This window comes from Methylobacterium sp. 1973 (assembly GCF_040545035.1).
GTDB classification, from domain to species: domain Bacteria; phylum Pseudomonadota; class Alphaproteobacteria; order Rhizobiales; family Beijerinckiaceae; genus Methylobacterium; species Methylobacterium fujisawaense.
Window position 1 is genome coordinate 1 of record NZ_JBEPLA010000016.1, and the last position, 53,057, is coordinate 53,057.

Genomic DNA, 53,057 nt, shown 5'->3' on the forward strand with positions numbered 1-53,057 from the left:
TGGCCATGGAGGAGAAGCTGCGCTTCGCCATCCGCGAGGGCGGCCGCACCGTCGGTGCCGGCGTCGTCGCCGCCATCAACGATTGAGCTCGAGCAAGCATCCTTAGCAGGGCGCGGCGGGGTCAAGGCCCCGCACACCCCGCCGTCCCTCTCAAGGTTCCAGGATCATGAACGGTCAGAACATCCGTATTCGCCTGAAGGCGTTCGATCACCGCATCCTCGATGCGTCGACCAAGGAGATCGTCTCCACGGCCCGGCGCACCGGCGCGACCATCCGGGGTCCGATCCCGCTCCCGACGCATATCGAGAAGTTCACCGTGAACCGCTCGCCGCACATCGACAAGAAGTCGCGCGAGCAGTTCGAGATGCGCACGCACAAGCGTGTGCTCGATATCGTCGATCCGACGCCGCAGACCGTGGACGCGCTGATGAAGCTCGACCTCGCCGCTGGCGTGGACGTGGAGATCAAGCTCTGAGTCCGCTGAGGACTTAGAGCTTACCGTTTCATCGCGCGAGGGAGAGAACCTATGCGCTCAGGCGTCATCGCACAGAAGGTCGGCATGACCCGCGTCTTTACGGACGCGGGGGAGCATGTCCCCGTCACGGTGCTCAAGATCGACCAGTGCCAGGTGGTTGCCCACCGCACCGTCGAGAAGAACGGCTACGTTGCGCTGCAGGTCGGCGTCGGCAAGGCCAAGGTCAAGAACGTCTCGGCCGCCGAGCGGGGCCGCTTCGCGGTCGCGAAGGTCGAGCCGAAGAAGAAGCTCGCCGAGTTCCGCGTGTCCGAGGACGCGCTGATCCCGGTCGGCGCCGAGATCACCGCGGACCACTTCATCCCCGGCCAGTTCGTGGATGTCACCGGCACGACGACCGGTAAGGGCTTCGCCGGCGGTATCAAGCGCTGGAACTTCGGCGGTCTGCGCGCCACCCACGGCGTGTCGATCTCGCACCGCTCGATCGGTTCGACCGGTGGTCGTCAGGATCCCGGCAAGACCTTCAAGAACAAGAAGATGCCGGGTCACCTCGGCGTCGAGCGGGTCACGACCCAGAACCTGCGCGTCGTGCGCACCGATCCCGAGCGTGGCCTCATCCTCGTCGAGGGTGCGGTTCCGGGCGTGGCCGGCGGCTGGATCCAGATCCGCGACGCGGTGAAGCGCAAGCTCCCCGCCGACGTTCCGCTGCCGGGCAAGTTCCGTGAGAACGGCGCGTCCGCCCCGGCTCCCGAGGCCGCTGCGGCTGAGGAGACCGCGTGATGAAGCTCGATATCAAAACCCTCGACGGTGCCGGTGCCGGCTCGGTCGAGCTCAACGAAGAGATCTTCGGGCTCGAGCCGCGCGCCGACCTGCTGCAGCGCATGGTCCGCTGGCAGCTCGCCAAGCGGCGCGCCGGCACCCATGCCGTGCAGAACCGCTCGGACGTGAACCGGACCCGCAAGAAGCTGTACAAGCAGAAGGGCACCGGCAACGCCCGTCACGGCGCGGCCTCGGCGCCGCAGTTCCGCGGCGGCGGCCGGGCCTTCGGCCCCGTGCCGCGTGACCACAGCCACGACCTGCCCAAGAAGGTCCGTGCGCTGGCTCTGCGTCATGCCCTGTCGGCCAAGGCCAAGGCCTCGACCCTGATCGTCGTCGACGACATCAAGATCGAGGATCACAAGACCAAGGGTCTCGTCGAGCGCTTCGGCAAGATGGGCCTCTCGAACGCGCTGATCATCGGCGGGGCCGAGGTCGACGTGAATTTCGGCCGGGCCGCCCGCGCCATCCCGCAGATCGACGTGCTGCCCGTGCAGGGCATCAACGTCTACGACATCCTGCGCCGCGACACGCTCGTCCTGACGAAGGCCGCCGTCGACGCGCTGGAGGAGCGTTTCAAATGAGTGCCGATCCGCGCCACTACGACATCGTCGTCTCCCCGGTCATCACCGAGAAGGCGACGAACCTGACCGAGCAGAACAAGGTCGTGTTCCGGGTCGCCCCCAAGGCGACCAAGCCTCAGATCAAGGAGGCCGTGGAGAAGCTGTTCGACGTCAAGGTCACGGCCGTGAACACCCTTGTCACCAAGGGAAAGAAGAAGATTTTCCGCGGCCTCCGCGGACAGCGCTCCGACGTGAAGAAGGCGATCGTGACCCTGGCCGAGGGCCACACGATCGACGTCACGACCGGGCTCTGAGGACGGGTTTTAGGGATCCAAGCCGATGGCCTTGAAGACATTCAAACCGGTCACGCCGAGCCTGCGCCAGCTCGTGCTCGTCGACCGCCGTGAGCTCTACAAGGGCAAGCCGGTGAAGGCGCTGACGGAGGGCAAGTCGTCCTCCGGCGGCCGGAACAACCTCGGCCGCATCACCGTCCGCTTCCGCGGCGGCGGCCACAAGCGCGTGCTGCGCAACGTCGACTTCAAGCGGCGCGAGCAGCTCGGCGTCGCCGCAACCGTGGAGCGGATCGAGTACGATCCGAACCGCACGGCATTCATCGCGCTGATCAACTTCCCCGACGGGAAGCAGAGCTACATCCTGGCCCCGCAGCGTCTGCAGCCGGGCGACAAGGTGGTGGCCGGCGAGAGCGTCGACATCAAGCCGGGCAACGCTGCTCCGGTCGGCTCGATGCCGGTGGGCACGATCGTCCACAATGTCGAGCTGAAGATCGGCAAGGGCGGCGCGATCGCCCGCTCGGCCGGCAACTACGCGCAGATCGTGGGCCGCGACCAGGGCTACGTGACCCTGCGCCTGAACTCCGGCGAGCAGCGCCTGGTCCATGGCCAGTGCTTCGCCAGCGTCGGCGCGGTCTCGAACCCGGACCACATGAACATCTCGCTCGGCAAGGCCGGGCGCAACCGTTGGCTCGGCAAGCGCCCGCACAACCGCGGTGTGGCGATGAACCCAGTCGACCATCCGCACGGCGGCGGCGAGGGTCGCACCTCGGGCGGCCGCAACCCGGTCACGCCCTGGGGCGTGCCCACCAAGGGGAAGAAGACCCGGTCCAACAAGCGGACCGACGTGTTCATCCTGTCCAGCCGCCACAACCGCAAGAAGTAATCGCTATGGCACGCTCTCTCTGGAAGGGGCCGTTCGTCGACGGCTACCTCTTCAAGAAGGCCGAGGCGGCGCGGGGCTCCTCGCGTTCCGAGGTCATCAAGATCTGGAGCCGCCGCTCCACGATCCTTCCGCAGTTCGTCGGGCTCACCTTCGGTGTGCACAACGGGCAGAAGCACATCCCGGTCTACGTCACCGAGGAGATGGTCGGTCACAAGTTCGGCGAGTTCTCGCCGACCCGCACCTTCCCGGGCCACGCGGCCGACAAGAAGGCGAAGAGGCGCTGAGATGGGCAAGCAAGCCACCCCCCGCGCGCTCCCCGAGAACGAGGCGAAGGCCGTCGCGCGCATGCTGCGCGTCAGCCCGCAGAAGCTCAACCTCGTGGCGCAGATGATCCGCGGCAAGAAGGTCGACACGGCGCTCGCCGAGCTGCAGTTCTCGCGCAAGCGGATCTCCACCGAGGTCAAGAAGTGCCTCGAGAGCGCCATCGCCAACGCCGAGAACAACCACGACCTGGACGTGGACGACCTCGTCGTCTCCCAGGCCTTCGTGGGCAAGGCGCTGGTTCTCAAGCGTTTCCACGCCCGCGCCCGCGGCCGCGGTGCGCGCATCCTGAAGCCCTTCTCGAACCTCACCATCGTGGTTCGCGAAGTCCGCCAGGCCGAAGCGGCCTGAGGAGGATCTGATGGGCCAGAAAGTCAATCCGATCGGTCTCCGGCTCGGCATCAACCGGACCTGGGACTCCCGCTGGTTCGCCAACAAGGGCGACTATGCGAAGCTCATGCACGAGGACGTCGCGATCCGCGCCGCCCTCATGAAGCAGCTCAAGCAGGCGGCGGTCTCCAAGATCGTCATCGAGCGTCCGCACCGGAAGTGCCGCGTCACCATCCACTCGGGCCGTCCGGGCGTGGTGATCGGCAAGAAGGGCGCGGATATCGAGAAGCTGCGCAAGCTCGTCGGCACGATGACCAAGGCCGACGTGACCATCAACATCGTCGAGGTGCGCAAGCCCGAGATCGACGCCACTCTGGTGGCCGACTCGATCGCCCAGCAGCTCGAGCGCCGCGTCGCCTTCCGGCGCGCCATGAAGCGGGCCGTCCAGTCGGCCATGCGTCTGGGCGCCGAGGGCATCCGGATCAACTGCTCGGGTCGTCTCGGCGGCGCCGAGATCGCCCGCCAGGAATGGTACCGCGAGGGCCGGGTCCCGCTGCACACGCTGCGTGCGGACGTGGATTACGGCACGGCCACGGCGTTCACGACCTACGGCACCTGCGGCATCAAGGTGTGGGTGTTCAAGGGCGAGATCCTTGAGCACGATCCGATGGCTCAGGATAAGAAGGCCCAGGAAGAGGGCGGCCGCTCCGGCGGACGCCGTGAGCGCGATGGCGAGGGCGGCCGCGAGCGCGGACGCCGCGAGCGCGAGCACGCGTAAGGTAGGAAGCCATGCTGCAACCGAAAAAGACCCGCTTCCGCAAGCAGTTCAAGGGCCGCATCCACGGTGCGGCCAAGGGCGGCTTCGAGCTGAACTTCGGCCAGTTCGGCCTGAAGGCGGTGGAGCCTGAGCGCATCACCGCCCGCCAGATCGAGGCGGCCCGCCGCGCGATCACCCGCGAGATGAAGCGCCAGGGCCGCGTCTGGATCCGGGTGTTCCCGGACGTGCCGGTCTCGTCGAAGCCGACCGAGGTCCGAATGGGCTCCGGTAAGGGCGCCCCGGACTATTGGGCGGCCCGGGTCCATCCCGGCCGGATCATGTTCGAGGTCGACGGCGTTGCCGAGAACATCGCCAAGGAGGCGCTCCGCCTCGGCGCCGCGAAGCTTCCGATCCGCACGCGGGTCGTCCAGCGCATCGCCGACTGAACGGAGGATATCGTGAAGTCGACCCAGAGAGTGTCTGATCTCAAGGCCCTGTCGCCGGATCAGCTGAATGACGAGTTGATCAACCTCAAGAAGGAGCAGTTCAACCTGCGCTTCCAGGGGGCCACCGGCCAGCTCGAGAACGTCGCCCGCGTCCGTGAGGTCCGTCGCGACATCGCCCGTGTCCGGACGCTGCAGCGCGCGAAGACGCTGCAGGCGGCCAAGAGCTGATACGGGCCGCTAGGAGAACACCATGCCGAAGCGCATCCTGCAGGGCACCGTCGTTAGCGACAAGGGTGAGAAGACCATCGTGGTCAAGGTGGAGCGCCGCTTCACCCACCCGGTGATGAAGAAGACCGTCCGCCGCTCGAAGAACTACCACGCGCACGACGAGGCGAATGTCGCCAAGGTCGGGCAGACGGTGTTCATCGAGGAGTGCCGTCCCTTCTCGAAGACCAAGACCTGGAAGCTGGTCGAGGGCGACGCCGCCCAGGCCGAGGCCGGCGAGGCCGCCTGATCCTGGGATCCCGGCGGCTGCGGTCTCCGCATCCGCCTGATCCCGGTCCGTGACGCTGCGGGATGGCCCCCGAGACGGGTCCATTCCTGGGTCGCGGCATGACCGGTTCGACGAACGCCCGGACGCAATTCGACTCGTAAGAGCCGGATTCGTGCCGGGCTTCGTCGTTTCGGCATCCTGCGATCTGAATGCGTGTGCAGGCGCCGAGTGGCCGTCTCTGCCGGGACGGCCGATCGGCGCGGTCACGTGGCATCCGGGACGGGGGCTTGCCTGTTCGGCGGTGCCCCAACTCTGCGTCGAGGATCTCTGAGGCTGCGGCCGAGACGGGACGCCCGCTTCTTTCTATTCCGCTATCGGATCGGTGCCTCGGGCCCAAAACAAAACCCCATGGCGATCCTGGGATCGCCATGGGGCTCGGTCTTCAGGGATCGGGCGCCGGACTTGGTCCATCGCCCGGTCTTCGGATCAGGCTTCGCCTTCGTCGAGATCGTCGGCGGTCGGGGTCGCGTTCTCCAGGATTTTCTCGGCGACCAAGCCGGAATTCTGCCGGATGGAGCCCTCGATCTCGGCGGCGATCTTCGGGTTGTCGCGCAGGAAGCCCTTCGCGTTCTCGCGGCCCTGGCCGAGGCGCTGGCTGTTATACGAGAACCACGCGCCGGACTTCTCGACGATGCCGGCCTTCACGCCGAGGTCGATCAGCTCGCCGACCTTCGACACGCCCTCGCCGAACATGATGTCGAACTCGACCTGCTTGAACGGCGGCGCGACCTTGTTCTTCACCACCTTGACGCGGACCTGGTTGCCGATCGCCTCGTCGCGATCCTTCAGGGTCGAGATGCGGCGGATGTCGAGGCGCACCGAGGCGTAGAACTTCAGGGCGTTGCCGCCCGTGGTGGTCTCGGGGCTGCCGTACATCACGCCGATCTTCATCCGGATCTGGTTGATGAAGATGACCATGCAGTTCGAGCGCGAGATCGAGCCGGTCAGCTTGCGCAGGGCCTGGCTCATCAGACGGGCCTGGAGGCCCGGCTGGCTCTCGCCCATCTCGCCCTCGATCTCGGCGCGCGGGGTCAGCGCGGCCACCGAATCGACCACCAGCACGTCGATGGCGCCGGAGCGCACCAGCGTGTCGGTGATCTCCAGGGCCTGCTCGCCGGTATCGGGCTGCGAGATCAGCAGGTCGTCGAGGTTGACGCCGAGCTTGCGGGCATAGACCGGATCGAGGGCGTGCTCGGCATCCACGAAGGCGCAGACGCCGCCCTTCTTCTGGGCCTCCGCGATGGTGTGGAGCGCCAGCGTCGTCTTGCCGGACGATTCGGGGCCGTAGATCTCGATCACCCGTCCGCGCGGGAGGCCGCCGACGCCGAGGGCGATGTCGAGGCCCAGCGATCCGGTCGAGACGGTCTCGACCTCCTGAACCTTGTCGTTCTTGCCGAGCCGCATGATCGAGCCCTTGCCGAAGGCGCGCTCGATCTGAGCCAGGGCGGCGTCAATGGCCTTGGACTTGTCCTTGTCCACGGGGGGCATGTCGACCACTTTCAATGCGGGCTGGGCCATCTGGCGGGCTCCTTATGAAGGGGTTGGACGCAGTTCACAACGCGCGTCGCCACCGCCTTCATGTACCTGTTTTGTTCTATTTCGACAAGGGCGGTCCCGTGGGTTGTGCATAGCCTGCCGGCGCCATCGATGCGGTTCAGGGCGAACCGCGGCCTCCGGCGTGCCGATCCGTCGGGGCATGCCCGGGATCCGGTGCCGCACTCCGTTCAGGGTCCGAACACGGTGGGCGGCACCGGATGCCGGATTTCGCAGGGAAGGGCCGGGACGCTGCCATCGACAACGCCATCGACGACGCCATCGACGCCGTTCAATCGGCCATCGTCTTCTTCACGGTCTCGACGAGCTGCTTCAGACTGAAGGGCTTCGGCAGGAAGTTGAAGGTCTCCCCCTCCGGCAGGTTCTTGCGGAAGGCGTCCTCGGCGTAGCCGGAGACGAAGATCACCTTCAGGTCGGGCTGATGCTTGCGCACCTCCCGCAGCAGGGTCGGGCCGTCCATCTCGGGCATGACGACGTCGGAGACGACGAGGTCGATCGGCTGGGTGCCCTCGCGGACGATCGCCAGGGCCTCGAGGCCGGAGGCCGCCTCCAGGACCGTGTAGCCGCGGGCCGAGAGGGCGCGGCTGTTGACCGCCCGGACGGGATCCTCGTCCTCCACGAGCAGGATGGTGCCCTGCCCCGTATGATCCGCGGCGGGCTTGCGCGGCGCCGGCTTGTCGGCCGTGGCCGGAGCCGGTGCACTCCGCGGCGCGCCGGCATCGCCCGGCTCGGCAGCCGGCCGCGGCGACCCGGAGACCGGCGCGAGCGGCTCCGCGCGCGGGAGCGCCGGCACCGCAGCCGGGGCCGGAACCTCCTCCGGTTCGGCCACGGGCACATGCCGCGGCAGGTAGATGCGGAAGGCGGTCCCCTCCCCGATTGTCGACTGCACGTCGATGGTGCCGCCCGATTGCTTGACGATGCCGAACACCGTCGACAGGCCGAGTCCGGTGCCCTTGCCGATCTCCTTGGTGGTGAAGAACGGCTCGAAGATCTTCTCCATCAGCTCGGGGGGGATGCCCTGGCCGGTGTCGCGCACCTCGATCAGCACGTGGTCGCCGGCCGGCGCCCCGCCGCGTCCCTCCGCATCGGAGGCCGCCCCCGGATCCAAGACGTTCTCCGTCCGGATCATCAGCTTGCCGCCCTCCGGCATGGCGTCGCGGGCGTTGACCGCGAGATTGACGATCACCTGCTCGAACTGGTTGACGTCGGCCTTCACGGGCCAGACCTCGCGGCCGTGCTTCAGCTCCAGGGCGACCCGCTCGCCGAGCAGGCGCTTGAGCAGGAGGGTGAGTTCGGAGAGCGCCTCTCCGACATTCATCACCTCCGGACGCAGGGTCTGCCGCCGGGAGAACGCCAGGAGCTGGCGGACGAGGCCCGCCGCCCGGTTGGCGTTCTGCTTGATCTGCATGATGTCCTGGAAGGCCGGGTCGGTCGGCCGATGGCTCGCCAGCAGCAGGTCCGAGTACCCGATGATCGCCTGCAGCACGTTGTTGAAGTCGTGCGCGATGCCGCCCGCGAGCTGGCCGACCGCGTTCATCTTCTGGGCCTGGGCGACCTGCTGCTCCAGTTGCCGCTGCGCCGTCGTGTCGAGGGCGTACAGGATCACCCGCTCGGCCTCGTCGGTCTGCTGCCCCGGATCGCCGCCGTCGGCGGGGCTGAGCCAGACCCGGGCCGAGCGGCCGCCGGGCCCGGTCAGCTGGACCTCGATGGGTTCCGGATCGGTCCGACCGCTCGCCGCCCGGGCGAGCCCGGCTTCCAGGGCGGTCCGGTCGGCCACGGAATCGGCGACGTTCGGCTCGACCCGGGTCGCGCCGTCACCGTCGAAGGCGCCGTCATCGGCCTGGCGCGGCACCGTGCCGAACAGCCGGGTGAACGAGGCGTTGGCCCGGGCGATGCAGCCGGTCCGGTCGAGGGTCGCGATCGCGATCGGCGAGTTGTTGAGGAAGCGGGCGAGGCGCACCTCGGCGGCGCGCTGCGGCTCGTCGGTCTCGGCCCCGGCGGAGCGGTTGATCACGAAGGTCCGCGACGAGCCGGGCTTGCCGTCCTTGCCGAAGGCGACCCGGTGGTAGAGCCGCACCGGCAGGGTGTGGCCGTTGCGGCGGCGCAGGTCGAGGTCGAAGCGGTCGGTGCGGACCTCGCCCGGCAGGCCGGCGGTGCGCACGAGAACATCCGCCTCCGGGGCGATCTCGGTGAGATGCGGCCCGCCGGGGCCGACGCTGGCGAGATCGTAACCCAGCCAGGCGGCGAGCGTCGCGTTCATGTAGACGATGGCGCCGGCCGGATCGATCGACAGGAAGCCCGCCGGGGCGTGGTCGAGGTAGTCGATGGCGTGCTGGAGTTCCTGGAAGACGTTCTCCTGCCGCTCGCGCTCGGCGGTGATGTCGGCCACCGTCCAGAGCGAGGCCGCCCGGCGCGGACGCGCAAGGGGCCGCACCGAGACGCGGTACCACCCGAAGCCGCGCTCGCCGACCGTCGGCCCGAGGGGCGGCGACATCCGGACCTCCTCGGTATGGGCCCTGGCATCGCGCGAGGCCTGCGACAGGCGATAGACCGCCTCGGAGACCTCCGGAGAGCCGACGAGGATGCGCTCCACCGGCACGAGGTTCGAGAACGTGTCGCCGCTGGCGATCCGCAGATAGGCCTCGTTGGCGTAGATCAGCCGGCCCCCCTCCTCGACGACCAGCTTGCCGTCCGGCGAGGCGTCGACGATCCCCTTGGTGATGTCGTCCCGGGCCGCGCTGCCGCTGAGCTGGAGCGCCCCGATGGCGAGGGCGAACAGGAAGAACACGCCCGCCATGGCCAGCAGGGCCAGCAGCCAGACGATCAGTGACTGGGCCTGCTCGTTGGCCACGAAGGACAGGCCGATGGCGGCGCCGACCAGCAGCCCGGCGAGCACGAGGAGCAGGCCGACCCGGCCCGGCTGCTCCGACCGGTCGATCGAGCCGGTGCCCAGCAGGGCGGACGCCTGCGAGACCGGAGGCCCCGAATTCTGCGGGCCCGCGGCAGGCGCCGGAGGTCCAGTGACGTCGGCCATCGGCTTCATTCCAGAACAGTCACCCGGTTGGTCAGCCGGCCATATCAGGACATGCGGGGCGCGGCACCACTCTCGTCGCGACAAGCCTTGATACAGCCTCGCGAAAAAAGGTGGAGGAAGCGTGGCTTTCCGTCGGCTCCGGCCCGCGGCATGGCGCCGTTGCTAGGCCGCCCGCCTCCGCAGGCGCAGCACGAACCCGATGACCTCCGCCACCGCGCGGTAATGCTCGGCCGGGATCTCCCCGTCGATCTCCACAGTGGCGTGGAGCGCCCGGGCGAGGGGCGGATTCTCGATCACCGCGACGCCGTGCTCGGCCGCCACCGCGCGGATGCGCAGGGCCAGGGCGTCGACGCCTTTGGCGACGCAGATCGGCGCCGCCATGCCGGTCTCGTAGCGCAGCGCCACCGCGTAGTGGGTCGGGTTCGTCACCACCACGGTGGCGGTCGGCACCGCGGCCATCATGCGCTTCTTCACGCGGGCCATCCGCAACTGCCTCAGGCGGCCCTTGACCTCCGGGTTGCCCTCGGACTCCTTCATCTCCTGCTTGAGCTCTTCCTTCGACATCCGGTGACGCTTGCGCCAGCGGAACCGCGCGTAGAGGGCATCTCCCAGGGTGATCGCGAGATGCATGCACAGCATGCCGGCGAGCAGCTTCAGGCTGAGGGTCAGGATCGCCGGCAGGGAGGCGGCCGGGTCCAGGCGGGCGAACACCTCCAGCCGGTCGCGGTCGTTCCACAGCAGCACCGCGCCGACGACGCCCACGGCGCCGATCTTGGCCAAGCCCTTGCCGAACTGGAACAGGGCCTCGACGCCGAGGAGCCGCTTCACGCCCGCCATCGGCGACAGGCGCGAGAATTTCGGCATCAGCGTCTCGGTGGAGAAGACCAGCGGGTGCTGCAGGAGTCCCGCGGCCAGTCCGGCCACGACGGCCAGACCCACCGGCACGGCCACCGCCTGGAGCCACAGCCACAGGCCGCGCGTCATGGCCGCCTTCATCGCCGTGGCGTCGTCCGGCAGGGCATGGGCGTTGGCGAGGTAGGCCTTGAGGCCGTGCAGGAGGTTCGTGGCGATGCTCGGGGCCGCGACCAGCAGGGTCAGGGTGAACGCCCCCAGCATCGCGAAGGTGTTGATCTCGGTGCTGGTCGCGACGTCGCCGCGCTCGATGGCCTGATCGAGCCGCCGTTGGGACGGCTCCTCGGTCTTGTCCTCGTCGTCGGTATCGTCGGCCATCTCGCTTCGCTCTCAGCGCGGACGGGTGATCGGGGCGCGGGCGGTCCGGCCGCTCAGCGGCCGACGTAATCCCCGAGATACCGGCCCAGATCGTCCAGGAAGACGCCCATCATGACGCCGAGGCAGCCCATCAGCAGCAGCATGCCGATCAGCACCGAGGCCGGGACCGCCAGGAAGAACACCTGCAATTGCGGCATCAGCCGCGACAGCACCCCGAGACCCAGGTTGAACAGGATCCCGAAGGCGATGAACGGGCCGGAGATCTGGACCGCCAGGGTGAAGCCCCGGGCCAGCGCCTTCGTGGCCAGCATCAGCGCGTCCGAGAAGGACGGCACGCCGTCGGGGGGCAGAACCTCGTAGCTGCGGGCCACGCCCTCGATGGCGAGATGATGCAGATCCGCGGCGAAGATCAGCGTGATCCCGAGCAGCGACAGGAAGTTGCCGATCGCCACCTGCTGGCCGCCCTGGTTCGGATCCACCGTCATGGCGTAGGACAGGCCGACCTGTGCCGCGATGATCACACCGGCGGTCTGAAGGGCCGCAAGGATCATGCGCACCGTCAGGCCGAGCACCAGCCCGATGATCGTCTCCCCGAACAGGAGCCCGATCAGCCGCGGGCCGGCCACGCCCTCGGTCCCGCCCAGCAGCGGACGCACGGTCGGGAACAGCACCAGGGCGGTGAGCAGCGCGAAGGCGAGGCGCAGGCGCGGCGGCACCGTCTGCTCGCCGATCCCCGGCATCAGCATGATCAGCGTGCCGATGCGCGCGAAGGTGATCAGGTAGGCCGAGGCGATGCCGGGCAGGAGCAGGTTCATCGCGGCCTCTATGGCACGCGTGGGCCGCGCCTGTCCCGGCCGGGGCGGGCATCAGCCGCCGGCCGCGATGCGGGCGGCGATGCGGGTCATGTAGCCGGCCATGGCGTCGCCGATGAAGGGCAGCATCAGCAGGAGCGCGGCGAACACCGCCACGATCTTGGGCACGTAGATCAGCGTCTGTTCCTGGATCTGGGTCAGGGCCTGGACCAGGGAGACCGCGAGCCCGACCGCCAGGGCGACCAGCATCAGGGGCCCGGCCACCTTGAGGAACACGAAGATGCCGTCGCGGGCGACGTCGAGGATGGCGAGGCCGGTCATGGGGATGCGATCTGTACGGAGGGCGCGGGCGGCGGAATCGGCGAGGGACCGGGCCGCCGTTCAGATCTGCATGCGCATGATCTCCTCGTAGGCGGAGATCATGCGGTCGCGCACCGCCACCATGGTCTGCAGGGCGGTCTCGCTCTCGGCCACCGCGGTGACCACGTCCACGACATTGGCCTTGCCGGCGGCGGCCGAGACGGCCTGCGTGTCGGCCCGCCGGCCGGCATCGCCGACGCTGTCCAGGGTCTGCCCGAGGAGCTGCATGAAGTCGCTGCCGGTCCCGGTCGTCGGCTGGACCCGGGGCGCGGGCCGGCCGCCGGCGAGGCCCTGAACGGCCGCGTAGGCACCCGCCGCGAAGTTGCTCGAAGCCATCGCCATGCGTCCTTGCTATGCGTCCTGCAGGCTCACTTCAGGATGCCGAGGGTCTGTGCCAGCATCTTGCGGGTGGCGCTGATCATGTTGAGGTTCGCCTCGTAGGAGCGCTGGGCCTCGCGCAGGTCCATGTTCTCGATCTGCGCATTGACGTTGGGCATCTGCACCACGCCCTGGGCGTCGGCCGCGGGATTGCCCGGCTCGTACTTCGTCCGGAAGGCCGACGGGTCGCGCCTGACGCGCCCGGCCTCGACGAGCCGCGCGCCGGTCTCGTCGTCGAGATGGCTGGTGAAGGTCGGGATCTTGCGCCGGTAGGGCTGCGCCCCGGCAGAGGCCGGCGCGGAATCGGCGTTGGCGATGTTCTCGGCGATGATCCGCATCCGGCCGGACTGGGCCTTGAGGCCCGCCGCCGCCACCGCCAGTGACTTGGTGAATTCCATGGCTCAGGCCCCTCCTGCTGCCGTGACCGTGCGGCCGTCGGCGCTCCCCCCTCGGTCGTCGCGCATCAGCTCTTGCCGATCGCGATCTTCAGGGTGGTCAGGCTGTGCTGATAGAGCGAGGCGGCGAGTTGGTAGTCCGACTGGTTCTCGCCGGCCTTCATCATCTCGTCCTCGAGGTTGACGCCGTTGCCGCTCGGGCGGACCTCGAAGCCCTTGGCGCGCTTTGAATCGGCCCCGACCGTCTGACCGGCGGGCGCCATGTGGCCCGGGCTCGTCAGCGTCAGGCCGGTCGCGGTGGCGGCCAGCGTACCGGTCGCCCGGTCGAAGCGCGGCTCCACGAGGTCGCGGGGCTTGAACCCCGGCATGTCGGCATTGGCCACGTTCTCGGCGATCACGCCCTGGCGCGCCTGCGCCCATTGCATCCGCGTGCGCAGCATGCTCAGCACGGGCAGATCGGTGAGAGCCAAGGTCGCCTCCGGGATGGCGTGGCCGCGCCGGAACGAGCGGGCTCGGCAAAATCTGCCGTGCGCATGGTTAACGGTGCGTTAAGCCCGCGATCGGGGACGACCGGTCTGCGGATCGGCCGCGGGATCGCGGCAGCCTTTGCGGCGGACGAAGGACCGTCCGGCCTCGGATCCGCTGACCCGGCGGCTTATCCCCGACCTACTGTCTTGATCGCGCTCAATTAAAAGGTCTGTTAACGAACTCGCAACGTAAAACCGCTGTAAAAATTGAGAGACGTTCCTCAACGTGCCTGCCGGCCCAGGCAGCAGGAATGGCCAAATCGCACTGGCTGCCTTCGTCTCGCTCCGAACGCCCCCTCGTCAGCCCATGATCGTAAAGACTGCCGTGGCCTCCGCCTGCGGTTCCATGCCTCCGATCCGCAGCCGCATCGTCACATCGCCTGCAATCAGGTACTTTGCTCGCGGATAGTCTGGATCTACGGCCTGGCTATTTTTCTTTATGAAGTCAGCGACCAGCACTACTGAACAAGAGCGACTTGGAACGTCAAAGAAAAACGGTATTTTACGACGAGATCTCGCGCTGGGTGGTGAAACAAAATCCACCTCCTGGAGGCTTGACGTTGTAAATTCAAGCCATGGAGATGCGAAGTGTGGCGAGCCTGGCTCTGGCGCTGTCCATACTAGTCCGGCCAATACCCTCGGAATACCATCGGCTCGCAAATGGAAGAGCGCGGGCGGATGAAAGGTCGCGTGGGGCCGATCGACAACGTTTTCGGGGCCTTCAAGGGGGTTGCCCTCGTGATCAATTCGTCGGACCCGAAAATTAGGATCCGCAGTTCCAACGACTATCGAAAGATCTCTAAGTATCGTCACATAAAATACGGTAGCCTCCAGGCCGCCGTGTCGAGCTATAATTCGGATTTCGGTCTTCCGTTCGCGATTGCCGGTGACAAATTTAGGTGAACTCACAGGTGTCATGGCTCTTTTCGGTCTGCGGGGCCATGCCCTTGATCATGGCTATCCCACTGACATGAGACTACGAACCATGAACGTCCGGTAAGGCCGTCTGTGGCGGGACCATGCCATTCGGCGTGTTGGCACACATGTACTCGGATAGTGGCGCGCCTGCCGACACATCGTCCGCGTCTACGATGCCCCCTCCCCTGAGCGCATGCCGGCGTGACAGGCGGGGCGGAAATGCAGATCCGTCAAAGGCCCGTCAGACTTTCGGGCCTCGGAAACCCTCTTCGAGCCGGGCTCGGAGTCTGACGGCGCCGACCCTACGCGATCCGCGACAGGCCCCGGTTCTCGAACAGCAGGTTGAGCGCCTCGACGAACAGATCCTGCATCGCGGCGTCCTCAGTCGCCGCGAGCATCCGGAGCTGGCGATGCGCCGCCTCGTCGACGAACGCGGTAACGTTCCGCTTCCCCTCGCGCGTCTTGGCCTTGGCGGGACGCGCCTGCGTGGGTGCCGCCGGCGCTACGGGGGCAACAGGCGCCTCGGCCGCCGGCATCGGCTCGGTCGTCGGCTTCTTGCCCATCAGGGTCCCGCGCTTCATCCCGCTCACTCCGCCGCCAGTGTCGTCGTGTCGGCCTGTCTATCCGGCGACAAGCCGACATGCCTACACGCCCACAGCATCAGGGCCCGGGCCTCCTCGGCCGCCTTGCCGGCCGGCTCGTACTCCGTGGCGGTGCGGCCGTCGATGACGGCGTGTGAGAAGGCGATGCGGTTGTGCAGCACCACCGGCGCGATCTGCGCGCCCTCCGAGGCCAAGCCGGCGCTCGCTTCCGCCACCAGGGCGCTGCGCACTGGGGCGGCCGACAGGACGATGTAGGCGGCCTTCTTCTCGATCCGGACGAGCTCGCGCGTGGTGGCGATCGCCGCGAGGTCAAAGGCCGACGGGCGGCAGGGGATGAGCACCAGGTCGGACGCCCGGATCGCAGTGAGCGCCGCGCCATCTGCGTTCGGTGCAGTGTCGATCACCACCAGGTCGGCGCCAGCGGCACGGGCCGTGTCGAGCGTCTTGCCCAGACGGGCCGGCTGGATCGACACGACCTCGGGCTCCTCGGCCGTGCGATCGTCTGCCCACTGCGCCGCGCTGGCCTGCGGATCCATGTCGACGATCGCCACGCTGAGGCCCGCAGCCTGCGCTGCGACTGCGAGGTGGACGGCGATCGTCGTCTTACCCGCACCGCCCTTCTGGCTAACCACCGAAATTGTCCGCATGTCGGCATGTCCGTTTGTCGGCCTGTCGGCCTGCCTACACGTAGGTTCTTCGTCAGACCTTAAGCGTTCGTGTACGTGGGGCGATAGGGCCGCATGGACGCCGATCTGCGATGATCTAGACCGTTGGCAGATCGGCGACCTGACATTTTCGGATGCCGAATTGTGGCGCCTTCCGGCAAGCGGTGGACCCTCGAAGCTGGTATGACGGCTGAGGTTCGCGCCCTCGTGTGACTGTACAATCAGGCTCCAGAAGCCGTCCGGCGCTCAACTGTTGGGCTGCACGGGATCACACGGCCGTCCCAGTTGCGAGGCCTCACGTCGGATTATCACGACCGGCGAGCGGCCAGATGGTTCGTTCCGTCTCAGAAAGGGGGATTACCGTACCAGAGTGTCGCGCAAGGCAGCAGGTGTGGCCGCAATGTGATAGCCTGTTAAGATCGCGTTTTCTAAATCCCTCGCAAAGTCCGCAACGACCATGGCGGGGGTCATTTCAGTGATTCGGAAGTATAGCGACACAAAGGATACGACCGGATCCTGTGATCCTATGGCCGGTGCAGACGCTGGAACGCGTCGGCACGGCCCCGTGCGACTGGGATTGCTGGTCGGCAGCTCGCTCGCTACGCTCGCCCTGGCTCTCGGACCTGTGGCGGCGCAGACCGTTCCAGCGCGTTCGCCCTCGACCTTGGATGCCTTCGGCGTTCCGTTGACGGCGGCACAGTTCGACACGTCCGAATATCGAGTTGATTGGGGCTCAGCGAAGATTAACGCCTCAACCGCCTATGCACGTGGTTTCACCGGCCTGGGCGTCATGGTGGCCGTGGTAGATAGCGGGATCGATCCTAATCATCCGGAATTTTATAATGCTATTTCACCCCTGTCGCGCAATTTTGTCACTGGATATCAACCCTATCCGCTTTTCGACACAGACGCGAACAACAATCACGGCACGCATGTTTCCGGAACTATTGGCGCAGGACGCAATGGTTATGGGATGATGGGTGTTGCTTTCGACAGTACTATTTTGTCACTTCCAACCGCATTCCAAGAAACGGAAACATCTGCAGCCATCAACTATGCCGCAGCGGCCGGGGCAAGAGTTCTCAATGGCAGCTACGGCCCCGGTTATTCGAAACCATTCAATCCCGATGGAACCGTAAATTATGGCTATCACCATCTAGACTCTCAAGAATATGACCGGGATTCCTCAAATTTGGATTACTATGCGATTGTAAATGCCACCAAGAAGGACGTTCTGCTAGTATTTGCGGCGGGTAATGACGGTATCTACCAGCCAAAATTGGCAGCAAATCCGGAAGGCAATGCTTTGCTGCCATTCATCAAACCGTCAAACAGCGGGAGCAATATATATACTTTTGAAGACAGCAATGGAGCAAAAGTTACTAGTTCGGTCGATTATTCTGGAATTGGCGGATACATTGTGGCGGTTATAGCCACAGATAAGAATAACAATCTTGCGGATTTCAGCAATCGATGTGGCGTGGCCGCTAGCTGGTGCTTGGCAGCTCCGGGCGTCGATATCGTTTCGACCGCAGAGGGTGGTTATAGGATACTGAGTGGCACATCGATGGCTGCACCGCATGTATCCGGCGCGGCTGCTGTCCTGCGTCAGGCGTTTCCGTTCCTAACGGCGCCGCAGATCGCCCAGACCATGTTCACCACCGCCACCCACCTTGGTGACGGACCCGCCGACAGGCCGAACAACGTCTTCGGCTGGGGCCTGCTCAACCTCGGCAAGGCCATCGACGGGCCCGGCCAGTTCACCTCCGACTGGACCGTCAACACCACCTACAACGGACAGGCCTATTACGGCCGCTTCGCCAACGACATCTCCGGCGTCGGCGGACTGACCAAAACCGGCCTCGGCACCCTCGAGCTCGCCGGAAGAGATACCTATGCCGGGCCGACCACCGTCGCCGGCGGTACCCTGATCCTGTCCGCCACCGGCAGCCTGACCTCGCCGGTCTCTGTCCAGGGCGCCGGCACCTACATCAACGCCGGATGGACTCAGAGCACCGTCAGCAATGCCGGCCTCCTGATCAACACCGGCACCGTCTCCGGCACCCTGACTAATGCCGGCTTGGCGCTCAATAGCGGCACCTTCGGCGGTGGCGTTGCCAACACCGGCCTCCTCGCCACCAGCGGCACGATCAGCGGCGGCCTGACCAATGCCGGCACCGTGCTGGCCAGCGCCGGCCGCATCGACGGCGCCATCGCCAACAATGCCGGCCTGCTCGCCGTGTCCGGATCCGTGGCCAGCGCCGGCCCCTTCGCCAACGCCGCCGGCGCGACGCTCGCCGTCACCACGGGCGGCAGCTACAGCCTCGCCGGCCCCCTCGCCAATGCCGGCCTCGTCGCCGTCGCCCAGAGCGCCAGCCTCACCGCCTCCGGCGGCCTCAGCAATGCCGGCCTCGTCGCCAGCGACGGCACCCTCACCGCCGACCTGACCAACACCGGCATCGCCCGCCTGTCCGGCCAGTTCAACGGCACGCTCACCAACACCGGCCTCGTGCAGATCACCGGCCCGCTCGCCGGGCTCACCGGCCTGACCAACACCGGCGCCCTCGACCTCGGCGGCACCGCCCTCACGCTCACCGACCTCGCCGGCCCGGCCTCCGCCGTCCTGGGCAACGGCGCCCTCACGGTCTCCAATGCGGCCGCCTCCACCTACGCCGGCGCCATCCTGGAGACCGCGAGCCCGACCAGCCTGACCAAGGCCGGCCCCGGCACGCTCCTGCTCACCGGCCCCGGCCTCTTCTCCGGCCCGACCACCGTCCAGGCCGGCACGCTCTCCCTCAACGGGCTCTGGACCTCGCCGGTCACGGTCGCGGCCGCCGGCACCCTGCGCGGCATCGGCACCGTCGCGGCCCCGGTCACGGTCGCGGGCGCCCTGCGGCCGGGCAACTCCCCCGGCACGCTCACCGTGCTCGGCCCGGTGGCGTTCGCCCCCGGCAGCAGCCTCGGCCTCGACATCGACGGACCGGGCACCGGCACCGGCGCGGGCAGCTACGCCCGCCTGCTGGCGCTCGGCCCGACCGGCACGGTCTCGGCCAACGGCACCCTGGTGCCGGAGCTGCGCGGCATCACCGGCAACGCCACGAACAGCTTCACCCCCGCCCTCGGCCAGCGCTTCGGCGTGCTCACCGCGCAGGCCGGGCTGTCGGGCTCGTTCAGCGGGCTCACCCAGCCGGCAGCGGGCCTGCCGGCGGGCACGCGCCTCGACGCGCTGTACGCCGCCACCGGCCTCGACCTCGTGGTCACGCCGGCCGCCTACGGCAACCTCGCAGGCCTCGGCCTCGCCCAGACCGGCAACGCCCGGGCCGTGGGCGCGGCCCTCGACCTCGCCCGCCCGGCCGCCGGCACGCGGCCGGACGCGGCGCGGGCGCGGGTGTTCGACCCGCTCTACGCGGCCGGCCCGGCGACGCTGCCGGGCGGCCTGGCGAGCCTGTCGGGCCAGAGCTACGGCGACGCGGTGATGACCGACCTCGCCGCGCGCCGACTGCTCTCCGACACGATCGACCGGCACCAGCGCGGGCTGGGCGGGGGCGCGGGCGCGTTCAGCGCGGGCGATCCGGGCCCGGGCCCGAACCGCACGGCGCTGCAGGTGCGCGGCGGCGCCGGGGCGGCGGCGGCGCCGCTGGCGGTGGGCGAGGGCCGGGTCTGGGCCGACGCGCTGTACGGGTTCGGCGCGCGCGCGGGCGACCGGGCTGCGGCGGGCGCCGGGTTCGACGCGGGCGGGCTGCTGATGGGCGTCGACCGTCAGGTCGGGGCGGACACCCAGGTGGGCGCGGCGTTCAGCTACCTGCGCGAGGGCGGCACGTCGCGGGGCGCGGGGCTTGGCCGGTTCACCACCGACAGCTACGGCGGCACGCTGTACGCGAGCACGCGGCTCGGCGCCGTGGTGCTGCGCGGCACGGCGGGGGTGTCGTACGCCGACGGCCGGGTCGACCGGACGGTGGCGCTGGGCGCGGCGGTGTCGCAGGCGTCCGGGCTGTCGTCGGGCTGGAACGGCGGGGTGTCGGGCTTTGCCGGCTACACACTGGCGGTGGGCCTGCCCGTCGACCTCGTGCCGGAGGTGGGCTTCAGCTACGACCGGCTGACGCGGGGCCGGGTGTCCGAGCGGGGCGGTCTGGTCAACCAGGGCTTCGGCGGCCAGGGGTTCGCGGTGGCGGATCTCGACGCGGCGCGCAGCCTCGTCGGCGGGCGCGTGACGAGCTGGGCGTTCGCGGGCGTCCCGGACCTGCGGCTGGAGGGCCGGGCGTACTGGGCGCACGAGCTGGCCGACACGGCGGCGGTGATCCGCTCCAACCTGTTCGGGGCGGGGTTCCTGAGCCGGACGAGCGCGCTGGGCCGGGACGGCGCGGTCCTCGGGGTGAGCCTGACGGGGGCGGTCGCCGAGGGCGTGCAGCTGTCAGTAGGCTACACGGGCGATGTCCGCCCGGGCGCCACTGCGCAGGTGTTCTCAGCGGGCCTCCAGGCCGCCTGGTGAGATCTCGATTGGCGCGCGTCCCGCAAGCCGAAATGCGCGCCGACTTTTCGGTTGAGTCTGCGCGGGCGTACTCCACAGTCCATATCACCGCGCGGGCGCGGCCGGTGAGGAGACCGTGATCGATGCTCCCGGATCTTGCCGGTGAAGCTCCCGACACGAATTACTCCGGGTAGGCATCGACCGCACGGCCGTCCGGCTGGTCCGACAAACTCCGCTGCCTGAGAACAGACTGACGAGCGGTTCCGATGTGCGTACGAGCCTATCCCCGTGCCGATATCGACGAGCGGGATCCGACCCGAGCCCGTGACGAGCTGGCGGCGTTCGCGGCGGCGCACGGCCGGACGGTTGCGGCCTGGTATGTCGAGAACGCGTCTAGCGCAAAGCTGGAACCGTCCGCGCTATCGCGGCTTCTGGCAGACAGTCAGCCCGGAGATGTTCTCCTGCTCGCCGGAGTGGATCAGCTGTCGCGCTTGAGCGAGGACGACTGGGTCTCGCTCAAGAGTCAGATCGGCGCGCGAGGGCTTCGCATCGTCTCGGTGGATCTGCCGACCTCCCACCGGATCCTGGAGGACATTCGACCGGACGATGGCACGAAACGTCTGTTCGCTGCGGTCAACGCCATGCTGATCGACGCGATCGAGGCGGGCGCGCGGAAAGACGACAAGGATCGCCGTCGTCGTCAGGCTGAAGGGCAGGCCCGTGCCAGGGCGCAAGGGCGCAGCCTGGGCCGACCCGAGAACGTGGAGCGGAACGCGATTATCGCCGCCCTTCTACGGAAGGGAATGAGCTGGTCGCAGGTGCGGACTGCAACGGGTTGCAGTCGCTTCACAGTCGCGAAAGTGGCGCGGGCCGCTCAATCGCGTTCCGTCGAAGCCTAATCGAGACCGTATCCAGCACGATACGAGGATCAGCGATTACTGACCAGTCTCCACTTGAACTTCGATCAAAGCGGCGCAGTGTGTCCCTGCCGAGGGAGAAAACCCGATCCGAGATTGTTTGCGATCCGCTGCCTTTCGCTTTTGTGCGGTTTCATATCTCTTAGGACGATGTTACGCGAATGGCCGGTCGAGATGGCGGTCGGACGTCAGCCCTTGATCCGCAAGCGGACGTTCCCGAAGCGACCCAATCCAGCCGCCTGGACCGCCATCGCAATTCCCAGAAGCGGCCGTTCGTCAGCCCTCCGGCAACTTCGGCTCGGGTTGGTAAGCCGTCATCGGGCCGCTGCCCCAAAGCCGACATTTACACTGGCTTCTCTCACCGAGATTTCAGGAGCGACCTATGGCAAGCGCCACACGCATTCCCGCCGACAAGCTGCTGGACTTCGCCAGCGCAGTCTATGCTGCGGTCGGCATGCCGGAGCCCGATGCGCGGCTCGCCGCCGACACACTCGTCCAAGCCGACCTATGGGGGCACCAATCGCACGGGGTCATGCGGCTGTCATGGTACACCGCCCGGTTGAAGGCGAGGGTTTGCGCCCCGATCGCGCAGCCCGAAATGGTCGTTGATGCCGGCGGCCTCACCGTGATCGACGGTCACGACGGCATGGGCCAAGTGCTCACCGCCCACGCGATGCGGGAGGCGATCCGGCGGGCGAAGGCGCACGGGGTCAGCGCCGTAGCCCTGCGCAATTCCGGCCATTTCGGCACCGCCCTGTACTTCACGCTGATGGCCGCGCGGGAAGGCTGCGTGGCGTTTCTTTCGACCAATGCCAGCCCGGCGATGGCGCCATGGGGCGGCCGCCAGAAGACGGTGGGCACCAACCCGTGGTCCTGGGCCTGCCCGGCCGGCTCGCACGCGCCGATGGCGCTCGACATAGCCAATACCGGGGTGGCCCGAGGCAAGGTCTACCTCGCCAAGCAGAAGGGACAGCTGATCCCGGAAGGGTGGGCCCTCGACGCGTCCGGCGCGCCGACCACCGACCCGGCGGCGGCCATCGACGGGATCATCCTGCCGATGGCCCAGCACAAGGGCTACGCCATCGCGCTGATGATGGACATGCTCTCGGGCGTGCTCACCGGCAGCGCCTTCGGGCCGCGGGTGACCGGCCCCTATCAGACCGAGCACCGCAGCGGGGCGGGGCAGTTGATGATCGCGATCGACATCGCCCAGATCCAGCCGCTGGCGGAGTTCAACACGCGCATGGACCAACTGATCGCTGACTTGAAGTCCGTGCCGCTGGCGCAGGGGTTCGATGAGGTCTTCTATCCAGGCGAGATCGAGGCACGCAACGACGCGCGGAATCGTACCGACGGCTTGGTCCTCCCCGAGGACACGCTGGCCGACCTTAACCGGCTCGCTGTGGAGACCCGGATCAAGCCTAATTGGTAAGGCGGCAACCTGCCTCCGCCGTGCAAACATTCTCATCCATGCACGCCGACGAGCGGTTGTTCGTTCCTGCGGCAGGCTTTCCTCAGAGTGGACGAGCGGTTCTCGGCTAGCTCTCGCTGGACGTCGAACACCTGCTCTTTAAATTTTATGCTCGAAGCCGATAGGTGTGAATGCACCTTAAGCGGTCTACCTGCTTCGAACCCAACTCTGCAGTTCCGATCGCCGCAGACGCTTTCCGTAAGCGGGCATGTGTCGGCCGCTCAATGCGCTTACACGAGGTTCTGCTCGACCCGCAGGTTCCTGTCGATCCAAGCTTCGATGTCCGTGACCGCGATGGACTGTCGCTCATTGAACGTCCCGGCCTTGTCCCAGGAGTAGCCCCGGCCCATGGCGAAGGCTGCCCGGTACTTGCGCATCATGTTCTTCGGATCGCTCGCCAACTCTTCCTTCAGGAAGGGCACGCTCCACTCTGAACGCCGGAATGGACGCTTGAGTCCGGCCTCCAGCTTCTCGGCGACCTCGCCATATGTGACGGTGTCGCCCGCCAGATAGACGATCTCGTTGCGGATGGTCGGTTCGAAGAACACGATTTCCGCGGTCAGCTTCCCGATGTCGTCCGGGGTTGTCAGCGTCACCGCCGTGTCGAGGCTGCCGAGCGCGTGGACCTCGGAGTTCTCCAGGTCGACGACGCCGAATTCCGGCTCGAACAGGTAGCTCATGAACATGCCGGTGGAGATGATTACCCAGTCGGTCTTGTCCTGCGAGCGCAGGAGCTCGCGCACGTCCAACTGCGCGTCGAAAATGTCCTGCGGGCTGCCGCGTCCGATGGCCTCGAAGTCGACACCGAACTGCCAGGGGAAGTAGCGGGGGATGCCCGCCTGCAGCGCCGCCCTCGCGAGCTTCATGGGGGTGTCGACGCCGGCGGCGTAGCCCGCGCAGCCGATGACGGTGTCGTAGCGGGCGAACATCCCGGCCAACTCGTCGACCGAACTCCCCACCAGGTCGCCCGGGACGAGCTCGATGCCGAGGCCCCGGAGCTCGCCGACGTCACGGCGCTTTTCGGGCGCGTCGGATCCGATGGTGCCGGCGCGCAGCAGCACGCTGATCTTGGCCCCGTCGATATCCTTGGCGCGCCGCGCCAGGTTGCGCAGGATCGGCATGCCGAGCTCGCCCGCACCCAGCACAAGGATGTTACGGGACTTCACGGCGGGCCTTGCATCACTCATCGTTCCAACTCGTTCAGCGCTGATCGCCGACAGGATCTGTCAGCTCGCAACCGAGAGCGAAAGAACGGCACATGCATGATACCGCGGTCAGGTCGCTGAGCTCGGACGACGTCCTCAGGTACTCGCAGACCGTTTGCGATGGCCTCAGGGACGACGACGACGGCGTCCGGCGAGAGGTCCTCGCCCATGCCGGCAACCGCTGGTCGCTCGGTGTCATCCATACGCTGGGTGTGTACGGGCAGCTGCGCCATACGGAGATCGGGCGGCGCATGCACGGTGTCACGCAGCGCATGCTGACGCGCACCCTCCGGCACCTGGAACGTGACGGGTTGGTAGTTCGCCACGATTTTGAGGAGATCGTCCCTCACGTCGAGTATGCGCTGTCCGACACCGGTCTGGAGTTGCTGGTTCGGATGGTCCCGCTGTGGACCTGGATCGTCGAGAACGCGGACAAGTTTCGGACGTCCAGAAAAGCGTTCGACCGAGTCCACCCTGACGAGAAGCCGTAGTCGGAACGAAAAGCTCAGGGACCGATACCTTCACCGCCGTCCGGTATCATAGCCTAAAGCTCTGTAAGCGGACGGACCGAAAACCACCCACAGCGGTCACCCAAGCATCCTGTGACGGTTCAAGCGTAGGCGACTGGCAACTCGCCTACCTGAGTCGTGTAGCGCGGCGTGCGCATCTCGAACTTCGTGTTCCAGTCGCGCCGGCTCACTAGCCCCGCGCGCGCCGGCACCACCGCGCCGCGGCCCCAGCGCGCGTTGCACGCGTCCATCGCCGCCATCAGCGGGCCCGACTTCTCGCGGTCGAGCGCGCCGATCAGCGCCCGCGGGCTGAGCGACAGCGGCACGAGCTCGTTCGTGACGATCCCGGCCTTGCTGTACCGCCACGGCCGCTCGCCCGGATCGCGCCAAGTCCGCGCCACCCCGTGCCGCGCGGCCTTGATCAGCGCCAGCGTGTCCGAGCTGTGCTCCGGCAGCTGCACCGTCGTCGAGACCGAGCGCATCGGCTCGTCTCGGTCGTGCTCGCTCGTGTGGTAGAAGACCGTGACGTGGTTGGTGCCCAGCCCCTCGCGTCGCAGCTTCTCCCCAAGCCGCGTGGCGTGCGCCGCCACCGCCTCCTCCAGCACCGCCCGCTCGGTGATCCGGCCGGAGAACGAGCGCGTCACCGCGCAGCCCTTCCGTCGGGCCGGCACCATCTCCAGCGGCAGGCAAGCCGCGCCGCGTAGCTCGTAGATGATCCGCTCGCCCACCACGGTCAGGCCCTTGCGCACCGGCCGCGGGTCGAGGTCGCGCAGGTCCGCCACGCTCTCGACGCCCATCGCCTGGAGCTTGGCGAGCGAGGCCCGGCCGATGCCCCAGACCTCGGCGACGTCGATCCGGCACAGCCAGTGCGCGTAGGCTGCCGGATCGGTCAGGTCGCAGACGCCCTCCAGCACCGGCACGGTCTTGGCGATGTGGTTGGCGAGCTTGGCCAGCGTCTTGGTCGGGCCAATGCCGACGCAGGTCGGGATCCCGGTCCAGGCCCGCACCGTGGCGCGCAGGTCCCGCGCGAGCTCGACCCTCAGGGCCGGCGCGACGTCCGAGAGGTTCAGGAAGCTCTCGTCGATGGAGTAGATCTCCACCTGCGGGCTGAACTGCCGGTAGACCGCGTTGGTCCGCCCCGACATGTCGCCGTAGAGGGTGTAGTTCGACGAGAACACCCGCACGCCCTGCGTCCGGCACAGGTCGCGGATCTTGAAGTACGGGTCGCCCATCTTGATGCCGAGCGCCTTGGCCTCGCTGGTGCGGGCGATGGCGCAGCCGTCGTTGTTCGAGAGCACGATCACCGGCACCGCGGCGAGCTTCGGATCGAACACGCGCTCGCACGAGCAGTAGAAGCTGTTGCCGTCGATCAGCGCCACGGCGCGGCCGCCGCCGATGCGGTCGCGCCGGCGGGCCTCGGGCGTGCTCACGACAGCTGCCCGCGGGCGACGTGCCAGCGGATCGAGAAGCGGACCACGCCCCAGATCACGCCCTCGCCGAGCTCGTCGACCGCGAAGGCGGGCAGGTCCGGGTTGCAGAAGGCGAGCCGGGCGACGTTGCCGTCGATCACGAGGCGTTTGCAGCTCATCTGGCCGTCGATCGCCGCGACGACGATGCTGCCGTGGCCCGCCTTGAGGCTGCGGTCGACGCAGGCGAGGTCGCGGTCGTAGATGCCAGCGCCCTCCATGGACGAGCCGGCAATGCGCCATAGGAAGGTGGCGGGCGGGTTGGGTACTAGCCAGCGGGGCAGCTCGAGCGCGCCTTCCAGGAAGTCGTCGGCGGGCGATGGGAAGCCGGCGCACAGGGCCTGGCCGATCAGCGGCACGCGGATGGCGTCGGGGCCGTGGATCAGTAGCTCGTCGACCCGATTGAGGTGCACCCGCGGCTCCGCCGTGCTAGAACAAATACGGAACAAAGCTGATGGGCGAGCCGGGTTCAATCCGCGCACGGAATGTTTCTCTCGCGGCAGTGGACGAATGTGAACTCGGATCGAAAATCTTAGGTGGCACCACGCCTTAAGCGCCTTGCGCGGTCGGCGGCGAGTGTTTGACATGTCGGGACGGGAAGGAGACGGCGATGGCGATGAGGACGGCGTTCGTGGTGCAGCCCTTCGAGGCGCACCGGAAGCGGCTGCGGCCGGCCGGGCAGGAGCCGGCGCAGACCGAGAGCGGAGCGGTGAAGAAGGCTGAGAACCTGGCCAAGCGGATGCCGGGCGCGGCGGCGCTGAAGGTGGTGGCCGACGACGAGACCGGCGAGCTGGAGGGCGTCACGATCCTCGGCCAGTGGGGCGAGATCCCCGACGACTTCGCCGAGAGCCTGCAGGGCTGATTGTCAGCCGCGCTCCTTGGCCGCGAACTCCCAGATCGGCGGGCCCCAGGTCTGACCCGGCTTCGTCCGGTAGCCGGAGAACCGGTCGAACACGATCCGGTCCGGCTCGACGCCGACGACCCGGCTGTCGTTGACCATCAGCGCGCCAGCATACTCGACGCGCAGGAAGCCGTGCTCGGGATGAACGCCAAACAGTTGCGGCGCGGTCCACCCAAGTCGGTGCGCCTCGACCCCGTGCTCGTCGACGAAGGTCAGCGCGTTCGCCCGCATCGCCGCCCACCGCGCTGGGGTCAGATACCGGCAGGGCGACGCGTGCTCGGACAGACGCTCGATCTGGTCGCGCCAGGAGGCGACGGCGGGCGGAAGGTCGGACATCCCGACTTCGTAAGGTGCCCCACAAGCTCCCGCTATGCGTGGACGAAGGCGGGAGGTATGCAACCGCTGAGGCGGCTGCCGACCTGAGAGGTCATTGAAGGCAGAATGAGTGCGACGAAATTTCGGGAACGGAGGAAGGCTCGTCTACTTCGCGAGCATCCAACATGCATTTTCTGCGGAGGGATGCGTCCGACCGTCACCCTGGACCATGTTCCGCCGCGAGCTTCTTTCCCGCGAGGCTATCATCCCGAGGACTTTGATTTTCCGGCCTGTGAAGAATGCAACCAGTCAACGCGTCATTTCGATCAGATTTTTTCTTTGTATGCGATGCTATCTGACCATGATGAGGCAAATCACTCGCAAGAGGACTTGCGACGCCTGACATCTGGTATCGCTAACAACTATCCCAAAGCGCTACCCAAGATCGATCTGCCAGTCAGGACGAAACGCATTGGCTTGAAGAAGATGGGACTGAAAAAGCCGGAGGGGGAGCTTTATAAGGATCTCCCACTAGCAGGTGTGCCAATTGTGTTCGGCGAGGCGGCTAAAATTGTAGCACGAAAACTCGCATGCGCTGTGTTTTTCAAGGAGTTCGGCCAGACGCTCCCAGAAGGACAGCAGATTGTATCGAGTTGGCATCACAGCTTTGATCCGAGATCACATTCTTTCATCGCGTATTTCAATGATCGCATGCAGGGCTATCGCAACCCAACGCGTGGAACGGTCAAGAACTATGGCAATAGGTTCGCTTACAAATTTGCATATAACGAAGCCGAGAATTTCTTTGGGATCGCCGCTCAACTCGGAAAAGGTTTGTTCCTTTGGTCGCTAGCTGCTCGCTCGGAGCTAGAGATAAAGCCGACCGACCTAAACGATGTATGGAGTGTCGGGCAGCCATGGGTGTCCAATCGAGCTGCGGTTCTTCTAGAAGATTGTAGATAACTCGCACCCCGCAGCGTCGGCCACTGGCACGAAAAAACCGCCGCGGCCGGAGCCGGGCGGTTCAGTGTAGTTGCGTTCACGGGATGTAGACGGCGGCGAGGTGCGGCTTAATCCAGCCGCCCTCTGAAACGATGAAAGGCGCCCCGGCCGAAGCCAGGGCGCCACGTCGAGATGATCGGCGCTCGGCGCGCCTATGTTGCAAAAGTCAGCGCCGTGCTGGCGTACGGGCATCCCGCTCCAGCTCGTCGATCCGGCGCTGCATGCCCTGGATGGTGTCGCGGGGCGTGTTGAGGTCGTAGAGCCCCTGCCGGTTCTGGTCGGATTGGCGCTGCAAATCGGCATCGCGGGCGCGCTGGGCGGCCCACATCTGCTCGTGCTCGCCGCGCGGGACCAACTGTTTAGTGATCGTGTCGAGGTCGCGCTCGACGCGCTCGACCCGGGCATCGGTCAGACGCTGGAGATCGTCCCGACGCTGCGACACGACAGCGAAGCGGGTGTCGAGGTCCTGACGCGGCACGTAGGCCTCGGTGCGCGCCTCCACCTTGGCGATCGCGCCCTCGAGGCGGCCGTTATTTGAATTGACCCACGTGAAGAACATGCCGCCGGCGACCGTGCACACGGCGAGCATGATGTTCACCGGCGCCCAGTTGATCGAGCTGCGGGTCTTCAGGTCGCTCCGGATGTCCTGCATCACCGAGCGGATGTCGGAGACGGCGGTCTCCAGGATCCCGAGCCGCGTATCCGTATCCCGCGGCTGCATCTGCATTTGCTGGGTCTGCTGAAGCTGCTGCGTCATGATCCTGGCCCCCAAGGCCGGCGAGCCGCGCGCCGGTGTTCCGGTCGCGCGGGATGAGGCCCGGTCCCGCGTGCGCGAGGGGCCGAATGTTGGGGTGGAAAGCCCGTGAAACTTTCACGGGCTTCGGATGCCGGTCAGGGCCTGGCGAAGTCGTGCCGCACGGCCTCGATCCAGGCGAGCGCCCGACCGCCACAGGCTGCCTTCGACCGGTCGAGCACCTTGGCCCGGCCGATGATGCGCACGACGTCGCCCCGGGTGAGCGATCGATCCGGGATATTCGGGAAGGCCTGCCGCAGGCACGCATCCACGCCCTCGGGCGGCGGTGGCAGCGTCACCCGGATATCGGCCGGCGCGAGCGGATCGATCGCCGGCGGCGCGACCCTAAAGCTGGCGCAGCCGGTGAGACCAAAGCCGAGGCAGGCACACGCCATCGCGGCGCGGATCACGGGCGAGCGCATCGGTCAGTTCCTTGATCTTGGAGAGGTCGGCTTGGCGGTCAGCTTGGTCACGGGCCCGCAGCTCGACCGCCTCGCGGGTGATCGCCTCGGCCCTCTCCGCGCGCAGCTGCTCGGCCTTCAGCGCCACGGCGTGATCGTGGACGAGCATGCGCTGCGCGCCGTCGGCCACCGCGACCTGCCAGCAGAAGGCGAAGGCCGCGACGCCGGCGGCTGCCGTCCCGGCGACGAGGCGCAGGCGCGCGGGTAGGACGATCCGCCCGACCACCAGGATGGTGAGGGCGGCGCCGAGGATCTTCAGCGTCACCGGCGAGATCGCGGCCCAGACGAGGGACGCGATCGCCAGCAGGATGCCGGTCCAGGAGAAGTCGAACATCAGGCGCGCGCTCCGGTGAGACGGGGGAAGCGGCGCGCCAGGAAGCCGGGCACGGGCCGGCCAGCATCGTCCCAGCGCGCGTAGAGGGCGTAGAGCGCCCCGGCGACGATCACGACGCCGACGATCAGCCCCAGCACGGTGCCGGCCTGGATCTGGCTGTTGGCCTGCTCCAGCTGCTCCTTGAGCTCGATCGCGTTGTCGATCATCAGACCCGTGCCGGAGGACGCCGCGACCGCGCCGCCCTGGATGGTGCGGCTCTTCGCGAGGTTGGCATCCTTGGCCGGGGCGGCGAGCGGCTCGGCGGCGTCGAGCGCGGCGAGCGTGTCGTCGTCGAGCTCGCCCGTGACAGGCAGGCCGGACTTCTTCTGCAGCAGCTGCACGGACGCCGTGGTCCGATCACCGTGATCGCCGTCGACCGCGCCGACCGGGTAGCGCAGCGCCTTCAGCTTCGCCTGGGCCGGGATCACCCGGAGCGCCGCCTTCGCCTTGGCGAGGTAGGCGCGGCACTCGGGCAGGCCGATGTCCCCGCCATTCACGCGGAAGCGCACGGCCGCGACGTCGTCGGCGTCGGCGAGCGCGTTGCAGTCGTTGTCCGACCAGTAGGTGAGTGCCGCGGCGATCGCGCCGGCGGGCGTACGCAGGCGGTCGGGATCGGCCTCGAACCCGGCGGCGCGGTAGTTCGTGCGGCCGGTGTTCTGGATGAGGCCGCCGCCGCGGTAGCGCCAGCCGTCGCCGGGCTTCACGTTGCCGAGCCGGCCGCCGTAGACCTTCTCGGCGAGCACCTTGGGGTTGCCCGCGTACGGCCGCGCGGCGGCGAGCGTCGGGAAGCGCTTCGGCCAGACCTCGCACAGCCGCTCGGCCGTGTAGAACAGGTTCTCCTCGAGGCGGGTCATGCCGCCGGACTCGGTCGCGAGCTGCGCGACGAAGTGGGCGATGCGCAGGGGCGTGTTGATCTCGGCGGCTGCGATCCGCTCGTCGGCCGCCACGAACGCCGCGAAGACGTCGGCGCGCACGCGCGGCGCGACCGCGGGGAGGATCCGCTTCCAGTCGGTCATCGGTCAGGTCCTCAGAAGGGGATCGAGAGGCGCAGGCGCAGCGGCGCGAGCTCGTCGAGCTCGAGGGTGCGCAGGCGGCCGGCGTCGTGGATGAGCAGGCCGTTCGGCGCGATCGGCGCCGCGGCCAGGAGGCTCGCCGCGCTCGGCCGGGGCGGCAGGTGCGGAATGCGCGGGCGGGCGGCCGCGGCTGGCGCGCCGGTCACCAGGACGGCGGCGAGCGCCGCCAGGATCCGAGCCCGCATCAGCGCGCGTCCGCGACACGCCGTCCGTGCGCCACGACCTCCACCCGCACCCGGGCGAGGCCGCAGGCGCCGAGCGCGCGGCAGGAACCGGTCGACAGGTCGATCAGCCGGCCGAGTCGACGATGGGGCCCGCGATCGTTGACCCGGACGACGATGCTCCGGCCGGTCGCGAGATGCGTCACCCGGAGCCGCGTGTTGAACGGGACGTCCCAGATCGCCGCCGTCAGGCCCATCGGCTTGAACCGCTCGCCGTTGGCCGTCAGCCCCCGCGGGTTGATGCGGAAGATCTCGCGGCCGTAGGTCGACGCGATCCCTTCCATGGCCCGGACATGGGCGGGCACGAGCAGCAGCGCGCATGCGATCGCCGCCCGCAGCGCGAGGCGCTGGAGGATCATGGTGGTCTCCGATGGATCGAAAGGGGTAGGCGGCGGGCGACAGATCGACCGCTAGAAGCGACGCCTCAGGCCTCGGGCCACGCGATGCCGTTCACCGGGAGACGGCAATGGCGGGATGGATGGCGCATCGGTGGGGCGTGCTGCGCGAGTTGCTCGCGGTGGCCCTTTTCGTGGTCGGTCTCGGAGCCACCGCGGTGTGGATCGTGTTCGGCACGTGGTTTGCCGTGATCGGGTCGGTCCGCGCGCTCCAGTTCATCATCGCCTGGCTCCGCTGAGAGCAGAGGCCGACAGGCTGCCACCGTTCCCGAAGATTTCGGGAACGGTCGGGCCTCGGGCGGTCGGCGGTTCGCCTACCGCAGCGCGGTGATGTCGAAGGCGACCGGCGCGCTGCTGGCGGATAGCGCCAGGGTAGCCTTGAACGGGACGGCGACCGTCCCGTCGGCGGTGACCAGCGGCAGGCCCATCTCCAAGCCCGCCGGGAGCTTGGCCCGGACCTCGACCTGCTCGCCAGCCTTGAGGACGTCGCCGGCCCGCGCGGGCACGAGGCCGGTCAGCGTCAGCGTGAAGGTTGCGAGCGCGGCCGCGGTCAGTAGTTTGGCCGAGGCCGTGAAATGCGCGACCTCCTCAGGCCGGCCCTCGAGCGCGGCGAGGCGGGCGAGGATCGGGGCGAGCGCGGCCGGCACGCCGAGCAGGTCGAGCACGGCGGACAGCGGCGCCATGTAGAAGCGCCCGTCCTTCAGGACCCGGATCATCTCGGTGCCGTCGAGCGGCTGGCGGTAGATCGGGGGCGCAGCCATGAGCTCAGCTCGGCAGCGCGACCGCCGTGAAGGCGGCGTCGACCTGAGCGGTCGTGGTCACGGTCCCGGCCGCGCGGCCCTCGTCGAGCTTTCGGTAGGCCGAGTAGCAGGCCTGGACCCACTGCCCCACCGCGACCGCGACGGTCTGCATCGTTTGGCTGTCGATCCCGACCCATCCCGACGCGGCCTTGAAGTCGATCGTCTTCTCGGGCTGCGCTTGGCTCAGCGCGTAGGCGCCGTCGATCAGGCCGCGGCTCTCCGCGTCCGTCTTGATCCGCATGCCGCCGATCGTGACGCCGCCGTCCCGCAGCGCCGCGTGGGCATCGGCGATGTAGGCCGCGAGGTCGACCGGCGGGGGCGCATATGCCTGGGCCTGGACGCCCGCGGCCAGGAGGCGCGCGTAGATCGCCGCGTTCGCCGGCTCGCGCGGCGGCAGCGGGCCGTAGAACCCGTTCGGGTACTCGGCGCAGAAGACGCTCCCGACCGAGCCGGTCGCGTCGGTATAGACGATGCGGTCGGTCACCGGCCTCTCTCCCGTCTCAAGAGCATAGATTGTCGTCCCAGCCGAGGCAGACGATGCCGGCATTGGCCTGGCAGGCGGCGGAGACGTTGGCGCCCTCGAAGTGCATCGTCTGCTGCCCGGTCGAGCCGCTCGCCGAGTTCGCCCCGTTATTGCTGTTGATCGGCGGCGGCGGCGCTCCGGATGACTGGCCCTGATTGTAGCCGCCGTAGGAGCTGTTCGGGGCGAGCAGCGCGATCGTATTGCTGCCCGCCGACGCGTAGGTCGCGAACAGCCCACCGATGGCGGTCGAGGGTGCGAACCCGCTGACCGCGACCGCCTGGAACGTCGGATTCGTCACGTCTCCGACCGAGCCGGAGACCACGACCGGGTAGGTGTGGCCGCCGTCGACCTTGTAGCGGGCGACCCGGCCCGTCTGGACGATCGGGATCAGGTTCTTGGAGGCATCGGTCCGCGCCCAGCTGGCGCGCGCCGCGTAGGTGTAGCCGGAGGGCAGCGTCGGCGCGGTCGCCGAGAGCGACAAGAGCCCCGCGAAGGTGCCGTCCGCCTTGGCGATGGCGTGGATCGCGTACCAAGTCGAGGCCGCGAGCGTGCCGGTGTCGAGGCCGTTGGCGCCGACCGTACCGGTGCTGATCGTCGCCGAGACGTTCTGGAGCGGCAGGCCGGCCGAGGTGCCCTTGAGCAGGACGGCCGCGGCGGCGAGCGCGATCTGGGTGCCGGCGGTAGACCCGGGCTTGACGGTCAGGCCGTTGAAGACCGCGACGTTCGGGTAGGAGGCCGCCGCTGCGACCGCGGCGTAGCCAGGGTCCGCTCCCGAGCCATTCGAGGTCAGGACTTGACCGTTCGAGCCCGGCGCGAGCAGCGCCCAGCCTGACGCGCCACGATAAAGCAGCGCGCCGCGGGTGTTGCCGAACGTGGCGTCGATCAGCGCCGAGAGGCCGACATCCTGCGGGGAGGCGGTGCCGGCGAGCAAGTTGGCCTTGAGCGTGTAGGCCGGGGCCTGGGCGAGCATGGCGTTGGTGACGCCGGCAGGGGCGATCGCGAGAACCAGGTCGCTCACGAGCGCGCCGCCGCCCTGGAGGCCGCCGCCGGCCGTCGCGGAGATCTGCCGGGCGGTCGGAACGGCGCCGAGCGTCGTCAGCGCGGTCGGCGCGTCGGCCTGCGTCAAGAGCGAACGGCCGAACGCCGTGGTGGTGAGGGCGGACAGGCTGTCCAGCGTCGCGCTCCAGGCCTGGACCGCCGAGCCGATCGTCAGCCCGAACGCCTGACGCGCGGCCGGGAGATTGGCCGCCGTGAGCACCGCCTTCATGCCGGCGACCACGTCGGTCAGCGCGGCCGCGGCCGTCGACCCGGGCGGCCCGGCCGGGCCAGCGCGAAACAGGCTCTTGCCGCCGATGAGCATGGGGGCCTCAGGACTGGGGCTGAAGGAGCGCGGCGTGGGTGATCAGCCCGTAAAAGGCGGTCACGCTCTGGCCGGTGACGGGGTCGGTGGCGATGATGTTGTGCGGGAAGGTGCCGGGCTGGCAGCGCGCCATCAGGCTGCGCGGCACCTGCATGGCGACCGTGCCGGCCGCGCCGCCATTGACGATCGTGGCGGTCGAACCGTCCGCAGGCGCCGAGGTCGCCTGCAGCGCGTAGGTCGCGGCGCCGGCCGCGATGCGCGCGCCCAGCGTGAACACGAGGCCCGTCAGGTCGACCGGCAGCGGCAGCGTCGCGATCGCGAAGGTGTCGCCGATGGCGAGCGCGGCCTGGCCGGCGACCTGTGCGAGCGTGAAGGTGACGCCGTTGGCGTAGATCGGCAGCCCGACCACGCCGCTGGCAGTCACCGTGCCGTCGGCGTCCGTGACGGTCAGGTAGGTGATCCCCGATGCGATCCCGGTGACCTTGACCACCTGGACGCCCGCGAGGTCGGCGCCGGCGTCGACCGCGGCGACCACGAGGCTGCCGACACCGATGTTCGCGGCGCTGGCGATCACGCCCCCGGGCCCGGGCGCCGCGATCAGCGGTAGCCCGTCGAGCCAGTCGGTGATCTGACTCGTGCGGAAGTTGGCTTCCTGCGCCGGGATCAGGGCGAGGTTCGACATGGGCGAGCCTCAAGCTGCGGGCGTGACGAAGCCGCCCGAGCGTTCGGGCGGCGCGGGTCGGGGTGGTGGCGGATCAGGCGATGGTCGCGTTGGAGGCGGGCCAGGCCGCGGCGATCACGTCGGCCTCGGTCTTCACGGTGCCGGCGGCGATCCCGGCAACGAGCGCGGGCAGCGCGTCGAAGGTCGCCTGGACGAAGTCGTCCACGAGGGTCGCGGCGTGGGCGAAGTCGTCGGCCTCGATCCGCGCGAATGTCGCCGGACCGGTCTGCCAGGTGACGGAGGCCGGCGGGTTCGGCTGGGCGAGCCGCATCGCCTTGCGGTCGAGCGCGCCGAGCGAGGCCTCGTCGGTGGCGAAGGCGACCGCCTGTCCCTTGATCGTGACCGTGAACCCGCCGGCGGCCAGCGCCCGCTGCCGAGCGTTGGCCAGCGCCACGAGCTGCACGGCGGTCAGCGGCGGCGCGACCGGCGCCGCGAAGGTCGCCTTGCCCGCCGCGTCCAGCGAGCAGCTCCACCCGGCCGCCACCGCGGGATCCGGACACGCGACGACGTCGGCGAGCACGTCGGCGTGGAACAGGTCGGCGAGGTGGACCTCATGGACGGTCCCCGCCTCGTCCTCCACCGTCTCCGGCAGTTCGAGGATCTCGGCCACGAGGCCGGCGCTGATACGAGCGAAGCGCTGCATGGGACGACCTCAGAAGCGAATGATGACTGCGCCCAGAGCGCCGTTGTATCCGGCGTTCGGGATCGACGAGTTCAGGGCGTTGGTCGACGCGCCACCACCGCCGCCGGGGAACTGCGCGGTGGTCTGCGCTGGGCCGCCACCGAAGGGTGCAGCGCCGCCGGCGGCGTAGGAGTTGGTCCCATCGAGATCGAGGCCGGACGCGCCCTGGAGGTTGATGTCACCGCCGGAGCCCTGGCCGCCCGCCGTCGCGCCGGCGCCGCCGCCCTGGCCGCCCGTGGCCGAGCAGAACGACCCGAACGACGTCGTGCCGCCGTTGCCGCCCGGGTTCGTGCTGTTGAAGGATCCGGCGGTGCCGACGCCCGGAGCGCCGATGGTGACCGGGATCACCTGCCCCGGGGTGACCGTGTACGTGCCGGCCGCAAAGCCGCCGCCGGCGCCGGCTGCCATGGAGCCGCCAGCGCCCCCACCGCCCGGGCCCCAGCACCCCTCGACATCGACCTGCGTGATGCCGTCCGGCACGGTCCAGTAGACGAGGCCGACGGTCATGAAGATCCGGCGAGTGCTGCCCACGATCTTGCGGTTGTTGATGACGGTCAGGCCCTTCGACCCGGCCAGCGCCTGGATCGCCTGGAGGAGCTGCGTCAGGTCGTTGTTCGTCGGCACGAGGTTCGCCGCCTGGATCACGGCGACGATCTCGCGCTGCGGGTATTCCAGGCCCTCGGCGCACGGGATCGAACCGGCGGTGTTCGTCGCCGGGTTGCCGTTGACGTAGCCAGCCGCGGGGTTCGTGGCATCGAACGGTTTGTTATAGATCACGGGCGGACGCTCCGGACGCGCGCGATCGCGCCCGAGCCGCGCGAGCGGTCAGGGTCGGTCGAGCGATCGGTTGAGGGGCGGGGCTAGTAGAGCGGCACGCTCTCGGCCGGCAGCGGATCGCCGCCGTGCTCGATGATCGTGAGCAGCGGGTCGGTCCCGCAGTGGTTCACGCCGGCCCGGAAGGGCACGTATTCCTGGTAGCGCGGCGTCACGTTCGCGTAGTCGAAGACGATCTCGGTGTGCGCCGGCTTGTAGCGCCGGAACAGGCACTCGAGGTCCATCGCCTGGCTGAAGCGGACCATCGGGTCGACGCCGCACTGGCCGGCGCCGGCGCGGAACCACGACACGCGCGAGCCGTAGACACGCACCGTCCAGTAGAACCGGATCTCGGGCGGGCCGACCTGCCAGCGGTACTGCTCGCCGTTCGTCCCGGTCTGGCGCGTGTCGCCGCACCGGGAGATGCCCGCCATGAACGGCGAGTACTCAACGATGCGGATCACGTACCCGAGCCGCGAGGCGACGTTGTAGAAGAACGGCCGGCTCTGGCCGCCCTCGGTCGTGATCCGCTCGAGCAGCGCGAGGCGGCGCTCCTCCAGGGTGTACTGCTCCTGGACGCACGGGTCGGGCAGGCCGAAGGCCCGCTCCCAGTCCGGCAGGAGTTCCGTGGTGAACCGCGGGTCGAGCTCGATCTCCAGGAGGTCGGCCGCGCGCGGGTCGACGAGCGCCCCCCAGATCTCGGCCTGCCCGCGCACGAGCTGCATCAGCGGCTCGTCGGGATCGCGCGACCACGCCTCGCCGGTCGGCAGGAGCCGCGCGAAGGCTTGCGCGTAGTCGGCGCCGTCGCGGCGGATGAAGCCGTCGCTCATGGGTACGAGATCCCGCCGCCGGCCGCGGCCGAGAGGCTCGCCATGTGCCCGGGCGAAGCCATCACGGCGTCCTCGAAGTCGAGGTCGAAGTAGCCTTCGCCCACGACCTCGGAGATCGCCGCCGAAACCCAGGCGGCGTAGATCGTCTGCCCCGGCGCGGCGCGCTCCAGGAGCAGCATCTGGAGCGCGGCCTCGATGGCGAGCCGCATCGACGGCGTGTCGTCGGACAGGTTGCGGATCGTGATCTCGAGCCCCTGCGGGATCGGCGCGACCACGAAGAAGTCCTTCACGCAGACCGGCCGGACCGTGTCGAGGTAGGCCCGCACGTTGGCGACGTCGTCGTCGGTGGGCAGGCCGCCGTTGCCGGCGCGCAGCGCGTCGCACAGGAACCGCACGACCACGGTGCCGATGCCCATGCCGTTCGGGCTCGACCAGGCGCGGGTGACGCCCGGCACAGCGAGCGTCCACTGCACGTAGTCGTCGGCATCGCCGCCCATGGGGGGACGGCGCAGGCGCAGCAGCACCCGGGTGCGAAGGTCGTCGTCGCTCTCGGTGTCGGCCCCGCCGTCGATCAGGATGACGGTCGCCTGCGCGTTCACGCCGGAGACGGCCACCGACAGCGACAGCGGCGCGCCGGCGTCGCGATTGCCGATCGCGCCGGCGGTCAGGCAGGTGACGGCGACCGGGGTGGCATCCGCGGACAGATAGACGTCGGCCGCGGTCTGGTACTCGACCGCGTCCGAGGTCGACAGGATGGATCCGGCCTCGAGCAGCGTGCCCTTGACGCCCGTGACCGCGATCGTGCCGGCCGCGAAGGTCGCCGCCTTCGGGCCGCCGAACAGGATGTTGGCCCAGCGCAGGAGCCAGTCGCCCTCGGATTGATCCGGCAGGGCGTTCTTGGCGATGTAGGCGAGGTATTTCAGGTTCAGGAAGGCGCCGCCGGCGTTCTGGTCCGAGAGGACGCGCAGCGCGTTGTTCGGCACGCTCGCGTCGGCGCCGGGCAGGAAGGCCGCGAGGTTGTCGCGGTTCTCCCGGCGCACGCTCGGCAGGTCCGGCAGATTGAACGGCATGGGGCAGCCTCAGGCGCGCCGTAGGACACGGCTTCCAGCGGGTCGGCTCGGGCGGTGGTGGCGGTGCGGTCAGCTGATCGGGGCGGAGACGACGATCCCGCGCCAGAGGTCGGCGAATTGCAGGGCCAGCAGCAACTCGTCGCCGCGGTACATCACGATGCCGGCCTCGATCCGCTCGATGCCGGCGCGCACCACGGTGACGTCGAGGCGGGTGGCGATCTTCCGGTCGAGGAAGGGTTGCAGCGCCTCGCGGATGTAGTCCTCGATCTGGACGGTGGTGGCGCCCTTGCGCGCCGCCGTGCCGGTGATCGTGGTCCGGGACACGAGCCAGAGCTTCGAGCCGATCGGCCAGCCGTCCCAGATCTCCTCAGCGTCGAGGTCGCCCCACCAGCCGCGGCGGTCGGTGTCGCGCGAGTCCGGAAGCGCGTCGTCTGGGCCGGCGAGCGCGTCGGTCATCAGCGCGACGACGACGGCGGTCGCCAGCTCGTCCGAGGTGTCGAGCTGGCCCGCCGGCGTGAGCAGCAGGTTGAGGTCGATCGCCTGGAAGGGCTGCCCCGCGGGCGACCCGCGCTGTCTGATGCGGACGTCCGTCACGCGCGGCCCTCGCCGTGGGCGCGGGCGAGGCGCTCGTGATCGAGGGCGTACTCGCCGCACCCATCCGTCCCGAGCACACCCGGCCATACCGCCCGCGCGCCGTCCTCCGCGGCCGCGCGCGGGGCGCGGATGCGGCAGGCGCCGTAGGTGCTCGGGTGCGGATTGAGCGCGAAGTAGCGGCAGCTCGCGCACGAGGGCGCCGGCCGTTGGAGCATGCGGGCCATGTCGGGATCTCGGGTGTTCGAGGGCGGTGTCTCAGCCCGGGCCACCGAAGCGCATCGACTTCGTGAGGCCCTGCACGAGCCGCTTCTGCGGCTCCAGGAAGTTCAGAGCCGGCCCGGCCTGGTCGGCGAGCTGCTGGAGCCGACCGCGCAGGGACGCGATCTGGCCGATGATCAGGTTGGCGCCGGTCAGCTGCTCGATCTGGCCGGTCAGCTCGGCGGCCTTCGCGGCGATCGCCGCCTCGGGACCGCCGCTGGCGTTCAGCGCCGCCAGCTCGTCGACCAGGTCGTCCACGAGGCCAATCACCGGGTTGTTGGCGATCAGGCCGGCAATCTGCGCCTCGAGGCCGGCGATCAGACCCTCCAGGTTGCCCGAGAGCAGGCTGGCGAGCCCCGCGAGGTTCGGGTTCAGGAACCGCTGGAGCGCCTGCTCGACCTGCTCCTGCAGGTAGGCCTTCGCCTTGGCCTCGATCGCGGCCTCCATTGCCTTGAGGCCCGATGGATCCTGATTGAGGATCGGCGCCAGCGCGGCGAGGCCGGGGATCTGCGTCTGCGCGATCTCCCGCAGCTTCGAGGTCACGTCGAACAGGCCGTGGAGGTTCTTCTCCGCCTGCGCGACACGGGCCGCGAGGCCCTTGAGCTGCTCGTTGAGCTCGAAATCCTTCGTGGCCGGTTTCGGGCCCGCCGTCACGGTGACCTTCTTGCCGGTGGTGTTGATGCCGTCCCGGGTCAGGTGGTTGTGCTGGCCCTGATCGTCGTGGTGCGAGCTCTCGCCGGGCTTCAGGTTCTTCGGGCGATGGCGGCGGTCGGCGGTTGCGATCACGACCGGGTGGTCGGGATTGCCGCCCACGGCGGCCACCAGGACCTCGGCCTGCTCCTGCTCCTGATTGGTCGGCTTCAGGGGGACGCTGCTGAAGCCGTAGGGATGCCAGTGCTCGACGTTGGTGAACTGGTCACCGAACCAAGCCCGGACCGTATGCTCCTGGAGCTTCGTCGAGTCGTCGACCGCGACGAGGGTGCCACGGGCAATGCCGAGGTAGGCGCGGCGAGCGCTGTCGTCGCCTCCGGCGCGCAAGGTGCTCATGCGCCGCCCTCCGTCATGTGCGCGCCTCAGGCTGCGCCTGCGTCACGGGTTGATTGTAGAAGCCGTCGGAGGCCTGCCCGTCGGGGTTCTTCTGCTGGAACGCCTTGGCGTTCACGAGCTCGATGGCCGTCGTGGTTTGCCCTTCGGGCGTCTGGCCGTAGGTGTAGGCCCAGAGCTTCAGGTCCATCTGCGGATCGGCCAGCGGGAACAGCATGCCCGAACGGACGGTCACGAAATCGGACAGCGCCCAGAGCTCGCCGTTCGGGTTGAGCCAGCCCTGGTAGGCCAGCGTCACCCGCAGGAGGTCGGCCTCGAGCGCCTGCGCCTCCATGTTGGTGCGCAGCTGCAGCTCCTTCTGGCCGAGCGGCATCTCAGCCAGGACCTTGCGGGCGAGGCCGGGCACGCCGTTGCCCATCTGCGCCTTGGCGGAGATCTCCGCGGCCTGCCGCCCGAACAAGCTGTCGGAGCCGGCGACCTGCGAGCGCGCGACGATCTCCTGGACCGAGGGCATGTCGATCGAGCAGTTCGCCGAGAGGATGTTGACCCCCTCCTCTAACATCGCGCCCTTGCCGCCCTGGCGCGCGCCGGCGACGAAATCGCCGTTGGCATCGGCCCGCAGCCACAGCCCGCGCTGGCGACACCCGCGGGAGATCGCGTCGAAGGGCGTCTCCCCATGCCGAAGCGTGAAGTTCGGGAACGGGGTGTCCCACCCGTCCGGACCGCCCTCCACCCGGAATTTGAGACCGTGCGGCTTCAACAGCCGGTTGGCGATCGCGTCGAGCTTGTAGCCACGGAACTGCCCGGTACCGCCGTCGGCCGACGCCTTGCGGGTGAGCTCGGCCTTCGAGAAGCCCGACACTTGGACGCCGTGCCGGTTGGCGTCGAAGGCCACCTGACGGTTGCCGATGTAGCCCTCTTGGATGACGACCTCGCCGGCGAGCGCGATGTCGACGCGCATCCCCGGAAGGAGGCGCTGGGCGGCGATCTGCGCCGCCTCGCCCCAGGACGAGCCCGAGGTCGTCTGGCGACGGCTGTTCGGGTCCTCCGGCTCGGCGCAGGTCAGCCGGAAGGTCCGCTGCCACGCGGCATCGAAGGACTGGCTCACCTGTACGGACAGCCAGTCCTGATAGATGCCGCCCTCGGTGCGGACCTCGCAGATCAGATCGGGATCGGGCACGGAACGCTCTCAGCCGGAGAAGGCGTTGCCGGAGGCCGGCATGAACAGGGGGTGGACCACGTCGCGGTTCTCGGCGAGGAGCTGCTCGGCGCGGCCCGCGTCGCCGAACAGGCGGTTGGCGAGTGCCAGGAGCGGCATGCGCGTGCCGAAGCTGTAGGACACGATCCGCGGCAGCGGCCGAGCCCGGGCGGTGAGATCGCGGACACAGGCCGCATGCATCGCGGTGAGCGCGCGCCACGCCGTGTTGTTGAAGCGCCCGGCCGCGAAGTCCTCGGCCGGAGCGAACGCGAGGTTCACTCTGGCGAGGGCCGCGTCGATATCCTGCCGAGACGCGAAAGTGGTCCCGGCCAGGATATTCACCATCTCGGAGAGCGCGAGGCGCACCGCGATCTGCGCGACGCGCTGCACGGGTAGGTCCGGCATCGTGACGCCCTGCGCGACTTGGCGGACCTGATCCATCCCGACGAACGTGGCGCCGGCCGCGGTGGCGGCCGTGAAGCAGCCACGCAGCGGCGGGCCGAAGGTCCCGGCCTGGACTTGGCCGACCGCATCGGCGGAGAGCGCGCCGCAGAGCTGCCGGAGGGTGGCGCCCTCCTGGCTCGCGGCGTCGACGCCCGAGGCCAACAGCGCCTCGAGCACGGCCTTCAGCGCCGCGACGGCGACGCGGCGCTGGGCGAAGGTCATGCGGTCCTAGCTCCAGTCATCGTCGCTTCCGGCGGACAGCTCGGCCGCGGTGGCATTCTGCGCGGCGGCGGCGCGCGCGGCCGCCTGGGTGTTCTCCCGCCCGGACGGCGCACCGACCCCGACCTGTGAGCGGACGAAGATCATCTCGAAGCGGGCCAAGCCGCCCTGGTCCTTCGTCTCGATGCGCTGGTAGGTGTCACAGCGCATCGTGGCCTGCCCCATCGTGGACAGCACGAGGAGCCCGGCGCCTTCACGCTGGAGCGCCGCCTCCAGGTCATCGGCCTGATCGAGGTAGTCATCGCCGATGACGTAGGCGGAGATCGCCACGCGGGTGACGCGGCGCCCGAGGTCCTCGTCCGAGCTGCGCTCGGACTTGGCGAACTCGAAGGTGAAGCCGCGGCGCCCACCGAAGCGGGTGTTCGCCTCGATCTTGAACGGCACGCCGCGGAACGACGGCGGGCGAAGCTCCTCGCGCCAGGACATGCCAAAGACCCCGGATTGTCGCCGGACCGGGCCCCTAAGCCCGATCCATGTCCATCTGCGCGCGGCCCTTGGAGACGGTCGTCTCCCGGAACAGGCCGCCCGTGTCGGCCCGGTGCGTCATGCCGGCGGGCGCGTTGTCGAACTTGATGTGCAGAGTGCCCTTCCGGTCGACCGGCCCGCCGGGCATCTGCATGCCCGGTCCGCCACCGGGCGCACCCTTCCCGTAGAAGCGGTCCATCAGCGCGTCCCCGACCGGAGCCTTCGCGGCGGTCTTGCTGGCCTCCCTGGCCTCGTTGGCCCGGTCGACCAAGCCGTCGCGGTGAGCCCGCCCGACCCAATCGGGCGCGTTCGCGGAACGCCCGCCGGCGCCCCACGCCATCGATGGACCGCCGCCGATGTGGATGCCGTGCTCGCCCATGTAGCCGGGCCCGGCCCCGACGCCGGTGGCCCCGTTGCGCACGGTCCCGCGGATGAAGCCCTCCATGACCTTGCGGTCGGCGGGATCGTTCATCGACAGGTAGTGCCGCTGGCCCTCGGGCCCGACCGTGTAAAGCCGGACGTCGGCTGACTGGCCGCCGTCGTGGCGGTGACTGCCCGTCCGGTGGCGACCGTGAGCATCCTGGCCGCCGGAGTAGATCTCCGCGTTCACGGCCGCATCCTTGGCCGCTTTGGCCAGCTGGTCGCGCAGCTCGTCCGTGATGGCCTGCCGGCGGATGCCGCCGCCCTGGCGCTGATCGACGCCACCGACGCCGTCGACCGGCGCCACGTCCGCGCCGCTGCGCGACAGCGGGCCGGAGCCCGCCCCGCCGCCTCGGCCGAGCGCAGCCTCGGCAGCCCGCTGCAGCGTGTCATCCTTGTACAGCAGGTTCGACGGCCCGTGCTCCTGCCACAGCAGGCCGCGGAGGAACTTCTGCATCTGCGCCGGGTCGCGCAGGTCGAGCTTGTCGTTCGGGCCGATCCCCATCGTCTTGGCGATGTTGGCCGGCGCCGTCGGATGGCCCGGCGTCCAGCCGTTGGTCCCGGCGATGATCTTCTGGAGCGTGTCAGCCCCGCCATCAAACTTTGTCAGGGCGAGGCGGGCCGCCGCGCGCATGCCGGCCTCGGGGCTGTTGAACACGATCTGGGGCGAGCCCTGATCGGTGTTCTGCGAGGGCCCGACCATGCCCGGGAAGTTGCGGCGCTGCCACTCCGAGCCGGAGTACTTCAGGTTCCCCGGGTTGTTGTTGCGCATGCCTGCCGGCAGGCGGGAGACGTCGACGTCCTGGCCGAAGTAGTCCTTCGGCTCCTGCGCTTGAGGAGCCTCGCCCAACGGGCCGGTTCCGGGCGTGACAGGGCCGCTGCCGCGCTGGATCGCGCCCGCGTGCGGGAGCGGAGCGCGCGGAGACGCTCCGCCGGAATAGCTGCCGCCACCACCGCCGGATCCGCCGCCACCGAACCCGCCGCCGCCGCCACCGCCGCTGCCACCGAACCCGCCGCCGCCCCAGGCGGCCTTCTGGATCAGCGACCCGCCGCCGCCCGTGGACCCGCCGAAGCTGGAGGGACTGACGCTCGCTCCGCCGTTCTCCCGGACTTTCTGCAGCTCGTCGGCGACCCGCTTCAGCTCCTCGACCATCCGATCGTGCTTGCGCTGGTAGTCCGCCCCGCGCGGGCCGGCCTCCAGGAGCTTGAGCTGCTGTTCGACCTGGGCGCGGCGGCCCTCCAGCTTGTCCCGCGGGGTCGCCTCGGGCCCGCCGAACGGGGAGATCTGATTGCGGAGCGCCTGCTCGCCCTCGTTGCCGCGCAGCCCGTTCTTCTCGGCGTCCTCGATCAGGTCGGCCGTGCCCTTGAGCATCGGCCCGAGGACCTTGAGCTTCAGCCGCTCGGCCGCGGCGCCGATCCGGCCCATGCTCTGCTCGAAGCGGGCGGCCGCCTCCTCGGTCTGCTTGTCGAGGTGCCCGACCTCTTTCTGGACCTGGGCCAACGCCTCGGAGAACTTGCCCGTCATCGACCCGGCGATGCGGGCGATGTCGTCGGTGCCGAACAGCATCCGCGACACGCGCCGACGCACCTCCGGCTCCGGGATCGCCTGGATCCCGTCGACGGCGCGCTTGAGCGCCTCGTCCATGTTGGGCGCGTTGACCAGGTCCTCGGCGAGCTTGCCGAGGTTCATCGCCTGGAGGCCGGAGTAGGCCTCACCCCAGCGCCGGCGTAGGTCGAACATCGACGTCGCGAAGGACGCGACCGAGCTCTTCATGCTGTCGGCCGACACGCCGAACCGCTCGCCGAGCGCCCCGAACGCGCGCAGCTTGTCGACCGCCACGCCGGTTTCCCGGGACAGCATCGACAGCTGCTGCGTCGAGCCGCTGAAGCCGCGCAGCGCCGACACCATGCCGGTGATCGACATGGCCGCGCCGAAGCCCGTCACACCGACGGCCGCGAAGATCGGATCGAAGCCGCGCAGGACGCCCTGGAACTTGCCGACCTCCTCCCGGACGCCGACCCAGTCCTTCTTCCAGGTCGCGCCCTGCTTGGTCGTCTCGTCGCCGACCCGCTTGATGCCCTTCTCGAGCTTGGACAGCGGTCCGGTGAACTGATCCTCGACGGTGGCGACGATCCTGAGCTTGTCGTCAGCCATCCTCGTCCTCGCGTGGAGCGGGGCGCGGCATCAGCGCCAGGGTGCGGGCCATCAGGTGGGTCACGGTCGCCGCCGGCATCGCGGCCGGCGGATCGCGAAACGGCCACGCGTGGAACGCGAGGCCTAGACGGAGACAGTCGTCGACGGCATCGGCGGCAGGGCCGCCCACACGAAAAAACGGCTGAGGATGGTCCCCAGCTGCAGGATGTCACGCGCGCCGATCTTCATCAGCACCGGCGGCGGCGTCGCGGACAGACTGGCGACCAGCGGGAAGAACTGGTCGGCCGACAGCCCTTCCAGGAGACCGAACTTGAGGACCTCCTCGCCTGTGGGCTCGCGCAGGATCAGCACCTGCAGCGTGTCCTGGCCGACGACGATGGGCTTGGCGAGCGGATGCTCCAGCGGCCAGGAGATCTCGCGCGGATCGCGGGCGGGGGGCGTGGTGTCCGTCATCGCCGCGCTCACAGCTCGTCGCAGGAGAGGCCGCGCCACTCGACGGCGACCTTACCGTCGGCGGTGCCGATCTCGTGCGCACCGGCCGACCACGCGCCGGACAGGATGTAGTTCTTGCCGTTGGCGAGCTGAGCGGTGACCGTGATGTCCGTCATCGCGTCGAGCTCGGCGACGGACAGGCCATCGGTCGTCGACAGGTCGGCCTTGATGAAGGGCACGAGCTGCGTCTCGATGAAGCCGTGCACGCCGTCCTGCCCGGCCACGGGCTCGCGCTTGATCCGCGAGGGCGAGACGATCAGGCCGCCGCGCAGATCGTACATCTTGCCGGCCGCCGTCAGGTAGGCGGTACCGGCGAACCTCTGACCCATGGTCGGGCCTCCAAAGAAAAACCCGCCACGAAGGGCGGGTCAGGTTGCTGGGATGGGTGGAGGACCGATCAGGCCGCGGCGGCCAGCGGGAATTGCAGGCGGAACTGCGCCTTGATGTTCATCCGCCGCAGCTGGTTCACGATGTCCGGCGGATCGAGGATCTCGATGGTGTTCTGCTCGGTGGTCGATCGCGTGACCGACAGGTTCGCGATGTAGAGGTCGGCGTTCTCGACGAGGCCGTCGAGTTCCATGCCCCGATAATCCGAGACCATCTGCCCCTTGATCATCAGCGGGGTGACGATCGGCTTGCCGGTGCCGAACTTGGTCCCGTCGTTGGCGAGCGCGTGACGCGGGAACTTGTTCGTCAGCGACTGCCGCACCCGAGTGTAGCGCTCGTCGAGGGTGGCCAGCGTCGTCACCAGCTCGTAGGCGTTGTCGGCCTGCCCGTAGGCGTTCTTCTGGTAGGCCGTCTGCTCCCGCAGGATCACCGGCTGGTTCGTGGACCCGCCGTAGATGTCCGTGCCCTGGATGGCGATGCCGACCTGGGCGAGCGAGTTGAGCTGCGCCTTGTTCCAGCGGTAGTCCGCCGGCGCCGGCAGCACGCCGATCAGCGGCAGGGTCTGGAGCGGCTGGGCCGGGTAGGCGTTGATCGAGAACGCGGCCGCGGCGGTGTAGGCCGCCGTCCACTCCCAGCCCGGGCTTGGGCTCTGGGTCTCGAAGCCCATGGGCGAGATCAGCGCGGAGTTGTTCGACTGCCCCCACAGGAAGGTGTCAGCGTAGGTGCCGCGGCGCGCCGAGAAGATCTGACCGTAGCTCTGGCGGTAGGGCCCCCAGCGTCCGGAGTCGGTGAAGCCGTACTCCTGGTCCCACACCGCGAAGGAGCCGCTGTCGTGGAACGGCAGGCCGACGAACTTGTACGGCCGATCGCCGATCGCCGCGATCGCGCTGGTGAAGTCCGGCGTGCCGGTCCCGCCCGCGAGCAGGTTGCCGGTCGGATAGGTCAGCGACAGGCCGGCCGGCAGCTGCTCGCCCCCGTAGGTGCCGCGATAGCTGTCGAGCACGGTCACGCTGTTGCCGGTCAGCCCCTTCCACTTGCAGGTCAGGGTGACGACGGCGCCGGCCGCGGTCGCGGTGACCGGCAGGTCCGTGGTGGCCTGGATCGCGGCGGCGATCTTGGTGGCCACCGTCGCGGTCGTGTCGGCGGAGACGATCGCCACCGGGACGAGCTGGCCGGCGACGTACAGCGCGAGCGTGCCCGCCACCGTGGGGGCGGCAGCCACCGTGATCGTGCCGGTGGCGGCGACGCCGGCGGCCGGCTCCGGCACCGGCAGGCAGATGATCGGCACGCTCGTGACGCCCTTGAAGGCCGTCTTGAACATGCGCGCGAGCATCGAGCCCGGGCCGAAGGCGATATCGGCGTCGGCGTTGGTGCCGCAGGCCACCGCCTTGTTCGGCGGGACGTTGGCGGCCGCGGTCGGGTGGCCGACGAGCAGCATCCACTTCGGCGCGACCGGGGTGCCGGCCTGCGAGGGGTCGAACTGCGTGTTCGGGCCCGGGATCTTGTAGTTGTCCGGGATCGTGGTGATGCCCATCGCGGCTTACTCCTGCGAGGCGGCAGGCGCGGCGGCGCCGGCGGTTGCGGGGGTGCCGGCGTCGTGCAGGTCCTCGAGGAGGCGGATCGCGCCCTCGTCCCGGAGCCGGAAGGTGAACTGGTCGGCCGGCCAGCGGGCGGTGCCGTCCGTCTCGAAGCCGATCTGCGACGGGAAGTGCTTGAGCACGCGGAAGCGCGCCTCGGTCGCCTCGACGGCGACCGTGGTTTCACCGGCCATGGCTGTGTCCTCGGAGAAGGGAGCGGCGCGGGCCGGCTCAGGTCGTGGGGATGTCGATCTTGAGCCCGATCAAGGGCGTGCCCGGGCCGGCACCGGCCGGGCGGGCGGTGATGACGACGTGCTCGAGGACGTCATCGAGGTCCGGCTCGTAGTTCGTGCGGAACTGGAAGGTGATCTCCAGGCGCCCTTCCGCGAAGTACGTGGCGCCCTCCTGCGGGAACAGGCGGCCGCGCCGGACCTTCGTGACCGCCTCGAACAGCGGCCAGCGGTCGGGGTCGTCCATCGCTTTCGACGGGTCGACGCCGCGCACGAAGGTCGGATCCTGCAGGAGCCGCTTACGGATCCCGTTGGTCGCCGCGTCGAGCGCCTCGTCGAGCTGCTCGGGCGGCATCTCGTCGACGCAGTACGAGATCCCGATCGTGACCTCGTTCATGAACCGCGGCTGGCCGCAGTTGGCCTCGTCCTCGGGCGACTCCAACTCGTCGACGATCACCACCAGGAGGGCGGGGAGCTCTTCTTCCTGGAGCTGCGGGCGGACTTGGCGCCGGAAGCCGATCACCGGCAGCCAGTCCTGGCCCGTGAGGCGTTCGATGATCGCCTCGCGGATCTTGGTGGCCTCCGACGACATCACGCCCCCTTGGATTTTCGCTTCAGGGTGAGCGTCGCCCCGCCCTGGCCGTCCTTGTCGACGTCGTCGATCCAGAGCGTGCCCTCGTCCGGGTATGAGCCGGCGGCGGGAACGCGGACCGCCATCCCCTGGGCCGGCGCGACGACCCAGTCGGCCAGCCGGATCCCGAGGGTGATCGTGACGGTGTTCAGGCTCTGCTGGCCCGGACCCATCTCGACGTTGACGTTGCGCGTGGTCCACACACCCGTCGTGTCGAACGGCGGGCGCACGGGCTTCGAGGCCAGCGGCGTGACGGTGACCGGGCGGCCGAACGTGGCGATGCCGGGCCCCAGCGCCAGCGCGGCGAAGTCGATCACGCGGGGGCCTGCGCCTTGACCTTGGCGGCGGCCTTCGCCTCGGCGGGGGCGGCATCGTCGACGCCCGCCTCGAAGCGGCGGATCACCTGCTCCTGGATGCGGCGCTCGGTGAAGGCGTCGTGCGTCCAGTCGTTGCCCTCGGCCGCGAGCGGGCCGTCGACGGGGTGGACGAGGCCGACGTGCTCTTCGGCCGTCGGCAGGACCTTGATCATGGCGGTCATGGCTGGCTCCGGATCAGATCGGGTCGGATAGGAGCGCCCGGCGGCGATCACCGGGCGCGCAGGCGTCAGGACGCGGACTGGCCGAGCAGCACGTTCCCGACGGACGACGGGTTGGCGGCGGCGTCCGACGCCCAGCCCACCGGCAGGAGCGAACCGGAGTTCACGTTGGTCACGACGCTGTTGGCGGCGTCCCAGTAGAGGGCGTCGCCCTGCGCCCACGCCTGCGCGTTGGTCTTGGGCAGCGAGTAGACGCCCTTGCGCCAGAGCGCGAAGACGGTGCCGGCCGACACGGTCTCGGAGACGACGCCGAAGATCTTGCCGACGACGAGGGGCTGGCTCGAGACCACGCCGCCGGCGGGCGCCGGCACGTAGATCGCGTCGCCGCGCTGGATGTAGTTCTGCATGGTTCGGGTTCCGGTGGCTCGAATGTGGAGCGGCCGGCGCTCGAGGGTCGAGGCCGGCCGCGCGGGATCGGGTCAGATCAGCGCTACGAGGGCGCCCGATTAGTTCGCCGGCAGGGCGCCGGGGTCCTTGTAGGCGCCGCGGAAGTCGATCGCGCCGCAGGCGAAGTCGTGCTCCAGCGAGATCTGGACGCCCTGCGTGCCGAACGGCTCGTAGGTCTTCACGCGCGGGCCGTTGGAGCCGTTCAGGAAGCCGTGGACGAAGCACGGCAGCTGGGCCGGGTCGGCGAGCAGGTACCAGCTGTTGTCGGTGATGTTGGCGTCCGACACCGACTGCAGCTTGCCCGAGAACGGGTTCACCGAGGTCGACAGCTGCGGCGCGATGGTCGCGACGAGCTGGTCCGCCGAGGTCTCCTGGTTCGGGCCGGTCAGGATGATCCGGGGCGGCACGTTGAGGAGGAAGCCCGCGAGCGACTTCATCGCCCGGAGCTTCGCGCGACCGGCGCCGACGGTGGCGACCGAAATCGCGCCGGCGGAACCGGCGAGGTTCTTGTGCGCCGAGTGCCACACCGCGTTGCCGTCCTGCGCCAGCACCGGGTTCGAATTGAACATGGCGAAGAACGTGGAGTTCTCGAACAGCCGCACCGCGTCGCCGGACGAGCCGAGGATCTGGTCGATGGCGCCGAGCTCGTCGTTGACGATCATCTGCCGCGAGATCGGGAAGATGACGCCGTAGGGCTTCAGCGTGATGTTCTCGCCGCTGTCGGCCGTATCGCCGGCCTTCAGCTCACCGGTCTGCGTGATCGGTTGCAGCATCGGGAACTCGCCCGCGCGCACCTGCGGGTGCGGACGGAAGTCGTTGAACTGGCGTTCGATCGAGATCCGCTTGTAGGTCGGCTCGGCGAGCTCGTAGCGGGCGAGCAGGCTCTTGTTGAGCACGTTCTGGAAGATCGCCGGGAAGTCCGAGGTGGACTGGAAGGCGCGCTCGACGATGTCGATGGCCTGCCGGGCGGTGCGGATGTTGCCGCGGTGGCCGACGCACTCCGCGGCGATCTCCACGAAGCCCATGCCCATGTACTGCTCGGCGCGGGCGGAGTGGGTCTCGACCCACTTCTTCTCGGCCTTGCGCTTGGGCGCGTAGTCGATGCCGTCGGAGCCGCGCGAGGCGAGCGTCCGGGTGATCAGCGCCAGCGTCATGGCGTCGGACCGGCCCTGGCGCTCGTCTCGCCCGACCTGGATGCGGTCGTGGCTGGAACCCGGCTGCGAACCCCTCACGGCGGTCTCCTTGCTCTTCTCGGCGAGCTTGTCGAAGGCGATCTTGCGGAAGGCGGCCGGGCTGAGGCCGCGGTCGATCGCGCTGGCGAGGTTGAGCTCGACGCCGTGGGCACGGGCCTGATTGGCGATGCTCGCGAGCTCGGAGGCCTGCTTCTGGCTGAAGGCGGGCTTGGCGGCGCGGGTGCCGGCGGTGGCGGGCGCAGCGCGCCCGGCCTTGCCGCGGTGGGCGGGGCGACCGCGCGGCGCCGACCGGGCGCTGTCGTCGTCCATGTCTTCCTCGCGGGCCTTGACCGGCTCCTCGCTGGGAGCGCCGTCCGCGTCGACGAAGTTGCCGTCGGCGTCGACGTAGAAGCCGTCCTCGTTGACCTCCGGGGCGGAGCGTTCGGCCTTGACCGGCTCCTCCACGACGTTGCCCTCGGCGTCGACGTAGTCGCCGTCCTCGTTCACGTAGTAGCCGTCCGCGTCGACGGCGGGCTCGGCGCGGCTCTCGGCCTTCACGGGCTCCTCGACGAGGTTGCCCTCGGCGTCGACGTACTTGCCGTCCTCGTTCACGTAGTAGCCGTCCTCGTCGACGGTCGGGGCGGCGCGCGTCTGACGCGGGGCGGGCTTCGACTTGGCCATACGCTTGTCCTCTCGCTTCTCGGGCCAAGCCCGCTCGTGCGGCCCGGCGGAGCCGTACCGGTAGGTGATCGAGGCATCGCCTCGGGTGATGGTGATCTCCTTCGCGCCGCGGCCCATCGGGCTGGCGCGCAGGTCGGGGCCCGCGGTCGGATCGGCCGCGCCCTCGTGGGCGCGCACCATCGCGGCGGGATCTGCGGGGACGGAGACGAGCGAGGCCTCGAGCAGCTCCCAGCGGGTCGCCGTGAAGGTCAGGCCGTCGTCGACGTCGAGGATCTGCTTCTCGGGGTCGATCACGGTGCCGTCGGCGTCGGTGATCTCCCAGGCGTCGACGCGGTAACCGATCGAGATGCCCTTGATCTCGCCGCGGGCGACCATGCCCTCGGCGGTCTTGCCGGCCTCGGTGGCGGCGAACTTCGCCCGGCCGAGGATACGGCCCTCGGCGAACCACACGTCGACGATCCGCCCCAGCACCGAGCCGATGCCGTAGCTGTTGTGGCTGTCGAGGAAGGGGATGCCGGACGAGGCGAGCCGGTCGACGCAGACCGCGGCCTCGTCGGTCGACAGGCGCTCGGTGCCGTACCAGCGCACGACGTCCGAGCCCTCGGAGAGGATCAGCTCGATCGTGTGCTCGTTGGCGTCGTAGCTCGCCGGCGCGACCTCCAGGAAGCGGCGCCCGCGGGTGCCGAGCGCCTTGAGGTCGATCGGGCGCGCGGAGCCGCCCGGGGCAGCGCGCTGCCCGGTCTTCGAGGTTGCCATGGGGGATCCGTCAGTTGGAGGCGGGCGCCGTGATCGGCTCGCCGAAATCGTCCTTCAGGGGCTTCGGCTTGCCGCCGGTCGGATCACCGCCGGCCCCATCGCCGTCGACGGCTTGCAGCTTGCCGGACTGGTCGGTGCGGCGCGCGTCGATGTCGTAGGCGAGGCCCAGGTGGTCGGCGCGCTTGTAGAAGGCGGCCGTCATGTCCTGAACCTTGCGCCAGTTGTTCCCGAAGCTCGCGACGTACTCCTGCGGGCTGATCCGGCCCGTGCGGGCCGCTTTGATGTCCGCCTCAATGTCGTCGTTCGGGTTGATCGGCTCCCAGGCCGGGGTCATCCACTGCGCCCGGTAGGGCTCGGCGCGGGCCGGGAGCAGTCCTGCGAGCACGGCGCGCGACACGAAGCGGTCCCAGGTCCGGTTGCAGACCTGAGGGATCACGACGTGGTTCTGCAGCTGCTCGGTGAGGCGCCGGAACTCGACCTTGCCAGCCCGCAGGCTGGAGAAGTTCGCGCCCCGGAGGTCGCCGGAGACCTGGTCGTAGGTGCAGCCGACGCCCGCGGCCATGGCCTGCAGGTTGAACAGCAGGATCGGCTCGACTTGCGTCGTCCCCGTCGGCGCGGCGAACTTGATGTCCTGGCCCGAGCGCAGCTCCTTGAGCATGCCCGGCTCGAGCGAGGTCAGCTGCGCGTCGGGGTTGGCGCCGTCACGGCCGGCCAGCCCAGGGCGGCTCGGGTCGAACACGTCGACGCCCGCGTCGTCGTTGTTCGTGACGAAGCCCGAGAAACAGGCCTCGACCCGCGCCTTGACGTTGACCGCGTCCAGGAAGTCGGCGAGCTCGCGCGACGTCATCAGGATCGGCGCGAACCACGATACGCCGCGGACCTGTCCGGGCCGCAGCTCCTTGAACAGGTGGATCAGCTCGTCCTGCGGCACGAAGGCCGAGACGCCCGGGCGCATCGCCGAGGTGTTGATCTCGCCTGGGTGGTTCGGGTTGAGCCACAGCCCGATGCGGCGGT

The 53,057-nt window shown here is 69.0% G+C and carries 65 protein-coding genes (1 of these 65 running past the window's edge); 19 read left to right on the forward strand and 46 right to left on the reverse strand.

Annotated features, from left to right (window positions below):
- The 12 genes from ABIC70_RS23885 to rpsQ form a co-directional block, all read left to right on the forward strand.
- A partial coding sequence (locus ABIC70_RS23885) for an EF-Tu C-terminal domain-related protein (protein ID WP_449566872.1) occupies positions 1–86 on the forward strand: 86 nt, incomplete at its 5' end.
- Positions 87–166: 80 nt separating this feature from the next.
- Positions 167–475, forward strand: coding sequence for a 30S ribosomal protein S10 (gene rpsJ, locus ABIC70_RS23890; RefSeq protein WP_043351245.1), 309 nt, complete (start codon positions 167–169; stop codon positions 473–475).
- A 51-nt stretch (positions 476–526) separates the two neighbouring features.
- Positions 527–1,252, forward strand: coding sequence for a 50S ribosomal protein L3 (rplC, locus tag ABIC70_RS23895; protein ID WP_043351246.1), 726 nt, complete (start codon positions 527–529; stop codon positions 1,250–1,252).
- Entirely contained in the window at positions 1,252–1,872 is a 621-nt protein-coding gene (gene rplD / locus ABIC70_RS23900) for a 50S ribosomal protein L4 (protein ID WP_043351248.1), read from the forward strand. The genes rplC and rplD overlap by 1 nt, the downstream gene beginning before the upstream one ends.
- Positions 1,869–2,165, forward strand: a complete 297-nt coding sequence (locus tag ABIC70_RS23905) for a 50S ribosomal protein L23 (RefSeq protein ID WP_012319188.1) — start codon at positions 1,869–1,871, stop codon at positions 2,163–2,165. The genes rplD and ABIC70_RS23905 overlap by 4 nt, the downstream gene beginning before the upstream one ends.
- Before the next feature lie 25 nt (positions 2,166–2,190).
- Positions 2,191–3,027 carry a 50S ribosomal protein L2 gene (gene rplB, locus ABIC70_RS23910; RefSeq protein ID WP_020094256.1) on the forward strand — a complete coding sequence of 279 codons (837 nt, stop codon included), beginning with the start codon at positions 2,191–2,193 and terminating at the stop codon, positions 3,025–3,027.
- 5 nt (positions 3,028–3,032) lie between these two features.
- Positions 3,033–3,311, forward strand: a complete 279-nt coding sequence (rpsS, locus tag ABIC70_RS23915; protein ID WP_012319190.1) for a 30S ribosomal protein S19 — start codon at positions 3,033–3,035, stop codon at positions 3,309–3,311.
- A 1-nt stretch (position 3,312) separates the two neighbouring features.
- Positions 3,313–3,699: a 50S ribosomal protein L22 gene (rplV, locus tag ABIC70_RS23920; protein ID WP_012319191.1), complete on the forward strand. Its 387-nt coding sequence runs from the start codon at positions 3,313–3,315 to the stop codon at positions 3,697–3,699.
- A 10-nt stretch (positions 3,700–3,709) separates the two neighbouring features.
- Positions 3,710–4,456, forward strand: coding sequence for a 30S ribosomal protein S3 (gene rpsC / locus ABIC70_RS23925; RefSeq protein ID WP_012319192.1), 747 nt, complete (start codon positions 3,710–3,712; stop codon positions 4,454–4,456).
- Positions 4,457–4,467: 11 nt separating this feature from the next.
- Entirely contained in the window at positions 4,468–4,881 is a 414-nt protein-coding gene (gene rplP / locus ABIC70_RS23930) for a 50S ribosomal protein L16 (RefSeq protein ID WP_043384884.1), read from the forward strand.
- Positions 4,882–4,893: 12 nt separating this feature from the next.
- Positions 4,894–5,109: a 50S ribosomal protein L29 gene (gene rpmC, locus ABIC70_RS23935; protein ID WP_043346669.1), complete on the forward strand. Its 216-nt coding sequence runs from the start codon at positions 4,894–4,896 to the stop codon at positions 5,107–5,109.
- Positions 5,110–5,131: 22 nt separating this feature from the next.
- On the forward strand, positions 5,132–5,395 hold the full coding sequence (gene rpsQ, locus ABIC70_RS23940; protein WP_043346666.1) for a 30S ribosomal protein S17: 264 nt from the start codon (positions 5,132–5,134) through the stop codon (positions 5,393–5,395).
- Between the two features lie 465 nt (positions 5,396–5,860).
- Here the strand turns inward: rpsQ and recA are convergent, their stop codons facing one another.
- The 11 genes from recA to parA form a co-directional block, all read right to left on the reverse strand.
- Entirely contained in the window at positions 5,861–6,922 is a 1,062-nt protein-coding gene (gene recA / locus ABIC70_RS23945) for a recombinase RecA (protein ID WP_391526775.1), read from the reverse strand.
- A gap of 337 nt (positions 6,923–7,259) precedes the next feature.
- Positions 7,260–10,022, reverse strand: a complete 2,763-nt coding sequence (gene cckA / locus ABIC70_RS23950) for a cell cycle histidine kinase CckA (RefSeq protein WP_078947320.1) — start codon at positions 10,020–10,022, stop codon at positions 7,260–7,262.
- A gap of 162 nt (positions 10,023–10,184) precedes the next feature.
- Positions 10,185–11,252 carry a flagellar biosynthesis protein FlhB gene (gene flhB, locus ABIC70_RS23955; protein WP_043384892.1) on the reverse strand — a complete coding sequence of 356 codons (1,068 nt, stop codon included), beginning with the start codon at positions 11,250–11,252 and terminating at the stop codon, positions 10,185–10,187.
- Positions 11,253–11,305: 53 nt separating this feature from the next.
- The gene (gene fliR, locus ABIC70_RS23960; protein ID WP_043351488.1) at positions 11,306–12,067 is read right to left on the reverse strand and encodes a flagellar biosynthetic protein FliR; all 762 of its coding nucleotides are present in this window, start codon (positions 12,065–12,067) and stop codon (positions 11,306–11,308) included.
- Positions 12,068–12,118: 51 nt separating this feature from the next.
- Positions 12,119–12,385 (reverse strand): flagellar biosynthesis protein FliQ, encoded by a 267-nt coding sequence (gene fliQ / locus ABIC70_RS23965; protein ID WP_043351489.1) that lies wholly within the window; start codon positions 12,383–12,385, stop codon positions 12,119–12,121.
- Between the two features lie 60 nt (positions 12,386–12,445).
- Entirely contained in the window at positions 12,446–12,760 is a 315-nt protein-coding gene (fliE, locus tag ABIC70_RS23970) for a flagellar hook-basal body complex protein FliE (protein ID WP_043351496.1), read from the reverse strand.
- 32 nt (positions 12,761–12,792) lie between these two features.
- Positions 12,793–13,200 carry a flagellar basal body rod protein FlgC gene (flgC, locus tag ABIC70_RS23975; RefSeq protein ID WP_043351491.1) on the reverse strand — a complete coding sequence of 136 codons (408 nt, stop codon included), beginning with the start codon at positions 13,198–13,200 and terminating at the stop codon, positions 12,793–12,795.
- A 65-nt stretch (positions 13,201–13,265) separates the two neighbouring features.
- Positions 13,266–13,667, reverse strand: a complete 402-nt coding sequence (flgB, locus tag ABIC70_RS23980; RefSeq protein ID WP_043351493.1) for a flagellar basal body rod protein FlgB — start codon at positions 13,665–13,667, stop codon at positions 13,266–13,268.
- Positions 13,668–14,024: 357 nt separating this feature from the next.
- A complete protein-coding gene (locus ABIC70_RS23985) occupies positions 14,025–14,642 on the reverse strand; it encodes a hypothetical protein (RefSeq protein WP_354441442.1) in 618 nt (205 codons plus the stop codon).
- Between the two features lie 302 nt (positions 14,643–14,944).
- Positions 14,945–15,223, reverse strand: a complete 279-nt coding sequence (locus ABIC70_RS23990) for a ribbon-helix-helix domain-containing protein (RefSeq protein ID WP_354441444.1) — start codon at positions 15,221–15,223, stop codon at positions 14,945–14,947.
- Positions 15,224–15,228: 5 nt separating this feature from the next.
- Positions 15,229–15,891, reverse strand: a complete 663-nt coding sequence (gene parA / locus ABIC70_RS23995; RefSeq protein WP_354441446.1) for a ParA family partition ATPase — start codon at positions 15,889–15,891, stop codon at positions 15,229–15,231.
- 808 nt (positions 15,892–16,699) lie between these two features.
- Here parA and ABIC70_RS24000 point away from each other — a divergent pair.
- The 3 genes from ABIC70_RS24000 (at position 16,700) to ABIC70_RS24010 (ending at position 22,726) form a co-directional block, all read left to right on the forward strand.
- Positions 16,700–20,398, forward strand: coding sequence for a S8 family serine peptidase (locus ABIC70_RS24000; RefSeq protein ID WP_354441671.1), 3,699 nt, complete (start codon positions 16,700–16,702; stop codon positions 20,396–20,398).
- Between the two features lie 245 nt (positions 20,399–20,643).
- Positions 20,644–21,276 (forward strand): recombinase family protein, encoded by a 633-nt coding sequence (locus tag ABIC70_RS24005; RefSeq protein WP_354441448.1) that lies wholly within the window; start codon positions 20,644–20,646, stop codon positions 21,274–21,276.
- 400 nt (positions 21,277–21,676) lie between these two features.
- Positions 21,677–22,726 carry an Ldh family oxidoreductase gene (locus ABIC70_RS24010; protein ID WP_354441450.1) on the forward strand — a complete coding sequence of 350 codons (1,050 nt, stop codon included), beginning with the start codon at positions 21,677–21,679 and terminating at the stop codon, positions 22,724–22,726.
- A gap of 269 nt (positions 22,727–22,995) precedes the next feature.
- Here ABIC70_RS24010 and ABIC70_RS24015 read toward each other — a convergent pair whose 3' ends face one another.
- Positions 22,996–23,952, reverse strand: coding sequence for an aromatic alcohol reductase (locus ABIC70_RS24015; protein WP_354441452.1), 957 nt, complete (start codon positions 23,950–23,952; stop codon positions 22,996–22,998).
- A gap of 71 nt (positions 23,953–24,023) precedes the next feature.
- On the opposite strand from ABIC70_RS24015, the gene ABIC70_RS24020 reads away from it, so the two are divergent.
- Positions 24,024–24,461, forward strand: a complete 438-nt coding sequence (locus tag ABIC70_RS24020) for a winged helix-turn-helix transcriptional regulator (protein WP_354441454.1) — start codon at positions 24,024–24,026, stop codon at positions 24,459–24,461.
- Between the two features lie 119 nt (positions 24,462–24,580).
- Here the strand turns inward: ABIC70_RS24020 and ABIC70_RS24025 are convergent, their stop codons facing one another.
- Both ABIC70_RS24025 and ABIC70_RS24030 read right to left on the reverse strand, forming a co-directional pair.
- Positions 24,581–25,909: a Y-family DNA polymerase gene (locus ABIC70_RS24025; protein ID WP_354441456.1), complete on the reverse strand. Its 1,329-nt coding sequence runs from the start codon at positions 25,907–25,909 to the stop codon at positions 24,581–24,583.
- The gene (locus tag ABIC70_RS24030; protein ID WP_354441458.1) at positions 25,906–26,358 is read right to left on the reverse strand and encodes a LexA family protein; all 453 of its coding nucleotides are present in this window, start codon (positions 26,356–26,358) and stop codon (positions 25,906–25,908) included. The genes ABIC70_RS24025 and ABIC70_RS24030 overlap by 4 nt, the downstream gene beginning before the upstream one ends.
- A gap of 197 nt (positions 26,359–26,555) precedes the next feature.
- Here ABIC70_RS24030 and ABIC70_RS24035 point away from each other — a divergent pair, with 197 nt between their 5' ends.
- Positions 26,556–26,807 carry a hypothetical protein gene (locus ABIC70_RS24035; protein WP_354441460.1) on the forward strand — a complete coding sequence of 84 codons (252 nt, stop codon included), beginning with the start codon at positions 26,556–26,558 and terminating at the stop codon, positions 26,805–26,807.
- A 3-nt stretch (positions 26,808–26,810) separates the two neighbouring features.
- On the opposite strand, the gene ABIC70_RS24040 is transcribed toward ABIC70_RS24035, so the two are convergent.
- A complete protein-coding gene (locus ABIC70_RS24040) occupies positions 26,811–27,182 on the reverse strand; it encodes a hypothetical protein (RefSeq protein ID WP_354441462.1) in 372 nt (123 codons plus the stop codon).
- Positions 27,183–27,365: 183 nt separating this feature from the next.
- Here ABIC70_RS24040 and ABIC70_RS24045 point away from each other — a divergent pair, with 183 nt between their 5' ends.
- Complete coding sequence (locus ABIC70_RS24045) at positions 27,366–28,124, forward strand: hypothetical protein (protein WP_354441464.1); 759 nt, start codon at positions 27,366–27,368, stop codon at positions 28,122–28,124.
- A gap of 205 nt (positions 28,125–28,329) precedes the next feature.
- Here ABIC70_RS24045 and ABIC70_RS24050 read toward each other — a convergent pair whose 3' ends face one another.
- From ABIC70_RS24050 to ABIC70_RS24075, 6 genes are all read right to left on the reverse strand, one after another.
- Complete coding sequence (locus ABIC70_RS24050) at positions 28,330–28,920, reverse strand: hypothetical protein (protein ID WP_354441466.1); 591 nt, start codon at positions 28,918–28,920, stop codon at positions 28,330–28,332.
- A gap of 134 nt (positions 28,921–29,054) precedes the next feature.
- Entirely contained in the window at positions 29,055–29,366 is a 312-nt protein-coding gene (locus ABIC70_RS24055; protein ID WP_354441468.1) for a hypothetical protein, read from the reverse strand.
- Positions 29,302–29,751, reverse strand: coding sequence for a hypothetical protein (locus tag ABIC70_RS24060; protein WP_354441470.1), 450 nt, complete (start codon positions 29,749–29,751; stop codon positions 29,302–29,304). Before ABIC70_RS24060 ends, ABIC70_RS24055 begins: the two co-directional genes overlap by 65 nt.
- Positions 29,751–30,806 (reverse strand): peptidoglycan-binding protein, encoded by a 1,056-nt coding sequence (locus tag ABIC70_RS24065; RefSeq protein WP_354441472.1) that lies wholly within the window; start codon positions 30,804–30,806, stop codon positions 29,751–29,753. Before ABIC70_RS24065 ends, ABIC70_RS24060 begins: the two co-directional genes overlap by 1 nt.
- 11 nt (positions 30,807–30,817) lie before the next feature.
- Positions 30,818–31,048 carry a hypothetical protein gene (locus tag ABIC70_RS24070; protein WP_354441474.1) on the reverse strand — a complete coding sequence of 77 codons (231 nt, stop codon included), beginning with the start codon at positions 31,046–31,048 and terminating at the stop codon, positions 30,818–30,820.
- Positions 31,048–31,443, reverse strand: coding sequence for a septal ring lytic transglycosylase RlpA family protein (locus ABIC70_RS24075; protein WP_354441476.1), 396 nt, complete (start codon positions 31,441–31,443; stop codon positions 31,048–31,050). The genes ABIC70_RS24070 and ABIC70_RS24075 overlap by 1 nt, the downstream gene beginning before the upstream one ends.
- Positions 31,444–31,550: 107 nt before the next feature.
- Between ABIC70_RS24075 and ABIC70_RS24080 the strand changes: the two genes are divergently transcribed.
- On the forward strand, positions 31,551–31,718 hold the full coding sequence (locus tag ABIC70_RS24080; RefSeq protein WP_354441478.1) for a hypothetical protein: 168 nt from the start codon (positions 31,551–31,553) through the stop codon (positions 31,716–31,718).
- Positions 31,719–31,793: 75 nt separating this feature from the next.
- On the opposite strand, the gene ABIC70_RS24085 is transcribed toward ABIC70_RS24080, so the two are convergent.
- The 25 genes from ABIC70_RS24085 to ABIC70_RS24205 all read right to left on the reverse strand — a co-directional run.
- Positions 31,794–32,240, reverse strand: a complete 447-nt coding sequence (locus ABIC70_RS24085; protein WP_354441480.1) for a hypothetical protein — start codon at positions 32,238–32,240, stop codon at positions 31,794–31,796.
- Between the two features lie 4 nt (positions 32,241–32,244).
- Positions 32,245–32,763 carry a DUF4376 domain-containing protein gene (locus tag ABIC70_RS24090; RefSeq protein WP_354441482.1) on the reverse strand — a complete coding sequence of 173 codons (519 nt, stop codon included), beginning with the start codon at positions 32,761–32,763 and terminating at the stop codon, positions 32,245–32,247.
- A 16-nt stretch (positions 32,764–32,779) separates the two neighbouring features.
- The gene (locus ABIC70_RS24095) at positions 32,780–34,162 is read right to left on the reverse strand and encodes a hypothetical protein (RefSeq protein WP_354441484.1); all 1,383 of its coding nucleotides are present in this window, start codon (positions 34,160–34,162) and stop codon (positions 32,780–32,782) included.
- 7 nt (positions 34,163–34,169) lie between these two features.
- Positions 34,170–34,844 carry a hypothetical protein gene (locus ABIC70_RS24100; RefSeq protein ID WP_354441486.1) on the reverse strand — a complete coding sequence of 225 codons (675 nt, stop codon included), beginning with the start codon at positions 34,842–34,844 and terminating at the stop codon, positions 34,170–34,172.
- 73 nt (positions 34,845–34,917) lie between these two features.
- Positions 34,918–35,526: a DUF4376 domain-containing protein gene (locus ABIC70_RS24105; RefSeq protein WP_354441488.1), complete on the reverse strand. Its 609-nt coding sequence runs from the start codon at positions 35,524–35,526 to the stop codon at positions 34,918–34,920.
- A gap of 9 nt (positions 35,527–35,535) precedes the next feature.
- Positions 35,536–36,342: a glycine-rich domain-containing protein gene (locus ABIC70_RS24110; protein WP_354441490.1), complete on the reverse strand. Its 807-nt coding sequence runs from the start codon at positions 36,340–36,342 to the stop codon at positions 35,536–35,538.
- 83 nt (positions 36,343–36,425) lie between these two features.
- A complete protein-coding gene (locus tag ABIC70_RS24115; protein WP_354441492.1) occupies positions 36,426–37,208 on the reverse strand; it encodes a YmfQ family protein in 783 nt (260 codons plus the stop codon).
- Entirely contained in the window at positions 37,205–38,278 is a 1,074-nt protein-coding gene (locus ABIC70_RS24120; RefSeq protein ID WP_354441494.1) for a baseplate J/gp47 family protein, read from the reverse strand. The genes ABIC70_RS24115 and ABIC70_RS24120 overlap by 4 nt, the downstream gene beginning before the upstream one ends.
- Positions 38,279–38,347: 69 nt before the next feature.
- Complete coding sequence (locus tag ABIC70_RS24125) at positions 38,348–38,872, reverse strand: phage GP46 family protein (protein ID WP_354441496.1); 525 nt, start codon at positions 38,870–38,872, stop codon at positions 38,348–38,350.
- Entirely contained in the window at positions 38,869–39,096 is a 228-nt protein-coding gene (locus ABIC70_RS24130; RefSeq protein WP_354441498.1) for a hypothetical protein, read from the reverse strand. Before ABIC70_RS24130 ends, ABIC70_RS24125 begins: the two co-directional genes overlap by 4 nt.
- A 31-nt stretch (positions 39,097–39,127) precedes the next feature.
- Positions 39,128–40,177: a phage baseplate assembly protein domain-containing protein gene (locus ABIC70_RS24135; protein WP_354441500.1), complete on the reverse strand. Its 1,050-nt coding sequence runs from the start codon at positions 40,175–40,177 to the stop codon at positions 39,128–39,130.
- A 13-nt stretch (positions 40,178–40,190) separates the two neighbouring features.
- Positions 40,191–41,354 (reverse strand): phage baseplate assembly protein, encoded by a 1,164-nt coding sequence (locus ABIC70_RS24140; protein WP_354441502.1) that lies wholly within the window; start codon positions 41,352–41,354, stop codon positions 40,191–40,193.
- A 9-nt stretch (positions 41,355–41,363) separates the two neighbouring features.
- The gene (locus ABIC70_RS24145) at positions 41,364–42,038 is read right to left on the reverse strand and encodes a hypothetical protein (RefSeq protein WP_354441504.1); all 675 of its coding nucleotides are present in this window, start codon (positions 42,036–42,038) and stop codon (positions 41,364–41,366) included.
- A gap of 6 nt (positions 42,039–42,044) precedes the next feature.
- The gene (locus ABIC70_RS24150) at positions 42,045–42,521 is read right to left on the reverse strand and encodes a DNA circularization N-terminal domain-containing protein (RefSeq protein ID WP_354441506.1); all 477 of its coding nucleotides are present in this window, start codon (positions 42,519–42,521) and stop codon (positions 42,045–42,047) included.
- A 34-nt stretch (positions 42,522–42,555) separates the two neighbouring features.
- Entirely contained in the window at positions 42,556–45,135 is a 2,580-nt protein-coding gene (locus tag ABIC70_RS24155; RefSeq protein ID WP_354441508.1) for a hypothetical protein, read from the reverse strand.
- 123 nt (positions 45,136–45,258) lie between these two features.
- Entirely contained in the window at positions 45,259–45,588 is a 330-nt protein-coding gene (locus ABIC70_RS24160) for a phage tail assembly protein (RefSeq protein ID WP_354441510.1), read from the reverse strand.
- Positions 45,589–45,596: 8 nt separating this feature from the next.
- Complete coding sequence (locus tag ABIC70_RS24165) at positions 45,597–45,956, reverse strand: phage tail tube protein (protein WP_354441512.1); 360 nt, start codon at positions 45,954–45,956, stop codon at positions 45,597–45,599.
- Positions 45,957–46,024: 68 nt separating this feature from the next.
- Positions 46,025–47,548: a phage tail sheath subtilisin-like domain-containing protein gene (locus ABIC70_RS24170; RefSeq protein ID WP_354441513.1), complete on the reverse strand. Its 1,524-nt coding sequence runs from the start codon at positions 47,546–47,548 to the stop codon at positions 46,025–46,027.
- Between the two features lie 6 nt (positions 47,549–47,554).
- Entirely contained in the window at positions 47,555–47,785 is a 231-nt protein-coding gene (locus ABIC70_RS24175; protein ID WP_354441515.1) for a hypothetical protein, read from the reverse strand.
- A 37-nt stretch (positions 47,786–47,822) separates the two neighbouring features.
- Complete coding sequence (locus ABIC70_RS24180; RefSeq protein ID WP_354441517.1) at positions 47,823–48,413, reverse strand: hypothetical protein; 591 nt, start codon at positions 48,411–48,413, stop codon at positions 47,823–47,825.
- Positions 48,413–48,769 (reverse strand): head-tail joining protein, encoded by a 357-nt coding sequence (locus tag ABIC70_RS24185; RefSeq protein ID WP_354441519.1) that lies wholly within the window; start codon positions 48,767–48,769, stop codon positions 48,413–48,415. Before ABIC70_RS24185 ends, ABIC70_RS24180 begins: the two co-directional genes overlap by 1 nt.
- Positions 48,766–48,990 carry a hypothetical protein gene (locus ABIC70_RS24190; RefSeq protein ID WP_354441521.1) on the reverse strand — a complete coding sequence of 75 codons (225 nt, stop codon included), beginning with the start codon at positions 48,988–48,990 and terminating at the stop codon, positions 48,766–48,768. The genes ABIC70_RS24185 and ABIC70_RS24190 overlap by 4 nt, the downstream gene beginning before the upstream one ends.
- Positions 48,991–49,055: 65 nt before the next feature.
- Complete coding sequence (locus tag ABIC70_RS24195; protein WP_354441523.1) at positions 49,056–49,394, reverse strand: DUF2190 family protein; 339 nt, start codon at positions 49,392–49,394, stop codon at positions 49,056–49,058.
- Positions 49,395–49,493: 99 nt separating this feature from the next.
- Positions 49,494–52,043, reverse strand: coding sequence for a phage major capsid protein (locus tag ABIC70_RS24200; RefSeq protein WP_354441525.1), 2,550 nt, complete (start codon positions 52,041–52,043; stop codon positions 49,494–49,496).
- A 10-nt stretch (positions 52,044–52,053) separates the two neighbouring features.
- Positions 52,054–53,057 carry the 3' portion of a phage portal protein gene (locus ABIC70_RS24205; protein ID WP_354441527.1) on the reverse strand. Its footprint extends 595 nt past the window's final position, so only the last 1,004 of its 1,599 coding nucleotides appear in the window; its start codon lies beyond the right edge, outside the window — the gene reads right to left on this strand; its stop codon occupies positions 52,054–52,056.

Excerpts from the sequence above, each read along its gene's own strand:
- ABIC70_RS24065 (WP_354441472.1), bottom strand. The coding sequence starts at position 30,806 with ATGACCGACTGGAAGCGGATCCTCCCCGCGGTCGCGCCGCGCGTGCGC.
- ABIC70_RS24105 (WP_354441488.1), bottom strand. The coding sequence starts at position 35,526 with ATGCAGCGCTTCGCTCGTATCAGCGCCGGCCTCGTGGCCGAGATCCTC.
- ABIC70_RS24145 (WP_354441504.1), bottom strand. The coding sequence starts at position 42,038 with ATGACCTTCGCCCAGCGCCGCGTCGCCGTCGCGGCGCTGAAGGCCGTG.
- ABIC70_RS24120 (WP_354441494.1), bottom strand. The coding sequence starts at position 38,278 with ATGCCGTTCAATCTGCCGGACCTGCCGAGCGTGCGCCGGGAGAACCGC.
- ABIC70_RS24155 (WP_354441508.1), bottom strand. The coding sequence starts at position 45,135 with ATGGCTGACGACAAGCTCAGGATCGTCGCCACCGTCGAGGATCAGTTC.
- rplD (WP_043351248.1), top strand. The coding sequence starts at position 1,252 with ATGAAGCTCGATATCAAAACCCTCGACGGTGCCGGTGCCGGCTCGGTC.
- rpsQ (WP_043346666.1), top strand. The coding sequence starts at position 5,132 with ATGCCGAAGCGCATCCTGCAGGGCACCGTCGTTAGCGACAAGGGTGAG.
- ABIC70_RS24100 (WP_354441486.1), bottom strand. The coding sequence starts at position 34,844 with ATGTCGAACCTCGCCCTGATCCCGGCGCAGGAAGCCAACTTCCGCACG.
- fliE (WP_043351496.1), bottom strand. The coding sequence starts at position 12,760 with ATGGCTTCGAGCAACTTCGCGGCGGGTGCCTACGCGGCCGTTCAGGGC.
- ABIC70_RS24075 (WP_354441476.1), bottom strand. The coding sequence starts at position 31,443 with ATGATCCTCCAGCGCCTCGCGCTGCGGGCGGCGATCGCATGCGCGCTG.
- flhB (WP_043384892.1), bottom strand. The coding sequence starts at position 11,252 with ATGGCCGACGATACCGACGACGAGGACAAGACCGAGGAGCCGTCCCAA.
- rpsC (WP_012319192.1), top strand. The coding sequence starts at position 3,710 with ATGGGCCAGAAAGTCAATCCGATCGGTCTCCGGCTCGGCATCAACCGG.
- ABIC70_RS24045 (WP_354441464.1), top strand. The coding sequence starts at position 27,366 with ATGCGTCCGACCGTCACCCTGGACCATGTTCCGCCGCGAGCTTCTTTC.
- ABIC70_RS24165 (WP_354441512.1), bottom strand. The coding sequence starts at position 45,956 with ATGGGTCAGAGGTTCGCCGGTACCGCCTACCTGACGGCGGCCGGCAAG.
- ABIC70_RS24060 (WP_354441470.1), bottom strand. The coding sequence starts at position 29,751 with ATGTTCGACTTCTCCTGGACCGGCATCCTGCTGGCGATCGCGTCCCTC.
- ABIC70_RS24020 (WP_354441454.1), top strand. The coding sequence starts at position 24,024 with ATGCATGATACCGCGGTCAGGTCGCTGAGCTCGGACGACGTCCTCAGG.
- fliQ (WP_043351489.1), bottom strand. The coding sequence starts at position 12,385 with ATGACCGGCCTCGCCATCCTCGACGTCGCCCGCGACGGCATCTTCGTG.
- ABIC70_RS23985 (WP_354441442.1), bottom strand. The coding sequence starts at position 14,642 with ATGACACCTGTGAGTTCACCTAAATTTGTCACCGGCAATCGCGAACGG.
- ABIC70_RS24180 (WP_354441517.1), bottom strand. The coding sequence starts at position 48,413 with ATGTCGTCGGAGGCCACCAAGATCCGCGAGGCGATCATCGAACGCCTC.
- ABIC70_RS24170 (WP_354441513.1), bottom strand. The coding sequence starts at position 47,548 with ATGGGCATCACCACGATCCCGGACAACTACAAGATCCCGGGCCCGAAC.
- recA (WP_391526775.1), bottom strand. The coding sequence starts at position 6,922 with ATGCCCCCCGTGGACAAGGACAAGTCCAAGGCCATTGACGCCGCCCTG.
- rpsS (WP_012319190.1), top strand. The coding sequence starts at position 3,033 with ATGGCACGCTCTCTCTGGAAGGGGCCGTTCGTCGACGGCTACCTCTTC.
- rpsJ (WP_043351245.1), top strand. The coding sequence starts at position 167 with ATGAACGGTCAGAACATCCGTATTCGCCTGAAGGCGTTCGATCACCGC.
- ABIC70_RS23990 (WP_354441444.1), bottom strand. The coding sequence starts at position 15,223 with ATGAAGCGCGGGACCCTGATGGGCAAGAAGCCGACGACCGAGCCGATG.
- fliR (WP_043351488.1), bottom strand. The coding sequence starts at position 12,067 with ATGAACCTGCTCCTGCCCGGCATCGCCTCGGCCTACCTGATCACCTTC.
- ABIC70_RS24195 (WP_354441523.1), bottom strand. The coding sequence starts at position 49,394 with ATGCAGAACTACATCCAGCGCGGCGACGCGATCTACGTGCCGGCGCCC.
- ABIC70_RS24115 (WP_354441492.1), bottom strand. The coding sequence starts at position 37,208 with ATGAGCGACGGCTTCATCCGCCGCGACGGCGCCGACTACGCGCAAGCC.
- ABIC70_RS24080 (WP_354441478.1), top strand. The coding sequence starts at position 31,551 with ATGGCGGGATGGATGGCGCATCGGTGGGGCGTGCTGCGCGAGTTGCTC.
- ABIC70_RS24135 (WP_354441500.1), bottom strand. The coding sequence starts at position 40,177 with ATGAGCACCTTGCGCGCCGGAGGCGACGACAGCGCTCGCCGCGCCTAC.
- cckA (WP_078947320.1), bottom strand. The coding sequence starts at position 10,022 with ATGGCCGACGTCACTGGACCTCCGGCGCCTGCCGCGGGCCCGCAGAAT.
- rplV (WP_012319191.1), top strand. The coding sequence starts at position 3,313 with ATGGGCAAGCAAGCCACCCCCCGCGCGCTCCCCGAGAACGAGGCGAAG.
- ABIC70_RS24035 (WP_354441460.1), top strand. The coding sequence starts at position 26,556 with ATGGCGATGAGGACGGCGTTCGTGGTGCAGCCCTTCGAGGCGCACCGG.
- ABIC70_RS24150 (WP_354441506.1), bottom strand. The coding sequence starts at position 42,521 with ATGTCCTGGCGCGAGGAGCTTCGCCCGCCGTCGTTCCGCGGCGTGCCG.
- ABIC70_RS24175 (WP_354441515.1), bottom strand. The coding sequence starts at position 47,785 with ATGGCCGGTGAAACCACGGTCGCCGTCGAGGCGACCGAGGCGCGCTTC.
- rplP (WP_043384884.1), top strand. The coding sequence starts at position 4,468 with ATGCTGCAACCGAAAAAGACCCGCTTCCGCAAGCAGTTCAAGGGCCGC.
- ABIC70_RS24085 (WP_354441480.1), bottom strand. The coding sequence starts at position 32,240 with ATGGCTGCGCCCCCGATCTACCGCCAGCCGCTCGACGGCACCGAGATG.
- ABIC70_RS24000 (WP_354441671.1), top strand. The coding sequence starts at position 16,700 with ATGGTGGCCGTGGTAGATAGCGGGATCGATCCTAATCATCCGGAATTT.
- ABIC70_RS24050 (WP_354441466.1), bottom strand. The coding sequence starts at position 28,920 with ATGACGCAGCAGCTTCAGCAGACCCAGCAAATGCAGATGCAGCCGCGG.
- ABIC70_RS24005 (WP_354441448.1), top strand. The coding sequence starts at position 20,644 with ATGTGCGTACGAGCCTATCCCCGTGCCGATATCGACGAGCGGGATCCG.
- ABIC70_RS24200 (WP_354441525.1), bottom strand. The coding sequence starts at position 52,043 with ATGGCAACCTCGAAGACCGGGCAGCGCGCTGCCCCGGGCGGCTCCGCG.
- ABIC70_RS23905 (WP_012319188.1), top strand. The coding sequence starts at position 1,869 with ATGAGTGCCGATCCGCGCCACTACGACATCGTCGTCTCCCCGGTCATC.
- ABIC70_RS24160 (WP_354441510.1), bottom strand. The coding sequence starts at position 45,588 with ATGACGGACACCACGCCCCCCGCCCGCGATCCGCGCGAGATCTCCTGG.
- ABIC70_RS24130 (WP_354441498.1), bottom strand. The coding sequence starts at position 39,096 with ATGGCCCGCATGCTCCAACGGCCGGCGCCCTCGTGCGCGAGCTGCCGC.
- rplC (WP_043351246.1), top strand. The coding sequence starts at position 527 with ATGCGCTCAGGCGTCATCGCACAGAAGGTCGGCATGACCCGCGTCTTT.
- ABIC70_RS24095 (WP_354441484.1), bottom strand. The coding sequence starts at position 34,162 with ATGCTCATCGGCGGCAAGAGCCTGTTTCGCGCTGGCCCGGCCGGGCCG.
- flgC (WP_043351491.1), bottom strand. The coding sequence starts at position 13,200 with ATGGAATTCACCAAGTCACTGGCGGTGGCGGCGGCGGGCCTCAAGGCC.
- ABIC70_RS24190 (WP_354441521.1), bottom strand. The coding sequence starts at position 48,990 with ATGACCGCCATGATCAAGGTCCTGCCGACGGCCGAAGAGCACGTCGGC.
- ABIC70_RS24070 (WP_354441474.1), bottom strand. The coding sequence starts at position 31,048 with ATGCGGGCTCGGATCCTGGCGGCGCTCGCCGCCGTCCTGGTGACCGGC.
- ABIC70_RS24040 (WP_354441462.1), bottom strand. The coding sequence starts at position 27,182 with ATGTCCGACCTTCCGCCCGCCGTCGCCTCCTGGCGCGACCAGATCGAG.
- ABIC70_RS24010 (WP_354441450.1), top strand. The coding sequence starts at position 21,677 with ATGGCAAGCGCCACACGCATTCCCGCCGACAAGCTGCTGGACTTCGCC.
- parA (WP_354441446.1), bottom strand. The coding sequence starts at position 15,891 with ATGCGGACAATTTCGGTGGTTAGCCAGAAGGGCGGTGCGGGTAAGACG.
- ABIC70_RS24015 (WP_354441452.1), bottom strand. The coding sequence starts at position 23,952 with ATGAGTGATGCAAGGCCCGCCGTGAAGTCCCGTAACATCCTTGTGCTG.
- rplB (WP_020094256.1), top strand. The coding sequence starts at position 2,191 with ATGGCCTTGAAGACATTCAAACCGGTCACGCCGAGCCTGCGCCAGCTC.